At 67.6% G+C, this 56,123-nt stretch carries 52 protein-coding genes (2 of these 52 running past the window's edge); 19 read left to right on the top strand and 33 right to left on the bottom strand.

What is annotated here, in order from left to right:
• The 14 genes from katG to ACJ7Z0_RS26290 all read right to left on the bottom strand — a co-directional run.
• Positions 1–631: the 5' portion of a catalase/peroxidase HPI gene (gene katG, locus ACJ7Z0_RS26355; RefSeq protein ID WP_434792735.1), read on the bottom strand. Its footprint begins 1,544 nt before the window's first position; the window shows 631 of its 2,175 coding nt (coding positions 1–631); its start codon is at positions 629–631; its stop codon lies beyond the left edge, outside the window.
• 214 nt (positions 632–845) lie between these two features.
• Positions 846–2,183 carry an HlyD family type I secretion periplasmic adaptor subunit gene (locus tag ACJ7Z0_RS26350; RefSeq protein WP_434792198.1) on the bottom strand — a complete coding sequence of 446 codons (1,338 nt, stop codon included), beginning with the start codon at positions 2,181–2,183 and terminating at the stop codon, positions 846–848.
• A gap of 61 nt (positions 2,184–2,244) precedes the next feature.
• A complete protein-coding gene (locus tag ACJ7Z0_RS26345) occupies positions 2,245–3,957 on the bottom strand; it encodes a type I secretion system permease/ATPase (RefSeq protein ID WP_434792197.1) in 1,713 nt (570 codons plus the stop codon).
• Positions 3,958–4,009: 52 nt separating this feature from the next.
• Positions 4,010–8,779, bottom strand: a complete 4,770-nt coding sequence (locus ACJ7Z0_RS26340) for a beta strand repeat-containing protein (RefSeq protein WP_434792196.1) — start codon at positions 8,777–8,779, stop codon at positions 4,010–4,012.
• A gap of 228 nt (positions 8,780–9,007) precedes the next feature.
• The gene (gene fba / locus ACJ7Z0_RS26335; protein ID WP_431132106.1) at positions 9,008–10,021 is read right to left on the bottom strand and encodes a class II fructose-bisphosphate aldolase; all 1,014 of its coding nucleotides are present in this window, start codon (positions 10,019–10,021) and stop codon (positions 9,008–9,010) included.
• An 87-nt stretch (positions 10,022–10,108) separates the two neighbouring features.
• Positions 10,109–12,148: a transketolase gene (gene tkt, locus ACJ7Z0_RS26330; protein WP_434792195.1), complete on the bottom strand. Its 2,040-nt coding sequence runs from the start codon at positions 12,146–12,148 to the stop codon at positions 10,109–10,111.
• A gap of 62 nt (positions 12,149–12,210) precedes the next feature.
• Positions 12,211–13,089, bottom strand: a complete 879-nt coding sequence (locus tag ACJ7Z0_RS26325; protein ID WP_434792194.1) for a phosphoribulokinase — start codon at positions 13,087–13,089, stop codon at positions 12,211–12,213.
• Positions 13,090–13,170: 81 nt separating this feature from the next.
• The gene (locus tag ACJ7Z0_RS26320) at positions 13,171–14,244 is read right to left on the bottom strand and encodes a class 1 fructose-bisphosphatase (RefSeq protein ID WP_434792193.1); all 1,074 of its coding nucleotides are present in this window, start codon (positions 14,242–14,244) and stop codon (positions 13,171–13,173) included.
• 19 nt (positions 14,245–14,263) lie between these two features.
• Complete coding sequence (locus tag ACJ7Z0_RS26315) at positions 14,264–14,992, bottom strand: HAD-IA family hydrolase (RefSeq protein ID WP_434792192.1); 729 nt, start codon at positions 14,990–14,992, stop codon at positions 14,264–14,266.
• The gene (gene rpe, locus ACJ7Z0_RS26310; protein WP_434792191.1) at positions 14,989–15,693 is read right to left on the bottom strand and encodes a ribulose-phosphate 3-epimerase; all 705 of its coding nucleotides are present in this window, start codon (positions 15,691–15,693) and stop codon (positions 14,989–14,991) included. Before rpe ends, ACJ7Z0_RS26315 begins: the two co-directional genes overlap by 4 nt.
• Positions 15,694–16,497, bottom strand: coding sequence for an HAD-IA family hydrolase (locus ACJ7Z0_RS26305; RefSeq protein ID WP_434792190.1), 804 nt, complete (start codon positions 16,495–16,497; stop codon positions 15,694–15,696).
• The gene (cbbX, locus tag ACJ7Z0_RS26300; RefSeq protein WP_434792189.1) at positions 16,494–17,423 is read right to left on the bottom strand and encodes a CbbX protein; all 930 of its coding nucleotides are present in this window, start codon (positions 17,421–17,423) and stop codon (positions 16,494–16,496) included. The genes ACJ7Z0_RS26305 and cbbX overlap by 4 nt, the downstream gene beginning before the upstream one ends.
• Before the next feature lie 41 nt (positions 17,424–17,464).
• Positions 17,465–17,884 carry a ribulose bisphosphate carboxylase small subunit gene (locus tag ACJ7Z0_RS26295; protein WP_354374362.1) on the bottom strand — a complete coding sequence of 140 codons (420 nt, stop codon included), beginning with the start codon at positions 17,882–17,884 and terminating at the stop codon, positions 17,465–17,467.
• Positions 17,885–17,925: 41 nt separating this feature from the next.
• Positions 17,926–19,383: a form I ribulose bisphosphate carboxylase large subunit gene (locus ACJ7Z0_RS26290; RefSeq protein WP_434792734.1), complete on the bottom strand. Its 1,458-nt coding sequence runs from the start codon at positions 19,381–19,383 to the stop codon at positions 17,926–17,928.
• A 127-nt stretch (positions 19,384–19,510) separates the two neighbouring features.
• Here ACJ7Z0_RS26290 and ACJ7Z0_RS26285 point away from each other — a divergent pair, with 127 nt between their 5' ends.
• A complete protein-coding gene (locus ACJ7Z0_RS26285; RefSeq protein ID WP_434792188.1) occupies positions 19,511–20,488 on the top strand; it encodes a LysR family transcriptional regulator in 978 nt (325 codons plus the stop codon).
• 18 nt (positions 20,489–20,506) lie between these two features.
• Here ACJ7Z0_RS26285 and ACJ7Z0_RS26280 read toward each other — a convergent pair whose 3' ends face one another.
• Genes ACJ7Z0_RS26280 through ACJ7Z0_RS26255 form a run of 6 tightly spaced genes read right to left on the bottom strand, consistent with a single transcriptional unit; the run spans position 20,507 to position 27,629 of the window.
• Entirely contained in the window at positions 20,507–22,801 is a 2,295-nt protein-coding gene (locus ACJ7Z0_RS26280) for a TonB-dependent receptor (protein WP_434792187.1), read from the bottom strand.
• Between the two features lie 13 nt (positions 22,802–22,814).
• Positions 22,815–23,810, bottom strand: a complete 996-nt coding sequence (locus ACJ7Z0_RS26275; RefSeq protein ID WP_434792186.1) for a tripartite tricarboxylate transporter substrate binding protein — start codon at positions 23,808–23,810, stop codon at positions 22,815–22,817.
• Positions 23,807–24,700, bottom strand: coding sequence for an ABC transporter permease (locus ACJ7Z0_RS26270; protein WP_434792185.1), 894 nt, complete (start codon positions 24,698–24,700; stop codon positions 23,807–23,809). The genes ACJ7Z0_RS26275 and ACJ7Z0_RS26270 overlap by 4 nt, the downstream gene beginning before the upstream one ends.
• Positions 24,682–25,869, bottom strand: a complete 1,188-nt coding sequence (locus ACJ7Z0_RS26265; protein WP_434792184.1) for a type 1 periplasmic-binding domain-containing protein — start codon at positions 25,867–25,869, stop codon at positions 24,682–24,684. Before ACJ7Z0_RS26265 ends, ACJ7Z0_RS26270 begins: the two co-directional genes overlap by 19 nt.
• Positions 25,866–26,876, bottom strand: coding sequence for a PQQ-dependent catabolism-associated beta-propeller protein (locus ACJ7Z0_RS26260; RefSeq protein ID WP_434792183.1), 1,011 nt, complete (start codon positions 26,874–26,876; stop codon positions 25,866–25,868). Before ACJ7Z0_RS26260 ends, ACJ7Z0_RS26265 begins: the two co-directional genes overlap by 4 nt.
• A gap of 39 nt (positions 26,877–26,915) precedes the next feature.
• A complete protein-coding gene (locus ACJ7Z0_RS26255) occupies positions 26,916–27,629 on the bottom strand; it encodes an ABC transporter ATP-binding protein (protein ID WP_434792182.1) in 714 nt (237 codons plus the stop codon).
• Positions 27,630–28,193: 564 nt separating this feature from the next.
• Between ACJ7Z0_RS26255 and ACJ7Z0_RS26250 the strand changes: the two genes are divergently transcribed.
• The 13 genes from ACJ7Z0_RS26250 to ACJ7Z0_RS26190 all read left to right on the top strand — a co-directional run bounded on the left by ACJ7Z0_RS26250 (position 28,194) and on the right by ACJ7Z0_RS26190 (position 39,457).
• Entirely contained in the window at positions 28,194–29,966 is a 1,773-nt protein-coding gene (locus ACJ7Z0_RS26250; RefSeq protein WP_431132252.1) for a methanol/ethanol family PQQ-dependent dehydrogenase, read from the top strand.
• A 115-nt stretch (positions 29,967–30,081) separates the two neighbouring features.
• The gene (locus ACJ7Z0_RS26245; protein ID WP_434792181.1) at positions 30,082–30,489 is read left to right on the top strand and encodes a c-type cytochrome; all 408 of its coding nucleotides are present in this window, start codon (positions 30,082–30,084) and stop codon (positions 30,487–30,489) included.
• Positions 30,486–31,376, top strand: a complete 891-nt coding sequence (locus tag ACJ7Z0_RS26240) for a substrate-binding domain-containing protein (RefSeq protein WP_431122360.1) — start codon at positions 30,486–30,488, stop codon at positions 31,374–31,376. The genes ACJ7Z0_RS26245 and ACJ7Z0_RS26240 overlap by 4 nt, the downstream gene beginning before the upstream one ends.
• Positions 31,377–31,387: 11 nt before the next feature.
• Positions 31,388–32,083: a hypothetical protein gene (locus tag ACJ7Z0_RS26235; RefSeq protein WP_434792180.1), complete on the top strand. Its 696-nt coding sequence runs from the start codon at positions 31,388–31,390 to the stop codon at positions 32,081–32,083.
• Positions 32,084–32,121: 38 nt separating this feature from the next.
• Entirely contained in the window at positions 32,122–32,493 is a 372-nt protein-coding gene (locus tag ACJ7Z0_RS26230; protein WP_434792179.1) for a hypothetical protein, read from the top strand.
• A 22-nt stretch (positions 32,494–32,515) separates the two neighbouring features.
• Positions 32,516–33,499 (top strand): YVTN family beta-propeller repeat protein, encoded by a 984-nt coding sequence (locus tag ACJ7Z0_RS26225; protein WP_434792178.1) that lies wholly within the window; start codon positions 32,516–32,518, stop codon positions 33,497–33,499.
• A 44-nt stretch (positions 33,500–33,543) separates the two neighbouring features.
• Complete coding sequence (locus tag ACJ7Z0_RS26220) at positions 33,544–34,089, top strand: SRPBCC family protein (protein WP_434792177.1); 546 nt, start codon at positions 33,544–33,546, stop codon at positions 34,087–34,089.
• Between the two features lie 29 nt (positions 34,090–34,118).
• Positions 34,119–35,138 carry an AAA family ATPase gene (locus ACJ7Z0_RS26215; RefSeq protein WP_434792176.1) on the top strand — a complete coding sequence of 340 codons (1,020 nt, stop codon included), beginning with the start codon at positions 34,119–34,121 and terminating at the stop codon, positions 35,136–35,138.
• A 15-nt stretch (positions 35,139–35,153) separates the two neighbouring features.
• Positions 35,154–36,029: a DUF58 domain-containing protein gene (locus ACJ7Z0_RS26210; protein ID WP_434792175.1), complete on the top strand. Its 876-nt coding sequence runs from the start codon at positions 35,154–35,156 to the stop codon at positions 36,027–36,029.
• Positions 36,026–36,904, top strand: a complete 879-nt coding sequence (locus tag ACJ7Z0_RS26205; protein WP_434792174.1) for a calcium incorporation protein MxaA — start codon at positions 36,026–36,028, stop codon at positions 36,902–36,904. Before ACJ7Z0_RS26210 ends, ACJ7Z0_RS26205 begins: the two co-directional genes overlap by 4 nt.
• A 14-nt stretch (positions 36,905–36,918) precedes the next feature.
• Complete coding sequence (locus tag ACJ7Z0_RS26200; RefSeq protein WP_434792173.1) at positions 36,919–37,920, top strand: vWA domain-containing protein; 1,002 nt, start codon at positions 36,919–36,921, stop codon at positions 37,918–37,920.
• Positions 37,917–38,468: an MxaK protein gene (locus tag ACJ7Z0_RS26195; RefSeq protein WP_431122380.1), complete on the top strand. Its 552-nt coding sequence runs from the start codon at positions 37,917–37,919 to the stop codon at positions 38,466–38,468. Before ACJ7Z0_RS26200 ends, ACJ7Z0_RS26195 begins: the two co-directional genes overlap by 4 nt.
• A complete protein-coding gene (locus ACJ7Z0_RS26190; protein ID WP_434792172.1) occupies positions 38,465–39,457 on the top strand; it encodes an MxaL protein in 993 nt (330 codons plus the stop codon). Before ACJ7Z0_RS26195 ends, ACJ7Z0_RS26190 begins: the two co-directional genes overlap by 4 nt.
• Here ACJ7Z0_RS26190 and pqqE read toward each other — a convergent pair.
• From pqqE to pqqA, 5 genes are all read right to left on the bottom strand, one after another.
• Positions 39,441–40,592 carry a pyrroloquinoline quinone biosynthesis protein PqqE gene (gene pqqE, locus ACJ7Z0_RS26185; RefSeq protein WP_434792171.1) on the bottom strand — a complete coding sequence of 384 codons (1,152 nt, stop codon included), beginning with the start codon at positions 40,590–40,592 and terminating at the stop codon, positions 39,441–39,443. The two genes, ACJ7Z0_RS26190 and pqqE, sit on opposite strands and share 17 nt — an antisense overlap.
• Positions 40,589–40,882, bottom strand: coding sequence for a pyrroloquinoline quinone biosynthesis peptide chaperone PqqD (gene pqqD, locus ACJ7Z0_RS26180; protein ID WP_431122387.1), 294 nt, complete (start codon positions 40,880–40,882; stop codon positions 40,589–40,591). The genes pqqE and pqqD overlap by 4 nt, the downstream gene beginning before the upstream one ends.
• Complete coding sequence (gene pqqC / locus ACJ7Z0_RS26175) at positions 40,879–41,643, bottom strand: pyrroloquinoline-quinone synthase PqqC (RefSeq protein WP_434792170.1); 765 nt, start codon at positions 41,641–41,643, stop codon at positions 40,879–40,881. The genes pqqD and pqqC overlap by 4 nt, the downstream gene beginning before the upstream one ends.
• Before the next feature lie 31 nt (positions 41,644–41,674).
• Positions 41,675–42,598, bottom strand: a complete 924-nt coding sequence (gene pqqB / locus ACJ7Z0_RS26170) for a pyrroloquinoline quinone biosynthesis protein PqqB (protein WP_434792169.1) — start codon at positions 42,596–42,598, stop codon at positions 41,675–41,677.
• Between the two features lie 80 nt (positions 42,599–42,678).
• A complete protein-coding gene (pqqA, locus tag ACJ7Z0_RS26165; RefSeq protein ID WP_010100094.1) occupies positions 42,679–42,753 on the bottom strand; it encodes a pyrroloquinoline quinone precursor peptide PqqA in 75 nt (24 codons plus the stop codon).
• A gap of 172 nt (positions 42,754–42,925) precedes the next feature.
• Here pqqA and ACJ7Z0_RS26160 point away from each other — a divergent pair, with 172 nt between their 5' ends.
• The 3 genes from ACJ7Z0_RS26160 to ACJ7Z0_RS26150 are packed head-to-tail and all read left to right on the top strand — an operon-like array spanning position 42,926 to position 45,941.
• Positions 42,926–43,918: an alpha/beta fold hydrolase gene (locus ACJ7Z0_RS26160; RefSeq protein ID WP_434792168.1), complete on the top strand. Its 993-nt coding sequence runs from the start codon at positions 42,926–42,928 to the stop codon at positions 43,916–43,918.
• Positions 43,915–45,294: a histidine kinase gene (locus ACJ7Z0_RS26155; protein ID WP_434792167.1), complete on the top strand. Its 1,380-nt coding sequence runs from the start codon at positions 43,915–43,917 to the stop codon at positions 45,292–45,294. The genes ACJ7Z0_RS26160 and ACJ7Z0_RS26155 overlap by 4 nt, the downstream gene beginning before the upstream one ends.
• Positions 45,291–45,941 (top strand): response regulator, encoded by a 651-nt coding sequence (locus ACJ7Z0_RS26150; RefSeq protein ID WP_434792166.1) that lies wholly within the window; start codon positions 45,291–45,293, stop codon positions 45,939–45,941. The genes ACJ7Z0_RS26155 and ACJ7Z0_RS26150 overlap by 4 nt, the downstream gene beginning before the upstream one ends.
• 29 nt (positions 45,942–45,970) lie before the next feature.
• Here ACJ7Z0_RS26150 and ACJ7Z0_RS26145 read toward each other — a convergent pair whose 3' ends face one another.
• The 8 genes from ACJ7Z0_RS26145 to ACJ7Z0_RS26110 form a co-directional block, all read right to left on the bottom strand.
• Positions 45,971–46,684: an HAD family hydrolase gene (locus ACJ7Z0_RS26145; RefSeq protein ID WP_434792165.1), complete on the bottom strand. Its 714-nt coding sequence runs from the start codon at positions 46,682–46,684 to the stop codon at positions 45,971–45,973.
• Entirely contained in the window at positions 46,659–48,602 is a 1,944-nt protein-coding gene (locus tag ACJ7Z0_RS26140) for a chorismate-binding protein (RefSeq protein ID WP_434792164.1), read from the bottom strand. The genes ACJ7Z0_RS26145 and ACJ7Z0_RS26140 overlap by 26 nt, the downstream gene beginning before the upstream one ends.
• 2 nt (positions 48,603–48,604) lie before the next feature.
• Positions 48,605–49,138: a formaldehyde-activating enzyme gene (gene fae, locus ACJ7Z0_RS26135; protein WP_431122407.1), complete on the bottom strand. Its 534-nt coding sequence runs from the start codon at positions 49,136–49,138 to the stop codon at positions 48,605–48,607.
• 32 nt (positions 49,139–49,170) lie between these two features.
• On the bottom strand, positions 49,171–49,998 hold the full coding sequence (locus ACJ7Z0_RS26130; protein WP_434792163.1) for a formylmethanofuran dehydrogenase subunit C: 828 nt from the start codon (positions 49,996–49,998) through the stop codon (positions 49,171–49,173).
• Entirely contained in the window at positions 49,995–50,957 is a 963-nt protein-coding gene (gene fhcD / locus ACJ7Z0_RS26125; protein ID WP_434792162.1) for a formylmethanofuran--tetrahydromethanopterin N-formyltransferase, read from the bottom strand. The genes ACJ7Z0_RS26130 and fhcD overlap by 4 nt, the downstream gene beginning before the upstream one ends.
• Before the next feature lie 13 nt (positions 50,958–50,970).
• Complete coding sequence (locus ACJ7Z0_RS26120) at positions 50,971–52,656, bottom strand: formylmethanofuran dehydrogenase subunit A (RefSeq protein ID WP_434792161.1); 1,686 nt, start codon at positions 52,654–52,656, stop codon at positions 50,971–50,973.
• Complete coding sequence (locus tag ACJ7Z0_RS26115) at positions 52,653–53,885, bottom strand: molybdopterin-binding domain-containing protein (RefSeq protein ID WP_434792160.1); 1,233 nt, start codon at positions 53,883–53,885, stop codon at positions 52,653–52,655. The genes ACJ7Z0_RS26120 and ACJ7Z0_RS26115 overlap by 4 nt, the downstream gene beginning before the upstream one ends.
• Positions 53,886–54,116: 231 nt before the next feature.
• Positions 54,117–54,854: a HisA/HisF-related TIM barrel protein gene (locus ACJ7Z0_RS26110; RefSeq protein WP_434792159.1), complete on the bottom strand. Its 738-nt coding sequence runs from the start codon at positions 54,852–54,854 to the stop codon at positions 54,117–54,119.
• A 29-nt stretch (positions 54,855–54,883) separates the two neighbouring features.
• Here ACJ7Z0_RS26110 and ACJ7Z0_RS26105 point away from each other — a divergent pair, with 29 nt between their 5' ends.
• Both ACJ7Z0_RS26105 and ACJ7Z0_RS26100 read left to right on the top strand, forming a co-directional pair.
• Positions 54,884–55,873: an ATP-grasp domain-containing protein gene (locus ACJ7Z0_RS26105; RefSeq protein ID WP_434792158.1), complete on the top strand. Its 990-nt coding sequence runs from the start codon at positions 54,884–54,886 to the stop codon at positions 55,871–55,873.
• Positions 55,860–56,123, top strand: partial view of a hydantoinase/oxoprolinase family protein gene (locus ACJ7Z0_RS26100; RefSeq protein ID WP_434792157.1) — the 5' portion only. Its footprint extends 837 nt past the window's final position; the window shows 264 of its 1,101 coding nt (coding positions 1–264); the start codon lies at positions 55,860–55,862; the stop codon falls past the right edge of the window. The genes ACJ7Z0_RS26105 and ACJ7Z0_RS26100 overlap by 14 nt, the downstream gene beginning before the upstream one ends.

Genomic DNA, 56,123 nt, shown 5'->3' with positions numbered 1-56,123 from the left:
CCATCTGAACAGCCGCAAGGGGGTTCTCCAGGTCGCGGTCGCCGGTGTACCTCTTGTCTTCGAGCCAGGTTGTCTCATTACCCCAGTAGACGTCCTGGTCGGGTTCCCACGTGTCCGGGCGGCCGCCGCCGAAGCCGAAGGTCTTGAAGCCCATGGATTCCAGGGCCACGTTGCCGGTCAGGATCATCAGGTCGGCCCACGAGATCTTGCGGCCGTACTTCTGTTTGATCGGCCACAACAGGCGCCGGGCCTTGTCGAGGTTGACGTTGTCGGGCCAGCTGTTGAGCGGCGCAAAGCGTTGCTGGCCCCGGCCGCCGCCGCCACGCCCGTCGCCGGTACGGTAGGTACCGGCGCTGTGCCAGGCCATGCGGATGAACAGGGGCCCATAGTGGCCGAAGTCCGCCGGCCACCAGTCCTGCGAGTCCGTCATCAGCGCACGCAAATCCTTCTTCAGCGCCTCGTAGTCGAGGCTCTTGAATTCCTTCGCGTAATTGAAGTCCTTGCCCATCGGATCGGACTTGGAGGAGTGTTGGTGAAGCAGGTCCACCCGCAACTGGTTAGGCCACCAGTCACGATTGACAGGGCCGCGGCCGACCGCATGGTGGACGGGGCACTTGGCTTCCGTTTGTATCTGGCTCATGGGGCGTCTCCAACTTTGAATGAGATCTGTGATTCTGGATGTTGCACGCACGAATATGCAAAAGCTTTGGCTATGACGGCCATAGGGCATTACCACGCTGACAGACCGTGGGCGCAACAAGGCAGGCGGGGCAAGCTGATGAATGATCCGCTCGATACCGGCGCGTTGCAAGCCGCGTCGGTCAGTCGACACCCGGCACGACGCGTCAACGCTCGCGCGCGGCGCGGCGCAGCACCTCGGTGATCGGCTCCAACAGGTACTGGAGCGCGGTGCGCTCGTCCCCCTGCAGGTAGATCTCGGCCGGCATTCCGGCCAGCAGCTTCAGGTCTCCCGCCGTCGCGAGCGAAGCCGCATCGGCCTCGACCAGCACCGAGTAGTAGGGAGCGCTGGTCGCCCGGTCGATCAGGCGGTCGCCCGACACATAGACCACCTTGCCATGCACCAGCTGCGTGGTGCGGTACTTGAACGCCGTGAAGCGGATCTCGGCCGGCTGCCCGCGCTGGATCCGGCCGATGTCTTCGGGACGGACGCGCGCATCGGTCACCAGGCGGGTGTCGTCGGGCACGACGTCGGCAATGGTCTCGCGGGGGGGGATCACTGCGCCGGGCGTCGAATACTTCAGATCGATGATCTCGCCGCTGGCCGGCGCCGTGATCACCTGCCGCGCCGAGGCGTCGGCCGACTTGCGCCGCTCCTGCTCGATTTCCGCCAGCCGGGCCGCCGTGACCTTGAGCTGGTCGCTCGCCTGCTGGCGGTAGTCGCTCTCCAGCGAGCGGATGCGCAGATCGGCATCGACCGTGCGCTGCTCGGCGCGCGCGAGCTCCGCGCGCCGCTCCTCGATCTTCACGCCGTAGTCGGCCACAGTGCCTTCGAGCTGCGCAATGCGCGCGGCCGAGATGAAGCCGTCCTTGAGCAGCTTGCGGTTGGTTTCCAGATCGTTTTTCTGGAACGTCATCGACTCGCTCGCCCGCATGATCTGGGCGCGCAGTGCGACGATTTCCTCGGCCACTTTCTCGCGTTGCGAGCGCAAGAGGCGCACCTGCCCCACCAGCGCATCACGCCTTGCCTCGAACAGTGCGTGCTCCTTGTCCAGCTGCGCGGCCAGGCGCGGATCGGCTGCCGCGGTCTCGACCACGTCGGGCGGGAAGACGATCGCGCGCGCCATCGTCTGCTCCGCGTCGAGCCGCGCGAGGCTGGCACGCTCGGTCTTGACGCGGTGGTCCAGCCGGTTCCTGTCGGCATCGACCGAGACGTCGCCCAGCACCAGCAAGGGCTCCCCCTGCCGCACATGCTGGCCGTCGCGCACCAATACTTCGCGCACCATGCCGCCTTCGGCATGCTGCACCGGGCGCCGGTTCAGGTCCACCTTCACATGGGCCTGCGCCACCACGGCGGACGACAGCGGCGCGAAGCTCAGCCAGGCGGCCGCCGGCAGCAGGCCGCAAACCAGCACGGCCAGGCCCCAGTGCGCCAGGCGACGCGCTTCGCGCACATGGAGCGCCAGGGGGTCATTGGCCGCGATCGCAAGCGCCGAATGATTCATCGGACAACCTCCGTGCTGCGCACTGCGGTGCGAGCTTGCTTGGGGCGGCCCGGCGCGGCGCTCATGACACCTTCTCCGCAGCGCGCGCCGGCATCATGACCACCTGGGCGCCGCCCTGGTTCTGGCCCGGACGCCGGATCGCCTGCATCACGTCCGCCACCGGCCCGTATTGCTTGACGCGGCCGGCTTCCAGCACCATCAGTTTGTCCATGTGCTGCACCAGCGCGCTGCGGTGCGTGACGACGATCACCGTCACCTGGCCGCGCAGCGCCTTCAGGGCCTCGCCCAGCGCCAGTTCGCCCGCCCCGTCCAGGTTGGAGTTGGGCTCGTCCAGCACCAGCAGCTTCGGGTTGCCATAGAGCGCGCGTGCCAGCGCAATGCGCTGGCGCTGGCCCGGCGACAGCATCACGCCCATGTTGTCGACGACGGTGTCGTAGCCCTCGGGCAGCGTCAGGATCAGCGCATGCACGCCGGCACGCTGCGCCGCTTGCACGACTTTGTCCGGGTCGACCTCGCCCAGCCGCGCGATGTTGTCGGCAACGGTGCCGGCGAACAGCTCGACATCCTGCGGCACATAGCCCAGCCAGGGGCCGAGTTCCTCGCGCGGCCATTGCGCGATGTCGACGTCGTCCAGCCGCACGACACCTGCGTGGGGCCGCCACAGGCCGGTCAGCAGGCGCACCAGCGTCGACTTGCCCGCACCGCTGGCGCCGGTGATGGCCAGCGACTCGCCAGGCTCCAGGCTCAGCGACACGCCAGCGAGAATCATCCGCTCGCCCTGCGCAGGCCGGAACACGAGGCCTTCCGCGTGCAGGCGGCCCTTCGGTGCCGGCAGCGCCATGCGTTGCGGCTGGCGCTCGGCGGCGCCCAGCACCTCGGACAGGCGCGCGAAGGCCAGGCGCCCCTCGGCCAGCACGCGCCAGCTCCCCACCACCTGTTCGACCGGCGCCAGCGCCCGGCCGAGCAGGATGGTGCAGGCCACCAGGATGCCCGGCGTGCCTTCGCCCGTGATGACGAGGTAGGCGCCCAGTGCCTGCAACAGCACCTGCACCGCCTGGCGCGTGGTGCGCGTGAGCGCAGCCATTGCCACCGACTTGCGCGCGGTCGGGCCTTGCAGCGCGGCGACACCGGCGTTGAGAGTCCGCCAGCGCCCGATCACCGCATCCCCCATTCCGAGCGACTGCGCCAGCTCCGCGTTCTGCATCGACGATTCGAGGTAGCGCGTGGCCCGGGCGGCTTCTTTCTGCAGGGCTTCGATATCGCGGCGCGTGAGGCGGTCGTTCAGCACGGCAAGGACGAGCATCAGCACCGACGCGGCGGCGGCAGCCATGCCCAGCATCGGATGCGCCAGCCAGATGACCGCGACATAAACGAATGCCCATGGCACATCGAACAGGGCCAGCAGCCCCTGGGAGGAAAACAGGTTGCGCAGCGCCGCGACGTCGCGCAAGCCTTCCGAGGGCGCGCGCTCGGCACGGCGCGCCGTGTGGGCCAACATGACCTTGGCCACCACCGGAGACAGCTGCTCGGCAATCAGGTTGCCCGCGACGCCCTGCAGCCGGCTGCGCAGGTAGTCCAGCAGCAGCATCAGGCCGAGCGCCACGCCGACGCCCAGCAACAGCACCACCAGCGTCTCCCGACTTTGACTCGTCAGCACCCGGTCGAAAACCTGCAGCATGAAGAGCGCGGGCGCCAACAGCAGCAGGTTCACGAAGAACGAGAAGCCGCCGACAAAGAGAAGCGGTCGCTTGAGCAGCTGGAGAAGAGGCTTCATGTCGATGTCCCTCGCGTGCTGCCGCCCGCATCCGCGGGCGGCTGGCGCAAGGTCACTGGCCGACCTTGATGTCGTTGCTGTCGAAGGTGTCGGCCGGGTTGCTCAGCGTCAACGTCGCCACCAGCGTGCGGTTGGCGGCGCTCAGGCCGTCTGCGTCGTAGTACAGGTTGCCCGTGGCGCTGTCGTAGATCACATGCACGCCCGCGCCCACCGCGTCTCCCGCACCACCGCCGTTCGAGGACGCGAACTCGGCCGCCGACAGCGTGCTTCCGCTTGCGGTCGAAAGGGCCGTGAAGGTGCCGAGCGACAGCTCGACCAGGTCGCCGCTCGCCGCCGATCCCGAGGCATTGAAGTCTGTGACCGAATCCACCGCATTGGGTGCCGAGTCGAAGACGAAGGTGTCGTTATCGGCGCCGCCGGTGAGTATGTCGGCACCGGTCCCGCCAGCGATGCGGTCGTCGCCTGCAAGGCCGTTGATCACATCGTTGCCGCCGCCGCCGCGCAATTGGTCGTTCAACGCCGAACCGGTGATCGCGTCGGCGAAGGCCGTGCCGATGACGCCCTCGAAGTTCTTGTAGCCGTCGGTGCCGAGCCCGACGGCGCTGGCATTGAAGCTTGTCGTGCTGCTGCTTTGCGTCAGCGTGAACACGAGGCCGGCCGTGCCGTCGGAGAAGTCGAGCAGGTCACCGGCGCCCCCCGCTCCGTCGAGCGTGTCGTTACCGCCGCCGCCGCGGAGGACGTCGTTCGAGGCACTGCCGGTGAGAGTGTCGGCGACGGCTGTGCCGATGACGCCCTCGATGTTTCTGTAGGTATCGTTCCCGAGCGAACCAGGACCGTTGAAGACGGTATTGCCGCTGGACTGCGTCAGCGTGAAGGCGATGCCGTTGAGACCGTCGGAAAAGTCGATGAGATCCTCCGTACCGGCCCCGCCATCGATTTCGTCGTTGTTGTTCCCCCCGCGCAGCACATCGTTCCCGGCTCCGCCGTCGAGGGTGTCGACGTTCTCGCCGCCGATCAGCAGGTCCGAACCCGCGTTGCCGAATAACTGATCGTTGCCGTTGCTGCCGACGAGAACCGCCTGGAAAGCGCCATCGCGCAGGGTGTCGCCTCCCGTCTTGCCGTCGATATAGGCGCCTTGATAGGCAGAGACGCCGGTGAGGTCGACGGTGTTCGCGCCCGAAGTCGTGTCCAGCACGTTCAGCGTGACGGAGCCGGTCGCACTCCCCCCGGCGCCGTCGCTGAGCGTGTAGCTGAGCGTGACGACGGTCGGGCTGCCGACCGTGCCGCCGGTCGCCCCGGTGGTGAACGAGAAGGTTCCGTCGGCGTTGATGGCGATCGGAGTGGCCAGCGCCCCCGTCACGACGCTGATTGCCGTCACGCTGAGCGCAGCACCATCGATGTCCGTGTCATTGGCCAGCAGCACGCTGGTCGACAGCGTCACGGCGGTGTTGTTCGACACATAGAGCACATCGCTGGCGGTGACCGGATTCACATTCACCACGTTGACGGTGATGCTCGCCGTATCGGTCGCGCTCGAGAACGCGGAGCTGCCTCCGTTCGTCACGGTGCTCACCGTGGTTCCCGCGGTGCCGCTCGTCTGGTCCCAGGCGCGGAAGGTGATGCCATCGCTGACCGTCCCGCTGAAGTTCGAATTCGCCTGGAAGTAGACACGCGTGTTCGCGTCCGCGGCCAACAGCAGTGCGGACGCGTCCGACACCGCCCCCACCGCGACCCAGTTGGTGCCGCCGTCGGTGGAATACCACCAGCTTCCGTTGACGGCATTCGCGCCCGTCAACGCGATACCGGTGGTCGCGCCGTTGTCCGCATCGCTCACGTTGTCCAAGCCGCCGCTCGGCGGATTCAGATTCACCAGGCTCGATACGAGCGTCCCGACGGCCCCGGCCGGTGCGCCGGCACCCTGGTCGACCGATGCCAGAGCGGGTGTCGCGGCGGCGCTCAGGACGGGTGCATCGTTGGTGCCGGCGATGGTCACGGTCACCAGTTGGCTGGCAGTGCCGTCGGACGAGACCGCAGTGAAGCTGTCGCTGAACGATTGGCCTGCGGCCAGCTGCTGGATCGCTGCCTGGCTGTTGTTGGCGGTGTAGGTCCAGTTGCCGTCGGCCAGCAGGTTGAAGCTGCCGTAGCCGTTGCTACCCGCGGTGCTCACTTGAGGCACGAAGCTCGACTGGCCCGCATCCACATCAGCGATCGTCAGCGCACCGCTGGTGCTCAGGTTCGGCGTCGAGGCATCCTCGGTCACCGCACCGCTGGCGACGCCGCCGATCACCGGCACATCGTTGGTCCCGGTGATGGTCACGGTCACGAGCTGGCTGGCGGCGCCATCCGACGACACCGCAGTGAAGCTGTCGCTGATCGATTGACCTGCGCCCAGCTGTTGGATCGCATTTTGGTTGTTGTCGGCCGCATAAGTCCAAGTGCCGTCGGCCGCCAGCGTGAAGCTGCCATAGCCGCTGCTGCCGCCAGTGCTCGCTTGAGGCGCGAAGTTCGACTGGTCCGCATCCACATCGGCGATCGTCAGCGCGCCGCTGGCCGCGAGGCTGCCACCAGACACCGCAACGTCTTCTTGCACTGCGCCGCTGGCCACACCAGCAATCACCGGCACGTCATTGGTTCCGGTGATGGTCACGGTCACGAGTTGGCTGGCGGTCCCGTCGGACGACACAGCGGTGAAGCTATCGCTGATCGACTCGCCGGCGCCCAACTGCTGGATCGCTGCCTGGCTGTTGTTGGCGGTGTAGGTCCAGTTGCCGTCGGCCGCCAGCGTGAAGCTGCCGTAGCCGTTGCTGCCGGCAGTGTCGGGCTGGGCTGTGAAGCTGGACTGTCCTGCATCGACATCGGCGATCGTCAACGCACCGCTGGTGCTCAGATTCGGCGTCGAGTCATCTTCGCTCACTGCCCCGCTGGCCACACCACCAATCACCGGCACATCGTTGGTCCCGGTGATAGTCACCGTCACCACCTGGCTGGCGCTGCCATCGGAGGAGACTGCAGTAAAGCTGTCGCTGATCGACTGGCCAGCGCCCAGCTGTTGGATCGCCACCTGGCCATTGTTGGCCGTGTAGGTCCAGTTGCCGTCGGCTGCCAATGCGAAGCTGCCGTATCCGCTGCTGCCGAGGACGCTCGCCTGTGGCGCGAAGTTCGACTGGCCCTGGTCGATATCAGTGATCGTCAGCGCACCACTGGTGCTCAGGTTCGGCGCCGAGTCATCTTCGGTCACCGCCCCGCAGGCCACGCCGCCGATCACCGGCACGTCGTTGGTCCCGGTCACCGTCACGGTGATCTGCTGCTGGGCCGTGCCGCCGTGGCCGTCGTCGATGCTGACGATGAAGGTCTCCGTCGCCGTCTGGTCCTGGGCCAAATATTGCGTCGCCGCGTTGGCGACGCTGTAGGTCCAGTTCACCGTGCCGTCGCCCGCGCCCGTGGCCGCATCGCTGACGTCGGCCGTCAAGACCCCGCCCAGCGTGTTGCCCGCACCGACCGCCACGCTGACGCCGTGCGCATCGCTCAGGTCCACGTCGTCGAAGGTGATCGTGCCGCTGTCGCTCAGGGTTGGCTCGGCCGCATCCTCGGTCACTGCCGCAGCCGCATCGGCCGCGCCGATCGTCGGTGCGTCGTTGGTGCCGGTGATGGTCACGTCGATCTGCCGGGTGACGATGCCGCCGTGCTGGTCGTCGACCGTGATGGTGAAGCTCTCGACCCGGGTCTCGCCCGCGGCCAGGTACTCGACGGCCGTGGCGTCCACGGTATAGGTCCAGGTGAGTTGGCCGCCCGTGCCGGTCCCCGTGGTGTCGCCGTCCTTCACCGCGGTCAGGCTGCCCAGCACGCTGCCGACCGGCGTGCCGGTGGCGCTCACCAGGTGCACATCGCTCAGGTCCAGGTCGCTGAAGCCGATGACGCCGCTGTCGCTGAGCGTGCCTGCCGGCGCGACCTGCTCGGTCACCGCACCCACCAGGTCCTGGGCCGTGATGACCGGACCATCGTTGCTGCCGGTGATGGTGACGGTCACCGTGGCAAGTCCGGTCCCGCCATCGGCGTCGGTCACCTCGTAGCTGAAGGTGTCGGTTGCGCTCTCGCCCGCGGCCAGGTACTGAAAATCGGTTGCATGGGGCTGGTATTGGAAGTACCAGGTCGACGGATCGCCCATCGCCGGCTGAACGAGCGTCACCGTCCCGTGGGCCGGCGCCGAGGCCATCGCCAAGCTCTTGACCAGGTCCGGAACCGAATCGTTCTGCAGCACATGGATCTGGATCCCCGGGCCGTCTTCGGTTGTCGTGGCCGCGTCGCCCAGCGCGTTCACCGCCTCGTTGGCCGGATTCATCTCGACCCCGTCCACAAGGATTGCCAGGGTTTCGGTCATCTGGACGGTCAACGTGGACGACCCGAACCTGAAAACGAAATCGCTGGCCGAAGCATTGGAAACCTCGCCGGTCTTCGCGTTGGTCACGGCCGCAAGATGGGCCAGATAGGCGGCGATCTGCGTCTGGGTGGAAGACTCCAGCCACTGGGCCCGCGTGAACTGGAGCTGGAGCGTATCGACGCCCGCCCCGCCCGTGTAGACGTCCTTGGTGCCCGCCGCGATGTTTTCGCTGACGTTGTAGATCAGGGTGTCGCTCCCCGATCCCCCGTTGAGCTGGTCACTGCCGCTGCCGCCATCGAGCGTGTCGCTTCCCGCGCCACCATTCAGCGAATCGCTCCCGGCTCCGCCGCTGACGGTGTCGTCCCCGTTGCCGCTGTTGATGGTGTCGCTTCCGGCCGTGCCGGTGAGAAGGTCGCTGCCGTTGGAGCCGGTAATCGTGGTCATGTGCTTCCTTGGTGAACGCCGGCGGGCCGGCGCGTTTCGTCTCGACGTTGATCCGTTTGTTGGCAATTGGATCGCGCCGCCGACGCGGGCACATGGAAGGAATGTCCTTTCCTTCTCCTTCTATAAGTACTGGAACGGCCCAGAAAAGCCTGGGGCATTTGTCCTGCTGAAGCGTCAACCAGCCCCGCGCCGGACGGCCAGGTGCACGGGGCCTTGAAGCCGGCGCCGCTACAGCGCCACGGGCCTGATCCTCGCCGCCATGCCCGCGCTACCGAAGGCCTGGAACCGATCGATGCAGAGATCGCGCGCGGCTGCCGTGGCTTCCTTCAGAAACTTGCGCGGGTCGAACTCGCTGCGGTCGCTGCCCATGGCGCGGCGCATGGCGCCGGTCATGGCCAGGCGGATGTCGGTGTCGATGTTGACCTTGCGCACCCCGTGCCGGATGCCTTCCTGGATCTCCTCCACCGGCACGCCGTAGGTTTCCTTGATGTCGCCGCCGTAGTCGCGAATCACCGCCAGCCATTCCTGCGGCACGGATGAAGAGCCGTGCATCACCAGGTGCGTCTTCGGAATGCGCGCGTGAATGTCCTTGATGCGGTCGATCGCGAGGATGTCGCCGGTCGGCTTGCGGCTGAACTTGTAGGCGCCGTGCGAGGTGCCGATGGCAATGGCCAGTGCATCCACGCCAGTGCGCGACACAAAATCGGCCGCCTGCTGCGGATCGGTCAGGAGCTGGTCGTGCGACAGCACGCCCTCGGCGCCACTGCCGTCTTCCTCGCCAGCCATGCCTGACTCGAGCGATCCGAGGCAGCCCAGTTCGCCTTCGACCGAGACGCCGACCGCCTGCGCCATTTCGACCACGCGGCGGGTCACGTCCACGTTGTAGTCGTAGCTGGCCGGGGTCTTCGCGTCTTCCATCAGCGAGCCGTCCATCATCACGCTGGTGAAGCCCGAGCGGATGGCCTGCATGCACATCGACGGGCTGGCGCCGTGGTCCTGGTGCATCACGATCGGGATCCCGGGGTACATCTCGACCGCGGCCTCGACCATCTTGCGGAGGAACGGTTCGCCCGCGTATTTGCGTGCACCCGCCGAGGCCTGCAGGATGACCGGGCTGTCGGTTTTTTTCGCGGCCTGCATGATGGCCTGGATCTGCTCCAGGTTGTTGACGTTGAACGCCGGCACGCCGTACTGATGCTCGGCGGCGTGGTCCAGCAGTTGACGCAGCGAAATCATGGCCATGGGGGAAGCTCCTGTGGATGTTGGAAATGGGTGTGGAACGTCACACGCGCTGTCCGCGCAGGTCGATCCGGTCCAGCGTGTTGAAGCTCATGCGGCCTCTTTCACCTGAGCCTCTGAAGCAGCGGCCAGCAGCCGGCGCGCGCGCTCGGCCACCACCTCGGCGGTCAGGCCGAACAGCTTGAACAGTTCGCCGGCCGGCGCCGATTCGCCGAAGCGGTCGAGCCCGACCACGTCGCCGTATTCACCGACGAACTTCCACCACAAGCCGGTGCTGCCCGCCTCCACCGCCACCCGCGGCAGATGGCGCGGAATCACCGCGTGGCGCCATTCCTTGTCCTGGCGTTCGAACACGTCCATGCACGGCACCGACACCACGCGCGCGGCGATGCCCTCCTCTGCCAGCAAGGCCGCGGCAGCCAATGCCACGCCGACTTCGGAGCCGCTCGCCAGCAGCGCGACGCACTCGGCCTCCGGGCGCCGCAGCACATAGGCACCGCGCGCAATGGACTCGATGCGCTCCTCGCCACCGCCCGCATGCGGCAGCGCCTGGCGCGTCAGTAGCAGGCAGCTCGGTCCGTCCACGCGGCGCAGCGCCTGCCGCCAGGCCACGGCCGTTTCCGTGGCATCGGCCGGGCGCCAGACGTCGACATCGGGGATCAGCCGCAGGCTCGAGGCATGCTCCACGGGCTGGTGCGTCGGGCCGTCTTCGCCGAGCCCGATGGAGTCGTGAGTGAAGACGTAGACCACGGGCAGCTTCATCAGCGCCGACATGCGAACGCCGTTGCGCGCGTAGTCGGAGAAGGTCAGGAAGGTGCCGCCGAAGGGACGGAAGCCGCCGTGCAGTGCCAGCCCGTTCATGATGGCCGCCATGCCGAACTCGCGCACGCCGTAGTGCACGTGGTTGCCCGTGCCGATGCCCTTGAGCGCGCGGTGGCCCTTCCAGTCCGTGAGGTTCGATCCCGTGAGATCGGCCGAGCCGCCGATCAGCTCTGGCATCGCGGGCCCGACCTCGTCGAGCACCACCTGCGAAGCCTTGCGTGTGGCGACAGAAGCCTTGCGCTGCTCCGCACCCGACGCGGCCGAAGCCAACGCCGCTTCGACCTGCGCGGTGAGCGGCGCATCGCTGCGATGGCGCCGCAGCAGCTCGCGCGCCAGCACCGGAAATTCTTCCGCATAAGCGGCAAAGCGTTCTTGCCAGGCCTTGTGCAGCGCGGCGCCCGATTCGCGCGCCGACCACGCCTTTGCAACCACGGGCGGCACTTCGAACGGCGCGGCGTTCCAGCCCAGCGCCTGCCGCGTCAGCGCGATCTCGGCATCGCCCAGTGCCTCGCCGTGCGCCTTCGCGGTTCCCGCTCGGTTCGGGGAGCCCTGGCCGATGCGGGTCTTGCAGCACACCAGCACCGGCCGGTCCGCGGTGATGGCCCGAGAAATGGCCGCGTCGAGCGCCGCGGCATCGTGGCCGTCGACGTTGCGCAGCACGGTCCAGCCGTAGGCTTCGAAGCGGGCCGGCGTGTCGTCGCTGAACCAGCCGCGGACCTCGCCGTCGATCGAGATGCCGTTGTCGTCGTAGAACGCCACCAGCTTCTTGAGGCGCCAGGTGCCCGCCAGCGAGCAGGCCTCGTGGCTGATGCCTTCCATCAGGCAGCCGTCGCCGAGGAACACATAGGTTCGGTGGTCGATCACCTCGTGGCCCGGGTGGTTGAATTCCTCGGCCAGCAGCTTCTCCGCCAGGGCCATGCCGACCGCGTTGCTGATGCCCTGCCCCAGCGGCCCGGTGGTCGTTTCCACGCCCGGCGTGACACCGACCTCAGGATGCCCCGGCGTGCGCGAATGCAACTGCCGAAAGCGCCGCAGCTCGTCGATGGGCAGTGCATAGCCGCTCAGGTGCAACAGCGCATACAGCAGCATCGAGCCGTGGCCGTTCGAGACCACGAAGCGGTCGCGGTTCATCCAGTGTGGGTCGGCCGGGTCGTGCCGCAGCCGGTGCCGCCACAGCGCCTCGGCGATGTCGGCCATGCCCATCGGCATGCCCGGATGGCCGGAGTTGGCGGCTTGCACGGCGTCCATGGCCAGCGCGCGGATGGCATTGGCGCACTGCGTGCGCAAGGCGAGGTTGTCAATCGTCATGCCGAAAAATCCTGGTGAGAGTTGTGCGGTATGTCAGCGGTAGACCGGGGGTGGGCGGCGCGTCAGATCGCGTACGACTTCTTGCGGCGTTCCATGAGCCGCAGGATCATCGGCGTGAAGATCAGCTGCATGGCGAGCTCCATCTTTCCGCCCGGCACCACCAGCGTGTTGGCGCGCGACATGAACGAGTCGTGCAGCATGCTCAGCAGATAGGGAAAGTCGAAGCCCGTGGGGTTGGAGAAACGGATCACCACCAGGCTCTCGTCCGGGCTTGGAATGGTGCGCGCAATGAACGGGTCGGAGGTGTCGACCACCGGCACGCGCTGAAAGTTGATGTGCGTGCGCGTGAACTGCGGGCAGATGTAGTGCACGTACTCGTTCATGCGGCGCAGGATCACGTCGGTCACGGCCTCGGTGGAATAGCCGCGCGTGTTCTTGTCGCGGTGCAGCTTCTGGATCCACTCGAGGTTGATCACCGGCACCACGCCGATCAGCAGGTCGACGTGGCGCGCGATGTCGACCTTCTCCGTCGTCACGCCGCCATGCAGGCCTTCATAGAACAGCAGTTCGCTGTCGGGCAGCGTTTCCCATGGCGTGAAGGTGCCGGGCTCCTGCTTGTAGGGCGCCGCCTCCGTGGCGTCGTGCAGGTACTTGCGGCTCCGGCCCACGCCCGCTTCGCCGTAGTCGCGAAACAGCGCCTCCAGTTCCGCGAACAGGTTCGCGTCCTCGCCAAAGTGGCTGAAATTACGGTTGCCCGCGGCCTCGGCCTCGGCCATGGCCACCTTCATGGACGTGCGGTCGTAGCGGTGAAAGCTGTCGCCCTCCACGATGGCGGCCTTGACGCTCTCGCGCCTGAAGATGTTCTCGAAGGTTCGCGTGACAGAAGTGGTGCCCGCGCCGGACGAGCCGGTGATGGCAACGATGGGATGTTTGGCTGACATGGTGGCCTCGGGGAGATAAAGAATTTCTTGCGGGGCCGCTCGGGCTCGGCCCCGGTGTGTGTGTGGGTGCTCTGGTGCTTTTCAGGCGGCGGTCGCAAAGAGGCCGCGCTTGCCGAACAGCGGCGCTTGGTAGGTGTCTTGCGGCGCCTCGTTGTGATAGGCCTCCACGCGCGCCACCTCTTCGGAGGAGCCGAAGACCAGGCCGATGCGCTGGTGGATCGACTCCGGCTCGACCGACATCAGCCGCCTGCGGCCGGTGCTCGACATGCCGCCGGCCTGCTCGATCAGGAAGGAGATCGGGTTGGCTTCATAGAGCAGCCGCAGCCGCCCGTCCCGGCCCGACTCCTTGCTGTCGCGCGGGTACATAAAGACGCCGCCGCGCATCAGGATGCGGTGCGTCTCGGCCACCAGCGAGGCGATCCACCGCATGTTGAAGTCGATGCCGCGCGTGCCCTCCTTGCCGGCCAGGCATTCGTCGACGTAGCGCTTCACGGCCGGTTCCCAGAAGCGGCTGTTCGACGCGTTGATCGCAAACTCGTTGGTCTGCTTCGGAATGCGCAGGTTCGGATGGCTCAGCACCCATTCGCCCAGCTGCGGGTCGAGCGTGAACGCATGCGTGCCGTTGCCTAGGGTCAGAACCAGCATGGTCGATGGACCGTAGATCGCGTAGCCCGCGCCGACCTGTTCGGTGCCCGGCTGCAAAAAGTCTTCGGGCTTTGCATCGGCCTCTGGCGTGGGTGCGCGCAAGATCGAGAAGATGCTGCCCACCGCCACGTTCACGTCGATGTTCGAAGATCCATCGAGCGGATCGAACAGCAGCAGGTACTTGCCGCGCGGGTATTGCCGCGGCGGCAGATAGGGCTCTTCCATCTCTTCGGACACCATACCCGCCACATGGCCGCCCCACTCGTTGGCGCGCAGGAACATGTCGTTGCTCACCACGTCGAGCGTCTTCTGTTCCTCGCCCTGCACGTTCTGCGTGTTGGCGCTGCCCAGCACGTCGCCCAGGGCGCCGAGCGCCACCTTGCGCGAGATCGCCTTGCAGGCAAGAGAGACGTCGGTGATGAGCGCGTTGAGCGCGCCCGTGGCCCCGGGGTGGCGGCGGCGCTCCTCGATGATGTATTGGGTCAGCGTGGCCTTGCCTGCAATGGGCATGATCGTCTCCTGGTTGATTTCAATATCGGGTCGTTGTCGTCGTTTCTTCATCCCGGCGGACGGCGCGCGACTCGCGCACCGTCAACAGCAGCTGCTGCGGCGTTGCGACTCGCCAGGCCGGCGCCACAGCCGCCGCGTCCGAAGCCGCATGGCCGCCATAGCCCCACGCCACCAGCGCCGCCGGCGAGCCGGCCGCTTGCGCAGCCAGCAGGTCGGCCGGGCCGTCGCCCACCATCAGCAGGCGCGCGGGTTCCACACCCAGCTGCCGCGCCACGGCCTGCAGCAGAAAGGGCGCGGGCTTGCGCTCTGCCGCCGCGTCGGCACCGAAAACCCCCGCCATCGGCTGCAGCAGGCCGGCTGCATCCAGCACGGCGCGTGCCAGCGGTGTCGGCTTGTTGGTGACCACCACCATCGGCAGCGCACGGCGCAGGCCCTCGACGAGTTCGGCAATGCCCTCGAACACGCCGCCGTGCTTCAGCGGGGCCGCCAGCGTGGCCGCGTCGAAGGCCTTGCGCAGCCGAATGCGCAGTGCCTCGCTGCCGCCGAGGTCCTGCCGCCGCAGCGCCTGGAGAATCAGCGCATCGGGGCCATCGCCGATCCACGCGCGCACGGTCTCCAGGTCGAAACGTTCAAGCCCCGCCTCTTCGAGCGCGACATTCAGGGCCATACGGATGTCCGGCGCGCTGTCGACCAGCGTGCCGTCGAGGTCGAAGGCGATCGCATCGATATCGCGCAGGTCTTTCGTCATGCGGGAGACCTTTCCATGTCGTGCCTGCCCTGCAGCGCCTGGGTGCGGATCGCGTCGATGGCTTCGCGGTAGCGGCCGCCACTGAACACCGCCGAGCCCGCCACCAGCGTGTCGGCCCCCGCGGCGCCGATGCGCGCGGCGTTGTCGGGCTTCACGCCGCCATCGACCTCGAGCCAGATGTCGCGCCCGCTGGCATCGATGCGGCGGCGCACCGCCTCGATCTTCGGCAGCACGCTCTCGATGAAGCTCTGCCCGCCGAAGCCGGGGTTGACCGACATCAGCAGCGCCAGGTCGAGCTGGTCCAGCACGTGGTCGAGCATCTGCAGCGGCGTGGCGGGGTTGAGCACCAGGCCGGCCTTGCAGCCGCTGGCCGTGATCAGCCGGATCGTGCGGTCGATGTGCTCGCTGGCCTCGGGGTGGAACGAGATGATCGAGGCGCCCGCCTGCGCGAACATCGGGATCAGCGCATCGACCGGCTTGACCATCAGGTGCACGTCGATCGGCACCGTCGCGTAGGGCTTGATGGCTTCGCACACCAGCGGACCGATTGTCAGATTCGGTACATAGTGGTTGTCCATGACATCGAAATGGATCAGATCGGCGCCGGCCTGGATGACCGCCGTGACCTCTTCGCCGAGCCGCGCGAAGTCGGCCGACAGCAGGCTTGGCGCGATCCGCATGGCGTTTTGGTTTTTCTGCATCTAGCTGCCCTCACGGTAAAGCGCCTGCACGGCATTCAATGGCGGGGCCACGCTGGCCATCCGCAGGAGTTCTTCGATGCCGAGCCACGCAGAAAACGCAAGGCGTCCTCCGGGCTCGCCGGGCAGTGGCTGGCCAGGGTCGCCGAGGCTGGGCAGCACCAGGCCGGCGCCGCTGAAATCGCTGCCGTCGGTCCAGAAGGTGGGCGTGACCAGCGTCCAGAGGCCTGCACCGAGCGCCGAGTGCAACCCGTTCACCGAGTCTTCGATCGCGATCGCGCGCTCGGGCGGCACGCCGAGCGTGTCGAGCGCCAGCAGGTAGATGTCGGACGCCGGCTTCTTGGCGCGCACCTGGTCGCCGCAGGCGATCACGTCGAACATCGCGAGGCCGCGCGCACCGAGCGTGGCCTGCAGCAGCGCATCGATGTTGACGGCCGTGGTGGTGCTGGCAATGGCCAGCCGCAAGCCGGCGTCCTGTGCCTCTTCGAGAAAACGCAGCACGCCGGGACGCAGCTCGATGCCGCCGCGCCGCGCGATGTCGGTGTAGTGCTGCGTCTTGGCGGCATGGATCGCCGGCACCCGCTCGTGCAGCCGCTTCTTCTCCGATGCACCCAGGGGCAGCGAATCGATGTAGGTCTTCATGCGCTCCTTGCCGCCCGTGACCGACAGCAGCGAGCGGTACTCGGCCTGCGCCCAGTGCCAGCCGAGGCCGAGCTGCTCGAACGCGAGGTTGAAGGCCATGCGATGCACTTCCTCGGTGTCGGCCAAGGTGCCATCGACGTCGAATACGAGGGCTTCGATGCTCATCGTGCTGCTCCTTCGTTCTGCGAGGTGGCCGCCGGTGGATTGAAGACGCGGCTCGCGAGAATGTCCTGCGCTTGCAGCGTGCAGAGCTGCTCGCGCGTCAGGGCCTCTTCGCTGCCGAAGAGGCGCGTGGCGTGGCGCAGCCGGATGCGGTCGAGCGCGTTGCGGATCGATCGCGCATTGGCAAAGTGCGGCTGGCTGCGCCTGAGGCTCACGTAGCGCGAAAAGGTGGAAGCCGCGCCGTCGTCGAAGCTGTAGTTGAGCCGCCTCAGCATGAGCTGCGCAATCTGCATCAGCTCGGCTTCGCTGTAGTCCGGAAAATCGATGTGGTGCGCAATGCGCGAGGCCATGCCCGGGTTGCTGCTGAAGAAGGTCTCCATTCGGTCCTTGTAGCCCGCAAGAATCACCACCAGGTCGTCGCGCTGGTTTTCCATCACCTGCAGCAGAATCTCGATCGACTCCTGCCCGTAGTCGCGCTCGTTCTCCGGCCGGTAGAGGTAGTAGGCCTCGTCGATGAACAGCACGCCGCCCATGGCCTTCTTGATCACTTCCTTGGTCTTGGGCGCCGTGTGGCCGATGAACTGCCCCACCAGATCGTCGCGCGTCACCGCCACCAGATGGCCCTTGCGCACGTAGCCCAGCTGCTTGAGCACCTCGGCCATGCGCATGGCCACCGTGGTCTTGCCGGTGCCCGGGTTGCCGGTGAACGACATGTGCAGCGAGGGCGGCTGCGACTGCAGCCCCTGCTCCTGGCGCAGCTTGTCGATCAGGAGCAGCGCCGCAATGTCGCGAATGCGGCCCTTGACCGGCGCCAGTCCGATCAGCTCGGCGTCGAGCTGGTCGAGCAGCGCCTTCACGCCCGAAGACTCGAAGAGCTGCCTGGGCGCCGTGGCAACGGCCGGGGCGGTGGGGGTTTCGGTGGCGTCCATGCGTGCCTCTGGCAATGTCCTTGCGGCGGGGTTCGCTCAGCTCAGTACCGGCTGCCTTCGGGCCGCGCCTGCACCGCATAGCTTTCGATGCTGTAGCGGATCGTGCGGCCCGGCTCCTCCGAGCGGATGAGGCGAAAGCCCGGCTCGTTGGAAGGCCGGTTGACGATGAAGGACATCACCACCGACTCGGTGCCGTGCGTCGAGTCGAACGCGGTCACGCGGATGTATTGCTGCGGAAAGGTCTTGCGGCAGGACGCGAGTTCGAGCATCACGCCGGCCGCATCCTTGATGTCGAACATCGGGTTGCCGAACATCTCCCAGAAGGTGTTGCGCGGATGCGGGTCGTCGGTGTACTCGAGGCCGATGGCCCAGCCCTTGTCGAGGCAATACTCGACCTGGCGGCTGATCTGCTCGTCGCTGAGGTCGGGCAGGAAGGAAAAAGTGCCTTGTGTGATTCGCATGTCTGTTGCTCCTGGAGAACTGCGGAACGGGGAACGTGTGTTCAAGCCATCGACGGCGTCGGCACGTAGTCGGAGGTGTCGGTAGAGGCGTAGTTGAAGGAGATCTCGCCCCAGGTGTCGAGCGCGGCGGCCAGCGGCGTGCACCACTTGGCCGCGTCGCGCAGGATCTGCGGCCCCTCGTTGGCAATGTCGCGGCCTTCGTTGCGGGCCAGCACCATGGCTTCGAGCGCCACGCGGTTGGCCGTGGCGCCGGCCTGGATGCCTTGCGGATGGCCGATGGTTCCGCCGCCGAACTGCAGCACCACGTCGTCGCCGAACAGGTCGAGCAGTTGGTGCATCTGCCCTGCATGGATGCCGCCCGAAGCCACCGGCATCACCTTGCGCAGCGCGCCCCAGTCCTGGTCGAAGTAGATGCCGCGCGGCAGGTCGACCTTGGTGTGCGTGTCACGGCAGACGTTGTAGTAGCCCTGAACCGTCATCGGGTCGCCCTCGAGCTTGCCGACCGCCGTGCCCGCATGGATGTGGTCCACGCCGGCCAGGCGCATCCACTTGGCAATCACGCGGAAGCTCACGCCGTGGTTCTTCTGGCGCGTGTAGGTGCCGTGGCCCGCGCGGTGCAGGTGCAGGATCATGTCGTTCTGGCGGCACCAGTGGCTCATCGACTGGATGGCCGTGTAGCCGACCACGAGGTCGATCATCACGATCACCGAGCCGAGCTCCTTGGCGAACTGCGCGCGGCGGTACATCTCTTCCATGGTGCCGGCGGTGACGTTCAGGTAGCTGCCCTTGACCTCGCCGGTGGCGGCGCTGGCCTTGTTGACCGCGTCCATCACGAACAGGAAGCGGTCGCGCCAGTGCATGAACGGTTGCGAGTTGATGTTCTCGTCGTCCTTCATGAAGTCGAGCCCGCCGCGAAGGCCCTCGTACACCACCCGGCCGTAGTTGCGGGCCGAGAGGCCGAGCTTCGGCTTGGTGGTGGCGCCCAGCAACGGCCGGCCGAACTTGTCGAGCCGCTCGCGCTCCACCACGATGCCGGTCGGCGGGCCGGGGAAGGTCTTGACGTAGGCGACGGGAAACTTCATGTCCTCCAGCCGCGCGGCCTTCAGCGGCTTGAAGCTGAAGACGTTGCCGATGATGGAGGCCGTGACGTTGGTGATGGAGCCTTCTTCGAACAGCGAGAGGTCATAAGCCACGTAGCAGAAATACTGGCCCGGGTTGTTGGGCACCGGCTCCACCTTGTAGGCCTTGGCGCGGTACATGTCACAGGCGGTGAGGCGGTCGGTCCACACCACGGTCCAGGTCGCGGTGGACGATTCGCCGGCCACCGCTGCAGCGGCTTCGACCGCATCCACGCCATCCTGCGGCGTGATGCGGAACAGCGCGAGGATGTCGGTGTCCTTGGGCTGGTAGTCGCCGTCCCAATAGCCCATTTGCGCATACTTCAGCACACCGGCCGAGTAGCGCTTCTTGGCGTCGGTGATCTGGATTGCTTCGTTCATGTTGCCCATGGAGTGCCTCTCGAGTGAAGGGGTTTGGTGCTGTCGGTGAAGTGAATGTAGGCCGCATGACAGATAAAGAAAAATTAGATCTTTTGACATTCACATTTATCAAACCTAATATCACTGCATGCCTCTTTCCAAGCACGCGAGCTTTCGCCAGCTCGCCACCTTCCACGCCGTGGCGCGGCTCGGCAGCGTTTCACTTGCTGCGGACGAAATGCACCTGACGCAACCCGCGGTGTCGATTCAGATCGGTACGCTCGAGGAGTCGGCCGGCACGCCGCTGTTGCAGCGCACGGGCCGCGGCATCCGCCTCACCGAGGCGGGCGAACTGCTGGCCGCCTATGCCGGCCGCATCCTCGACCTGTGGCGCGAGGCCGGCGACGAAATGGCCATGCTGCAGGGCGTGTTCTCGGGCACGCTGCGCGTGGGTGCCATCACCACGGCCGAATACCTGCTGCCGCCCATCCTGGTGAACTTCGCCAAGGAACATCCGAAGGTGAAGGTCAAGCTGCAGGTCGGCAACCGCGACGAAATCGTGCGCATGCTCGCGGGCCAGGAGATCGACATCGCCATCATGGGCCGCCCTCCCGCCGAGCTGAAAACCGATTCCAGCGCCTTCGCCAAGCACCCGATGGCCTTTCTCGCGGCGCCCTCTCATCCGCTGATGTCGGCGCCCAAGCCCACGCTCGCCATGCTGTCGGACACGCGCATGCTGGTGCGCGAGCGCGGCTCGGGCACGCGCACCACGGTCGAACGCTTTTTCAAGGACCAGGGCCTGCCGCTGCGCATCGGCTCCGAGCTGTCGAGCAACGAGGCCATCAAGCAGATGTGCGCCGCGGGCTTCGGCATCGCCTTTCTGTCTATGCACACCTGCGTGCTCGAGATGAACGCCGGCCTCCTCGGCGTGCTGCCGGTGCCGGGCAATCCCGTGGTGCGCGACTGGTACGTGATGCACCTGGCGTCGCGGCAACTGCCGCAGGTGGCGCTGGCGTTCGAGGATTACCTGCGCACGCACGGCCAGGCGCAGATCCTGCGGCAGCTCGGCACGCTGCCGGCTGCGCGCCCCGCCGCAAAAAAACGCAGCGCGCGGCGCACCGCCTGAGCCTTTCGGCGCGCGGCCTCAGACCCCGAGCTGCATCCGCACGCCGACCCACACCGCGCGCGGCGCACCCGGTGCCACGAACTGCGCATTGCGCCATGCATCTGGCGCCAGCACCGCGCCGTTCGCATCGAAGCCACTGCGCCCCAGTTGGCCGGCGGTGGCATAGCGGCGGTTGAACACATTCGCCACCTTGGCAAAGAGCTCCACGTTGCGGCCCAGCTTCCAGCGCGTCGTGAGGTCGAGAAGCGTATAGCCGCCGATGCGGCCGCTGCCGCTGAAAGCGTCGCCGTCGGGCGTGTGCAGGCCGTTCTCGTTGCCGCGCACCGTCTGCCGCGAATAGGCGCGGTACTGCGCGCCCAAGGTCCAGCCGGGCGTCACGCGCCAATCGACGTTGAACTTGAGCGAATGCGCCGGCAGGCCCGGCAACCGATCGCCGCGCCGCACCGCGATTTCGCCTTCGCCGGTGCAGGCGGCGCTGGTCTCTGCGCTGCTGTTCGCTTCGGCCACCAGGCACGCCGGGGAGTCGTATCTTGCGCGCAGGTAGCTGTACGACAGCGACCAGTCGACGCGCTCGGTCTGCTGCGAGAGGCCGAGTTCAATGCCCTGGCGCAGGGTGCGGCCGAAGTTGCTGAAGTAGCCGCGCGAGAGCCCGCTGCTGATGAACAGCAGATCGTCCTTGTTGACCGTGCGGAACACCGATGCATTCCATCGCAAGTCCTTGGCGAAAGTTCCGCGCAGGCCGGTCTCGAAGGTCTGCGACACCACCTGCTTGAGCGGCGGATCGGACTGCAGCGCATTGGGCAGCACGCAGGCGTTTGCCGGATCGGAGCAGCCGAGTTCGATCGGGCTCGGCGCGCGGTTGCCCTGGCTCCAGCCCGCATAGGCCGTGAGCTGCGGCGTGGCCTGCCATGTGAGGCCGATCGCGGGATTGAACTTCTTGTAGCGGCCTTCGCCGTCGAGCTGGGTCGGGAGTCCGAGCAAGGCGCGCCCGTCGTCGCGGGTCGTCACGCGGGTGTTGTTGTAGCGGCCCGAGAGGCTGAGCTGCAGGTCGGGCCGCAGCGTTACCAGGTCGGAAAAATAGACGCTTGCGGTGCGGCTCTTGCCTGCAAGCAGCGCATTCACCTCGGCTTCTTCGTGTGGCACCACGGCCCGTGTCGCGTCGAGGAGGCCTTCGGCCTCGGTCTGCAAAAAGTGCGTACGCGCGCGGTCCACCGAGGCGCCGAAGGTGAGCTGATGCATGCCAGCGGTATAGGTCGATTGCAGCGCGACGCCTTCGCCGTGCTGGCGCGTGTAGGTGCGGTTCTCCACGCCTGAATTTCCGTTCTCGGCCGGATCGAAATCGTCGTTCAGGTCGCCGTTGAGCGTGCTGTAGCGCGAACGCCGCGTGTACGCGGTCATCGAGATCGTCTGCTGGTCGCTCAATCGATAGCTGCCATTGAGCGTGAGCATCGACATGCGGTTGCCGGTACGGTCGGGCCGCGTATAGACCTGCTTGCGGTTCTGCATCAGCATGGACTCGGGCAGCAGGCCGTTGCCCACCAGCCGGTTGTCGCCATGGGTAAAGCTCAGGTCCCACGAGAGTTTGCCGCTGTCCTGCCCCACCTTGGCAAACAGCTGGCGCACGCGCGAGGGCGAGTAGTTGCGCCAGCCGTCTTCGTTGAGTCCGCCGAATGCGAGGAACAGGTGCCCGCCCTCGGCCAGCTTGCGGCCGTGCGAAAGCTCCGTGCTCACGCGGCCGAAGGAGCCGGCCTGCAACTCCAGCTCGGTGCCGGGATGGGTGTCGCCCCGCTTGGTCTGCAGCGACAGCGCGCCGCCCAGCGTGTTCAGGCCGAACAGCGGGTTGGAGCCGGGCAGCAGCGTGATGCTCGAGATGGCCGCCTTCGGAATCAGGTCCCAGTTGACCACGTCGCCAAAGGGCTCGTTGATGCGCACGCCGTCCTGGTACACCGACAGGCCCTGCGGTGTTCCGAGCACCGGGCTCGCACTGAAGCCGCGGTAGTTCACGTCGACCTGGTACGGGTTGCCCTGGATCTCGTTCACGTTCACGCTCGGCATCTGCGTGGCCAGGAAGTCGGGCAGGTTCAGGCTCTGCGCGCGGCGCAGGTGCGCATCGTCCGCGGTCTGCACGTTGGACGGAATCTGATCCTTCGGCACCTCGATGCCCGGCACGGGCGTGGTGCTGACCACCTCCACGGTCGGCAGGCTGCCCGCCTGCGGCGCGGTCTCCTGCGCCTGTCCCGGTATCGGGCAGGCCGCAGCGGCCACGGCAAGGCCGATCAGCCGGCGGCTCGTTTGCTTGGTCGGTCGGATCACGGTGCTTTCCCCCTCAGGTGCCGATGCGCGCAAGGCCCAGTTTCTCCACGATGGCGCGCTCCTGCGCGAAGATCTCGCGGCACGACTGCGCATACGCCTCCGGCCCGAGGTAGTCGACCTCCTGGTCGTACTTGGCCAGTTCGTCCTTGAAGCGCTGGTCGAACATGGCTTTCTTGAAGGCGTCGTGCAGCGCCGCGACCACCGCGCGCGACATGCCGCGCGGCCCGGCCAGCCCATACGGCGACTTGGCCACGATGTCGAAGCCGAGCTCGCGCAGCACGGGCACCTGCGGCCAGCGCTTCGAGCGCTCGCCCGAAAAGATCGCCAGCAGCCGGAGCGTGCCCGAGTCGACCGCGGGCCCGAAGCCGGTGGAGTTGACGCCGGCCATCACCTGTCCGCCCGCAATCGCGTTCAGCTGCTCGGCCGTGCCCTTGTACGGCACGTGGATGTAGCGCAGGCCGCGCGCCGTGAACAGCGCCTCCAGCACCATGTGCGGCGTGGTGCCGATGCCGTTGGTGGCAATGGTCAGCTCGCCGGGCCGCGCACGCGCGAACGCGAACATGTCTTCCAGCGAACGGAAGCCGCTGCCCGCCGCAACCAGCATGCCGAAGGTCACGCTGGAGACCTGGATGATCGGCGTCACGTCGCGGATCGGATCCCACAGCACCTTTTGCGTGTGCGGCGCGCGGAACACCGGCTGCGGCATTTGCGCGATGGTGTAGCCGTCGGGCCGCGCCTGCTGCAGCACCGGCATGGCCAGCGTGCCGCCGGCACCGCCGCGGTTCTCGGTCAGTACCGGCTGTCCCAGCGCAGCCGAGGCCAGCTCGGCCAGGATCCGCAGCGAGATGTCGGTGGCGCCGCCCGCGGGCCAGGGCACCCAGAGCGTGACCGGACGGGAAGGAAAAGGCTCGGTCGACGCCAACGCGCGCGCCAGCGGCAATGCGCCCAGCGCCAGCGCGCCCGCATCGCGCAGCCAGCGGCGCCGGGTGGCAGCGCCCTGCCCGTTCATGGCCCGCCTCCGCCGCCGCGCTTGGTCAGGCCGCCGAAGCCGCGCTGCGGGTCGTAGCCCCAGCACGCGAGGCCGAAGAAAACCGCGAGGCAGCCAAGCACCACATAGGGCGCAAGGCCCGGGTCCTTACCGTAGAGCGCGAATCGGATCCACTCCACCGCATAGGTAAAGGGATTGAAACGCGCCAGCTGGTACACCCACTCGGCCCCGGACTCCTGCAGCTTCCACAGCGGATACAGCGCGGTCGACAGGAAGTACATCGGAAAGATGACGAAGTTCATCGTGCCCGCGAAATTTTCCAGCTGCTTGATGTGCACCGACAGCAGCAGCCCGAGCGCGCCGAGCATGAGCGCGCCGGCAGCCAGCGCCACCAGCGCATGCAGCCCGGAGAGTGACAGCAGCGGCAGCTCGGTGCCGATGAGCGCCGCCACGATCACGAAGGCCAGCGCCTGCAGCACCGACAGCAGCGCCGTGGCGCAGAGCTTGGAGAACAGCAGCCACGGCCGCGGCAGCGGCGCGGTGAGCAGGAGGCGCATCAACCCCATCTCGCGGTCGTACACCATGGCGAGAGACGACTGCATGCCGTTGAACAGCAGCACCATGCCGACCAGCCCCGGCACGATGTAGACGTCGTAGGGAATGTAGGTGTCGTAGGGCTCGACGATCGCCACGCCGAACACGTTGCGAAAGCCCGCCGCGAACACGGCCAGCCACAACAGCGGCCGCACCAGCGCCGACACCAGCCGCCCGGTCTGCTGCGAGAACTTGTAGAGCTCGCGCAGCATGATGGCGCGCATCGCCTGCAGCGCATGAGCCACGCCCCGCCTTGCCAGCGGCTCGGCGTTTTCGCCCGCGGGGGTCTTTGCCGTCTTCAGCGTGCGATCGGACATAGCTTCTCCGGTGCGTCGGCGCCCAGCGTGTCGAGCACGTCGCGCGGATGCAGCATGCCCTCGGCCGGGGCCTGCGAGACCACGCCCTGCCCGTCGCTCAGCAGCATGGGCTGGCGCAACTGGCCGTCCCATGCGCGGAAGCTCAGGTTGGTGCCCTTGGAACCGTCGAGGGTGCCCTTGGCGATGGCCTGCGCCCACGCCGCGTTCGGGCCCTTGGGCGCGCCGATGGCGGCTGCCGCCAGGGTCTTGCCGGCCATCCACGCGGCCCAGTCCTGCGCGGTCATCGGGCGCCGGGCGACCTTGGTAAAACGCCGCGACACCTGCGGCGCGCCGTAACGTTCGAACTGCGCATGCCAGGCCAGCGCCACCAGCCCGCCGTCGCCCACCACCGGCCGCGGCAGCACGGTGCGGTAGGGCAGCGTGCGGGCAAATTCGCCGTCGCTGTCGACCACCCACACGGCGTCATAGCTGTTGCCGGCCGTGAGCAGCAGCGGGCTGGCCAGATCGCGCTCGCGCGGGTCGGCCGAGAGCTTGAAGGGCTTGCTGGCCACCACCTGCAGGCCGTAGCGCTTGATCGACGCCTGCACGGTGGCCGCGCGCATCGCGTCTTGCGGACTGCCGCCCACCAGCAGGAGCACCTTGCTCCATTTGCGTGACACCAGGGCCTGCACCAACGCATCGCTGCGCATGCGTTCGCTCGGAATCAGATGGAACAGGCGGGCGCGGCAGTCCTTCTGGCGCAGACGGTCGGATGCGTCGCTGAGGTTCAGCACCGGCAGCTTCACGGCATCGGCCACGGCCAGCGTCCAGTCGGCGGGGAGATCGGTCAGCAGCACCGCCGCGCCAGCCTTCTCGGCCGCCACGGCCGCAGCGCGCGCCGCATCGAGCGAGGCCGCCGGCGCCGTCGCCAGCGCCACCTCGGCACCGGCCGCGTCGAGCTCGAACCTGGCCTCGTCGAGCCCCACCTCGACCCCTTCCGCCAGCGGGCCGCCGGGGTGTCCGAGGTAGGCCCGCTCGGTGCGCGTACGCTCCATGCGCGGATCGTCGGCGGGTGTGATCAGTGTCGCCTTGAGCACCGCCGCGCTGGCCGCGTCCACGGCAAAGGGCCCGGCGAGCACCACGGCCAGCCACGCGCCCCACAACCGGCAAACCGTTGCGCGCAGCCTCATTCGACGATCACGAGCCCATAGGGCACGCGTCCCACCGGAACGCTCTTGATGGCCTTCGCGCCGGCCACGTCGACCACGGTGACGTCGTCGCTCAATCCGTTGACCACGTAGAGCCGCGCCTGCGCCTTGTCGAGCGTGACGTTCCAGGCCCGCTTGCCAACCAGCACCAGCGAGCTCACCTTGCGGCCCGGCACGTCCACGAAGGCCACGTGGTTGGCGCGGCCGAGGCCCACGAAGGCGCGCTTGCCGTCGCTCGTCATCTGGATGCCGACCGGCGTGATGTCTTCGGCGCGTGCGCCCTTCACTTCGAACTTCAGCGTGTGGATCACCTCGTGCGTGGCGGTGGAGACGATGCTGACGCTGGCTCCCAGCTCGTTGGTGATCCACAGCTCCTTGCCGTCGGGCGTGATGGCCATGCGCCGCGGGCGTTTGCCGGCCCGGATGTTCTTCACGACCTTGCCGCTGGCGGTGTCGATCACGTGCACGAGGCTCGCCACCTCCGAGGTCACGTACAGGGTCTTGCCGTCCGCGCTGACCTTGACGCCCTCAGGCTCCGCGCCCACCTTGACCGAGCGCAGCTTCTTGCCGCTGGCCACATCGATGAAGCTGGCCTCGCCCGCATCTTCATTGGAAACGTAGATCACCTTGCCGTCCGGCGAGAGGTCGAAGGCCTCGGGTTCGTCGCCGAGCGGAATCCGCCGCACCGACTTGCCGCTCGCGGGGTCGATCAGGTCGGCCTGGTTGGAGTCGGTGCAGGCCACCATGATCTGGCGCTCGGGCGTGAGCTGGATGTGGCGCGCGCGCTTGCAGGTCGGGATCGTGCCCTTCACCGCCAGGGTACCCAGGTCGATCATCGTGAGCGCGTTGTCCTTTTCGCTCGACACATAGGCGGTGCCCTGCGCCAGCGCGGCACCGCTCGCCGCGGCCAGCACCAGTGAGAGCGCGCTGCGGCTACAGGCCGCGCGAACGAGCGCGCCGGGATGCGAAAGGAAGGAAGGTTGCGGCATGCGATGTCTCCATTTTTCTGACTCGGATTTCTTCTTGTTTCAGGCGGTGCGCGCGATGAAGCCTGCCTCGAGCGTGGCGCCGCCGAGCAGCTGGCACACCTCCGCCGGCGTGCCGTCCGCCAGCAGGGAGCCCTTGTGCAGCACGAGCACGCGGTCGGCCTCCTCGGCTTCTTCGACCCGGTGCGTTGCCCACAGCACGCACACGCCGCGCTCGCGCACGTCGGCATGCAATGCGGCCAGCAGATCCTGGCGCGACTTCGGGTCGAGCCCGACCGTGGCTTCGTCCATCAGCAGCACGGCCGGCCGGTGCAGGCCCGCACGCGCGAGTTCGACCTTGCGCCGGTTGCCGCCCGACAGTTCGCGCACCTTGCGGTCCAGGTCGGCGTCGATGTTCAGGCGCTCGCACGCCGACGCAATGCGCTCTTGCGCCAGCCGACGCGGCAGGCCGTGCAGGTCGGCCTGGAACAGCAGGTTGCGCCGGATGCTCAGGTCCAGATCGAGCGACATCTGCTGGAACACCACGCCGATGTGCCGCAGCGCAGCAGTGGCGGAGCGGCGCAAAGAATGGCCCGCCACTTCGACTTCGCCCTCGTCGGCCGCGAACATGCCGGTCAGCACCTGGAACAGCGTGGACTTGCCCGCGCCGTTGGGTCCGAGCAGTGCCACGAACTGGCCTGCGGGCAAACGCAGCGACAACGATTGCAGCGCCGTGCGCGTGCCATAGCGCTTGGTTAAGTCGATGGTTCGCAGCATGTAGGCCGGTGGGATGTGTCGAGCAGTTCGGGCTCCGATGGTATTTGCCGTTCGCATTCAATTCGCAAATTCTGTGCCTCTGCGCGACGAGGGTTTTCACTGTGCCAGGTCGCTTCCCAACGGCCGCGCAGGTGCCTTTGCGCCTCTCTGCGCCGTGCAGCCGTACTTCGCACGAGACACTTTGCGTCAAATTTGGATGCGCACCCGTTGCAAGGCCGCGGCAATGCATGGCGTCCGGCGCGGGACCACGCATCGAACGCTCGGGATTTCCCTAGGTTCTGATCGCGTTGCGGCAGGCCGCCGCATGCTGCGCGAACGCTGTGTCGCGCACGCCTCTTCCGAATGGAATCGTGTGTCTTCGCTTGGAGCGCACATGGGTCTTCGACGTGCTCCGTGCTGGAACTGGCAGGCATGGATGTTGCGGACCGCAGCATTCGCCAAAGCGATCGAAAGATCCGCGGGTGCTGCCATGATCGTGTTCGAAACCCACTGAAATGTGAGGAGACATTTATGAAGTTTTCCAGGCAGATCGCCGGCCGTCTTGTACGGCACATCGGCGTCGCGATGTTGGCTCTTCCGGCTTTGGCGCTTGCCAATGCCGACGTGGAGAAAAACATCGCCAACTCCAAGAACTGGGCCACGCAAGCGGGCGATATGTTCAACCAGCGCTACAGCAAGTTGAACCAGATCACCAAGAGCAACGTGGGCAAGATGCAGGTCGCGTGGACGTTCTCCACCGGCGTGCTGCGCGGTCACGAGGGCTCGCCCCTGGTGGTCGACGGCACGATGTACCTGCACTCGCCGTTCCCGAACAAGGTGTTCGCGGTCGACGTCGAGACCCAGAAAATCCTGTGGAAGTACGAACCCAAGCAGGATCAGTCAGTGATCGCGGTCATGTGCTGCGACACGGTGAACCGGGGCCTTGCCTATGCGGAAGGAAAGGTCTTCCTGCAACAGGCCGACACCACGCTCGTTGCGCTCGACAGCAAGACCGGCAAGGTGGTGTGGACGGTGAAGAACGGCGATCCGAAGGTCGGGGCCACCAACACCAACGCGCCCCACGTCTTCAAGGACAAGGTCATCACCGGCATCAGCGGCGGCGAGTTCGGCGTGCGCGGCTTCCTGGCCGCCTACAACGTCAAGGATGGCAAGCTGGCCTGGAAGGGCTTCAGCACGGGTCCCGACGACGAGATGCTGATGGACCCGGCCAAGACCATGACCTGGACCGACGGCAAGCTCGCGCCTGTCGGCAAGGACTCATCGCTGAAGACCTGGAAGGGCGACCAGTGGAAGATCGGCGGCGGCACCACCTGGGGCTGGTACAGCTACGACAAGGCAACCAACGCCGTGTACTACGGCACCGGCAACCCGTCGACCTGGAACCCTGCGCAGCGGCCCGGCGACAACAAGTGGTCGATGAGCATCTTCTCGCGCGATGTGGACACCGGCAAGGTCAACTGGGTCTACCAGATGACGCCCTTTGACGAGTGGGACTTCGACGGCATCAACGAAATGATCCTGGCCGACATCAACGTCAAGGGCAAGCCGACCAAGGCGTTGGTGCACTTCGACCGCAACGGCTTCGCCTACACGCTGGACCGCGTGACCGGCGCGCTGCTGGTGGCCGAGAAGTACGACCCCAAGGTGAACTGGGCCACGCACGTCGACATGAAGACGGGCCGGCCGCAGGTGGTTGCCAAGTACTCGACCGCGCAGAACGGCGCCGACGTCAACACCAAGGGCATCTGCCCCGCCGCGCTGGGCAGCAAGGACCAGCAACCCGCTTCCTACGACCCCAACACCAAGCTCTTCTACGTGCCGACCAACCACGTCTGCATGGACTACGAGCCGTTCAAGGTCGAGTACACGGCGGGCCAGCCGTACGTGGGTGCCACGCTCTCGATGTACCCCACGCCGGGCAGCCATGGCGGCATGGGCAACTTCATCACCTGGGACGCGGGCACCGGCAAGATCGTGCAGACCAAGGCCGAGAAGTTCTCGGTGTGGAGCGGTTCGCTCAACACCGCCGGCGGGATCTCCTGCTACGGCACGCTCGAAGGCTACCTGAAGTGCGTGGATGCCAAGGACATCAACAAGGAGCTGTTCAAGTTCAAGACCCCGTCGGGGATCATCGGCAACGTGTTCACCTATGAGCACAAGGGCAGGCAATACATCGGTGTGTTCTCGGGCATCGGCGGCTGGGCCGGCATCGGCATGGCCGCGGGCATCGACCCCGAAAAGAGCACCGAAGGCCTCGGCGCCGTCGGCGGCTACAAGGAGCTGAGCCAGTACACCGAACTCGGCGGCTCGCTGACTGTCTTCGCGCTGCCCAAGTGAAGCGTTATGACCGAGGCGTCCATCATCAATAGATAGACGCAGCATGCGGATCGGGAGAGCACTCGCTGGAGCGCTCTCCCCCGTACTTTCAAAAGATACCGGAGACCCAGGAGCCATGAAATTTCGTAAGTCAACGTTGCTGCCTTCCCTCGTACTGCTTGCCGGCGTCGCCTGCACACTGGCCGTCGCCGCCGCGCCGGACCCGGCGCCCTACAAAGTCACCGATGGCTACAAGGTAGATCCTGAAACCATGAAGGGTTTCCGCACCTGGCGCTCCGCGGCCTGCGACCGCTGCCACGGCCCGAACCAGGAAGGCATGGTCGGCCCCTCGCTGATCAGCAGCCTGAAGACAATGAAGAAAGAAGACTTCGTCAAGGTCGTGCGCGACGGGCGGCTCGACAAGGGCATGCAGAGCTTCGGCAACAACCCTGCGGTGATGGAAAACATCAACCAGCTCTACGCCTACCTGAAGGGCCGGTCCGACGGCGCGATCACGCGCGCCCGCGTGGAAGAAAACAAATGACCGCCCGGCCGCGTGCTGGCAGGCCCACCCCCTTCGGCGCTCGCCTGCGGGCGGGCCTCCTGGGCGCGGCATGCTGCTGCGCGCTGCTTCCCGCAATGGCCCAGGAGAGCCCTCCACGCAAGGAGTTTCGCGTCTGCCAGGACCCCAACAACATGCCCTTCTCCAACACCAAGGGAGAAGGCATCGAGAACCGCATCGCCGAGCTGTTCGGCAAGACGCTGGGTCTGCCGGTCGTCTACTACTCGTTTCCGCAGCGGCTGGCATTCTTTCGCAACACGCTGCGCTACAAGCTGCCGGGGCAGGACTATCCGTGCGACATCGTGATGGGCGTGCCCGTCGGGCTCGACGAAGTCTCGGTCACCAAGCCCTACTACCGCTCGACCTACGCACTGGTCTTTCCAAAGGGCAAGGGCATGGACAAGGTGGCTTCGGCGGAAGATTTCCTGAAGCTCGATCCGGCCAAGCTCAAGTCGATGCGCATCGGCATCTACGACCGTTCGCCGGCTTCGCAATGGCTCAACAAACACGGCCTGCTCGAACAGGGCGTGCCGTACAAGCTCATGAGTGCCGACCCCGCACAGTACCCCGGCGAGATCGTCGAGAAGGACCTGGCCGAAGGCAAGCTCGATGCCGTCCTGGTCTGGGGGCCGATTGCCGGTTTCTTTGCCCGGCGCGTCAAGAACCCCGCGCTCGTCGTGGTGCCGCTCAAGTCCGAAAAAGGCTTGCGGCTCGACTACCAGATGGCCATGGGCGTGCGCTACGGCGAACGCGAATGGAAGCAGCAGATCGAGGGGCTGATCGAATCCAAGGCACCCGAGATCCAGGCCATCCTGAAGGAGTTCGGCGTTCCGCTGGTCGATGCATCGTTCGGAGTGCCCAACAACTGACCAGGTCTTTCATGCGCCTCGCCATTGCCCTTCCGCTCCGCTTTTCGCTCTGCGCCCTGCTCTGTGCTCCCCTGGCCCCGCATGCCGAGGCCGACAAGCGCGACTTCTCGGCCGCGGAGCGCCTCCTCTTCATGACGCCGCAGCTGAAGGGGCTGCAGGCGCCCATGCTGCTGCGCTACAACTTCGGCAAGACCGGCAGCTTCGAAGAAGCCTTTGCCGACAACGTCACCGTGGCGCTGATCGCCAAGGCCGACGGCAGCTGCTGCGACGCCAAGGGCGTGTTCCTGAGCGGCGCGCGCAAGATCGCGGTGCCCGACGTGCCGGCCGCCGAGGGCAACCCCGTCATCCTTTATTTTCTGGAGCATGACGTGCGCGAAATGAAGCGCATCACGCGCGGCTCCGAGTATCACTTCCGCAAGCGCATCCGCATGGCGATCTACCAGGACGCCGAGGTGCGCGACGTGTCGCTGCGCTACCAGGGCCGCACGGTCAAGGGCAAGGAGATCGCGTTCAGCCCTTTCCTCGATGACCCCAACCGGCCGAAGTACGAAAAGTTCGCGGGCAAGACCTATCGCTTCACGCTGTCCGACGCGGTGCCGGGCGGTGTCTACGGCATTCGCACCTCCATACCGGGCGAGAGCGCAGCAGCCCAGCCCCTGGTCGTCGAGGAACTCCTCATCGACGGGGCCAAGGCGCCGGCGCGATAGTGCCGCATCTCTCTCTCTCGAAATTCCAGCGAACGCCAATGAAAAAAATCTTCCGCCTTCTTTGCCTTCTCGGCCTGCCGATGGCCGTGCATGGCGCCCCGCAGCGCGCGAACGACTTTCCCACCGTCGACCGTGTGCTGTACGTGCAGGAATGCATCGCCGCGCATCCGGACGCGGGCCGCTTCGAGATGACGAACAAGTGCTCCTGCGCGGTCGACGCCATCGCCAAGGAGATCAAGTATTCGGAATACGTGGACCTGAGCACCGCGGCCAAGGCCACCACCATCGGCGGCGAGCGCGGCGGCTATATCCGCGACTCGGAAAAACTGCAGGCCGACATCAAGCGCTACAAGGCGCTGCAGGCCAAGGTGAACAAGGGCTGCTTCATCGGCCCTCCCACCGCGCGCTGAGCCACGGCTCGGGCACATCGCCATGACGGGCTCCGCAACACCTGTGCGCACCGGGGTTGCCGCGGTCTTGTTCTGCTGCGCGTCGGCCGGGGCTGCGCCCTTCGCCTACATCACCAACCAGGGCAGCCACGACGTGTCGGTGATCGACCTTGCAACGCAGCACGTGGTGGCCACCGTGCCCGTCGGGCGCTCGCCAGCGGGCGTGGTGGCGTCAAGCCGCGCGGGCCGAGTGTTCGTGTCCAACCCCGACAGCAAGACCATATCGGTCATCGACATGCGCCGGCAGAAGGTCGTGAACACGCTGCCGGCGGGCGACGGTCCGGTCGGCATCGACATCTCGGGCGACGGAAAGCGCTTGTACGTGGCGGATTGGTACCGCAACCGGCTGCTGGCGTTCGATGCGCAGGCTGCCAATGCCGCAAAGCCCCTGGCTTCGACCGCGGTCGGCCGCGCACCCGCCGGCGTGGCCGCGCACCCTGACGGCACCACGGTGTTCGTGGCCGAGCGCGACGACGACAGCGTGGCCGTGGTCGACGCTCGTGCGCGGCGCGTGCTGGCGCGCGTGCGCGTCGGCAGCCATCCGTTCGCGCTGCTCTACGACGCCCCGCGCTCGCGCCTCTATGCGCTCAACGTGCAGAGCAACGACGTCTCGGTGGTCGACATGCGCGACACCCGCCGGCCCTCCGTCATTGGCACCGTGAAGGTCGGCAAGGCGCCCTACGGCGCGGCGCTTGCCCAAGGCGGCGCGCTGCTCTACGTGACCAACCAGCACGAAGACACGGTCAGCGTGATCGACGCCGCCTCGCTGAAGGTGCTGCGCACCCTCCCCGGCTTCGCGTACCCCGAAGGCATTGCCGCGCACGCCGACCGCGTGTACGTCGTGAACTGGATGGACGACAACGTGCAGGTGCTCGATTCCGCCAGCGGACAGAAGCTCAAGACCATTGCCACGGGACAGAACAGCCGCGGGTTCGGCGCCTTCATCGGCGCGCCGATGGACCACTGAATTTTTTCGACCGACCTTTCTCATTCTTCATCACGGACGTTTCCATGCCGACACATCCTTCCAGCCGACGGGCCCTCTCCGCCCTTCTCGCATCCGTTCTCCTGGCCGCGTCGGCTCCCGGCCTGGCCCACGGTCCCACGCGCCAGAAGGTGAGCGAGAAGGTCACCATCGAGGCGCCGGCCGACGCCGTGTGGGCCAAGATCAAGAATTTCAATGCGCTGAAAGACTGGCACCCGGCGGTGGCAGAAAGCCCGTCCGACAAGGGCAACGCCGAAGGCTCGGTGCGGACCCTCAAGCTCAAGGGCGGCGGCACGCTGGTCGAGACGATCGAGAGCTTCGACGATGCGCAAAAGAAGTACAGCTACCGCGCCAAGGATGGCGGCGCATTGCCGGTCACCAACTACACCTCCACCCTCTCGGTGGTGGCGGACGGCGGCAAGTCCGTCGTCGAGTGGCGCGGCGCCTTCTATCGCGCCTTTCCGAACAACAACCCCCCGCCTGACCAGAACGACGAAGCCGCGCTCAAGGCCGTCACTGACGTCTACCGCAGCGGCCTTGGCAATCTGAAGAAGATGATGGAATCGAAATAGCCCGCGGCATCGCACGACAGAGGCACACCATGGGCAACGAAGAACAACTCGAAGACTGGCGGCGCCTTGCGCTGCGCGTCGAAACCGAAGTCGCGAAGGCGATCATCGGGCAGGCCGAGACGATCCGCCTCATCAACGTGGCGCTGTTCGCGCGCGGCCACGTGCTGCTCGAAGGCGACGTGGGGGTCGGCAAGACGACGGTGCTGCGCGCCTTCTCGCGCGCCATCGGCGGCGACTTCGAGCGCGTGGAGGGCACGGTCGACCTGATGCCGGGCGATCTGGTCTATCACACCTACGTCGACGCGCAAGGCCGGCCGCGCATCGACCCGGGGCCCTTGCTCCGCCACGGCGAGCGCCTGGTCACCTTCTTCTTCAACGAGATCAACCGGGCCCGGCCGCAGGTGCAGTCGCTGCTGCTGCGCGCCATGGCCGAGCGCACGGTCTCGGCCTTCGACCGCGAGTACAGCTTTCCACACATGACGGTGTTTGCCGACCGCAACAAGGTCGAGCGCGAGGAGACCTTCGAGCTGGCCTCGGCGGCGCGTGACCGCTTCATGTTCGAGCTGAACATGCCCAAGCCCAGCGACCGCGGCATTCGCCAGTCGCTGGTGTTCGACACCGCCTACCACGACACCGAAAGCCTGATCGACAAGGTGGCCCCGGCCATCCTGCTCTGGGACCGGCTCAACGCCATCGGCGCCGAAGTGCAGCGCAGCGTGCGCGCCAGCGAGACCATCGAACGCTATGTGCTCGACGTGTGGGAAGCCACCGAGGCACCGCAGAAGTTCGGCATCCGGCTCGACAACGTCGACATGGACCGCCTGATCCTTGCCGGCGCCAGCCCGCGCGGCATGAGCGCGCTGCTGCGCGCGGCACGCACGGTCGCCTGGCTCGAGGGGCGCTCGCACCTGGAGCCGGCCGATCTTGCGGCGGTGCTGCCCTCGGTGCTCGGACATCGCGTGTTCTTCACGCCGGTGTACGAGTTGCGCCGGGCGGAGTTATCCGAGGCACTGGTCGGGCAGATCATGGACAAGATCGCAGCCCCCTGACATACCGAGCCGGCCATGGAGCGCTTCGACGAATTCCACTACCAGCTGCCGCGCCGCTTCGGCGGCTGGCGGCCGGGCGCGCAGCGCGGACTGAGCCAGGGCAGCGGGCAGGAATTTGCTGCGCACCGGCGCCTGTTCGATCATCCCGACCCGCGGCGCATCGACCTGCGTGCCAGCGTGCGCGACGGCCGCGGCGACTGGCTAGTGCGCATCCACCGGCTGCGCGTGGCCATTCCCGTACACGTGGTGGTGGACGTGTCGGCGTCGATGCATTTCGGCGCCGAGCGGCGCAAGCTCGACGTGGTGGCCGACCTGGTCGAGGCGCTGGGCTACAGCGCGTTTCGTGCCGGCGACACCGTCGGCCTGCTGGCCTTCGACCACCGCGAGCGCGAAGATTTGTTCGTGCCCGCGCGTCACAGCCGCGGCAACGGCAGCCTGATGGCGCGGATGCTGCGCGACTGCCGCGCCACACCCGGCGCTCCCCTCATGGACGACAGCGCGCTGGCAGGTTTGCGCCGCGCCACCGAACGCCTGGTCGGCCGCGGCGGTCTGGTGTTTCTGGCTTCCGACTTTCACTGGCCGATTGCCGCACTTGGAGAACTGCTCGAGCAGTTCGCGCCGGCCTGCGTCGTTCCGCTGGTCGTCTGGGACCCGGCCGAAACCGAACCGCCGGATGCGCGCGCGCTGGTCGCCCTGAGCGATGCCGAAACCGGCGTGCGGCGCAGCTTGTGGATGCGCGATTCGCTGCGCACGCGGTGGCGCGACGCGGTCGCCACGCGGCGCGCCGAGCTCACCGCCTTGTTCGAAGCGCATGGCATGCCGCCCTTTCATCTGCATGGCCGTTTCGATGCCGAGGCGCTCACGCGCTACTTCATGGAGACGACGGCATGAACCGGCTCCACGCCGCCGTGCTGGCGCTGGTCATGACGGCCGGCGCGGCGGGCGCAGCAACCGCGGCCACCGTCGAGCAGCCGCGCGCCTTCGGCCACGTGATCGGCGACGTGCTCACGCAGCGCGTGCTGCTCGAGCAGGCCGGCCAGCCGCTGCAGCCAGGCGCATTGCCCAGCGCGGCGCGGATCGATCTCTGGCTGGAACGCAGGCCGTCGCGCATCGAGACCGATGCCGAGGGGCGGCGCTGGCTGGCCATCGACTACCAGGTCGTCAACGCCCCGCGCGCGCTGACCGCCATCTCGTTGCCGGCGCTCAGCATCGCGACCGCATCGGGCCCGGCGCTGGCGCTGCCTGCATGGCCGATCAGCATCGGCCCGCTGACACCGCTCGAACTGCTGGGCGAAGGCGACCTGCAGCCGCTGCGGCCGGACCGCCCCGTCGCGGCGCTTCCCACCTTTGCCGTCGAGCAGCAACTGAAGTTCTCGCTTCTTGCGCTGCTGGCGGTGCTCGCTGCGTGGCTCGGCTGGTGGGCGTGGCGCAACCGGCGCGAAGTGCAGCAGCTTCCATTCGCGAATGCCTGGCGCGAACTGAACCGCATCGACGACCCGGCGAGCCCCGAGGCGTGGCGCGTGGTGCATCGGGCGTTGAACAGGAGCGCCGGCCGCGTGGTGCATGGCGCGAGCCTGCCGCAGCTGCTGGCCGACGCACCCTACCTGCGCCCGCTGCAACCGCGCCTAGAGGATTTCTATCGCGAGTCGACGCGGCGCTTCTTCTTTGCCGAGAGCGTTGCCGCGCCGGCCCGGCCGCAAGCCGCCTACCCGCTCAGGCCGCTGTGCCGTGACTTGCGCAATGCGGAAAAGCACCACAGGCATTGACAGCCGCCGGAACCATGCGCTTCGACCTCGCCCAGCCCTGGATGCTCATGCTGCTGCCACTCGCGCTGCTGCCGCTGCTGCGCAGGCGCAGCGACACGCTGGGCTTCTCCTACCTGGCCTGGCTGCCGGCCGATCGGGTCGGCCGCCTGGTGGGTTTCATGTGGCGCACCTTTGCGGCGGGCGCCATGGCTTTCACGGTGCTCGGGCTCGCGGGACCGGGGCAATCGGGCGCCGTGGTCGAGCGCCCCGGCCGCGGCGCGGAGGTGCTCATCCTCATGGACCGCAGCAGCAGCATGGACGCGACCGTGCACACCAACGGCCTGCAGACCGCGGGCCGGATGTCGCAGGAACCCAAGGCCAAGGTCGTGCGCGACCTGCTGGGCGAATTCGTCGCCAAGCGGCCCGACAACCGTTTTGCCTTCATGACCTTCAGCACGGTGCCGATCGTGGCCGTGCCTTTCACGCAGAAGGCCGACACCGTGCAGGCCGCGCTCGCCGCCACCGCCATCGGCCGCGGCCTGCCCGAGACCCGCATGGGTACTGCGCTGCTGGCCGCCATCGAGGAATTCGAGGGCCGCAGCTATTCGGGAAGCCGCGTGATCCTGATCGTCTCGGATGGCGGCGCCCAGCTCGACGAAGCCACGCGCCAGCGCGTCCATGCCGGCCTTGCGCGCGAGAAGATCGGCCTGTACTGGATCTACGTGCGCAGCGGCCCGAACTCGCCCAACCTCAACACCGAGACGGTGTCGGCCTACGGCCTCGGCGAAGAACTGGCGCTGCACCAGTTCTTCAAGACGCTCCGCACACCCTACCGGCTCTATCAGGTGGACGATTCCAATGCGATGGCGGCAGCCATGGCCGAGATCGACCGGCAGCAGAATTTTCCGCTGACCATTCATGAGCGGGTACCGCGGCAGGACCATGGCGCCGCGTTCTATCTGGCGGCGATGCTGTGCTGCGCGGGCCTGCTCGCCTGCCGCGCGGTACAGCTGCAGAGCTGGCGGAAAAACACATGAAACGACGTACGGTTCACCTGGTCTTTGGCGTTGTGAGCCTGTGCTGCGCCGGCGTGGCGCTGGAGCGCGGGCTGCGCCTGCGCCAGGCAATGGGCCTGAACGCCGAGATCGCCCGCATCGCTGCCGCGCCGGTCGGCAAGGACGCGGCGCCCGCGCCCGTCTCGGCGCCGCGCCAGCTGCAATTGGCCCAGGCGCTGGCGCTGTCCAAGGCCGGCGCGCACGATGCCGCGCTCAAGGGCTTTGCGCCCCTGATCCAGGGCGGTGAACGCGACCCCGTCGCGCAGCAGGCGTTGTTCAACCTGGGCAACATGTACCTGCGCCAAGGCATGGCGCAAGAGGCCGGCGCGCTGCCCCTGTTCGAACTGGGCAAGCAGCGGCTGCGCGACCTGCTGCGCGCCGCGCCGCAGGACTGGGACGCGCGCTACAACCTGGAGCGCGCGCTGCGGCTCGCGCCCGAAGACCACGAGGCCTTCTCCGCCGAGCAGCAGCCTGCGCACGAGCAGCGCCGGGTCCGCGTTCCGGGCTTCGTTGCCGGGGATCTGCCGTGAGACTCTCATTTCGGCAATGGTTTTCCGCCTTGCGGCGCTTCGGCGGCAGCAGCGGCAACGGCCCGCTCGTGCTCGCCCTGCTCCTGCTGGCGCTCGCCGTCTGGCCGCCGCGCGTGCAGCTGCAGCGCCCGGTGTTCAACTGGCAGGTGAGCTTCGACATCACGCAAAGCATGAACGTCGAAGACGTCGAGCTCGATCATGCGGCCGTCAGCCGGCTCACGTTCGCGCGCGCGGCCATGCGCGGCGTGCTGGGCGCGCTGCCCTGCGGCTCCAAGGTGGGGTGGAGCGTGTTTGCGGACTACCGCTCGGTGGTGATCCTCACGCCGGTCGAAGTCTGCAGCCACTATGAAGAGCTGCTGGCCTCGCTGGAACGCATCGACGGCCGCATGCGCTGGGTCAACGCCAGCAACGTCAGCAAGGGCGTGACCTGGGCGGTGCGCGGGGCCCGCAGCATCGGGCCGGACACCCACTTCGTCTTCATCAGCGATGGGCAGGAATCGCCGCCGCTGCGCATCAACGAGACACCGCCGATGACCGACATCAAGCCCGGCGACGTGAAGGGTTGGCTGATCGGCGTGGGTGGCGACGTGCCGGTGCCGATCCCCAAGACCGGCAGCAACGGCGAACCCGCCGGCTACTGGCGGGCCGACGAGGTGGTGCAAGGCTCGGCGATCGGCGGCACGCTGAACCACGAGCATCTTTCGGAGCTCCGGCAAGACCACCTGCGCTCGCTGGCCGAGCTGGTTGGCGTGAACTACCGGCGCCTGAACAAGCCGGATGCGCTGATGATGGCCATGCTCGACCGCCGCTACGCGCGGCACATGCCGGCGGATGCGGACCTGCGGTGGATTCCCGCGCTGCTGGCGCTGCTGCTGCTGGTGTGGCGATTCGCGCCGGATCGGGGCTGGCTGCGCGAGCGGCGCCCAGTGAAGCGGGACAAGAAGACGATTGACCGCGTGCCGCCGCGCGGCCTCACGCGTCCGGCGTGACGAGCGCCGCGGAGAGCCGCCGCGAATTGGCCGGATCGCGGAACACCAGCGGATGTTCGGTAGGCGCCGCCGGGTCCCGCGCGGCCGCACGCTCCACCGCCTCCACCACGCGGTGATGGTCCGGGCTCTTCGCGCACACCGGGTCGGCGGCGGCGGCATCCTGTGCCAGCAGGTAGGCCTGGCAGCGGCAGCCGCCCAGGTCCTGCTCGCGCTGGTCGCAGCTCGCGCAGGGCTCCTTCATCCAGCCGGTGCCGCGGTAGCGGTTGAAGCCTTCCGAGTCGAACCAGATCTCGCGCAGGCTGTGTGCCTTCACGTTCGGAAACTCGAGGCCCGGCAGCATCTTGGCGGTGTGGCAAGGCAGCGCGGTGCCATCGGGTGCCACGGTAAGGAACATGCTGCCCCAGCCGTTGACGCACTTCTTGGCCTTGCCCTCGTGATAGTCGGGCGCCACGAAGAAGATGCGCATGCGCTCGCCTAGCCGCTTGCGCCAGGCGTCGGTCACCTCCTCGGCGTGGCGAAGCTGCTCGTGCGTGGGCAGCAGCTGGTCGCGGTTGACGAAGGCCCACGAGTAGTACTGCGTGTTGGCCAGCTCGAGGTACTCGGCGCCCATCTCGTGCGCCATCTCGATGATGCGGTCGATGTGGTCGATGTTCATGCGGTGGATCACCACGTTGAGCACCATCGGCCAGCCCTGGTCCTTGATGATCTTCGCCACCCGGTTCTTCAGCTCGAAGGTCTTGGTGTGCGAGAGAAAGTCGTTCATCTCGCGCGTGGAGTCCTGGAACGACAGCTGCACGTGGTCCAGGCCCGCGGCCTTGAGCGCCGCGGCGCGCTGCGCCGTGAGGCCGACGCCGGAGGTCAGCAGGTTGGTGTAGTAGCCCAGGCGTGCAGCCTCGGCGATGATGACTTCGAGATCGTCGCGCAAGAGCGGCTCGCCGCCCGAGAGGCCGCATTGCACCGCGCCGAGCTCGCGACCCTCGCGCAGCACGCGCAGCCAGTCTTCGGTGCCAAGCTCGTTCTCTTGCGTCGCAAAGTCGACCGGGTTGAAGCAGAACACGCAGTGCAGCGGGCAACGGTAGGTCAGCTCGGCCAAGAGCCAGAGCGGCGGTCCGGGGCGCGGGGTCGCGGTGGTCATGCGGCGTCCCAGCGCAGCCAGTTCTGCTGCGCCGCCATTTCGACGAAGCCGCGCACCTCGGGTTCGAGCCCGGTGGTGTCGAAGGCCTGCTCCAGGTCGGCCACGATCTGCGCAACGCTGCGCTCGCCGTCGCAGCGCTTCATGATCTCGCCCGCGCTGCCGTTGAGCCGCACCATGCCCTCGGGGTAGAGCAGCACATGACACTCTTGCGCCGGCTCCCATTGCAGGCGAAAACCGGGGCCGACGCGGGGCTTGCTTTCGGCGGTGAGCATGGCTTTGTGTCCGCTCATGTGCCGCTCACGCCGTAGCGCGTGGCCATCGCGTCGTTCATGGCCCAGAGGATGTCGAGCTTGAACTGCAGCACCTCCAGCGCGCGCTCCTGCAGCGCCCGGGTGTCGAAGTGGTCGAGCGTGATGGCCAGGCCCTGCTCCACGTCGCGCCGCGCCTGGCTCACCCGATTGCGAAAGTAGGTCAGGCCGCCCGGCTCGATCCAGCCGTAGTGCTCGGGCCAGGTGGCCAGGCGCTGCTTGTGGATCTCGGGCGCGAAGAGTTCGGTGAGCGACGAGCACACCGCCTCCTGCCACGGCGCACGGCGCGCAAAGTTCACGTAGGCATCAACCGCGAAGCGCATGGCCGGCACCACGTGGCGCAGGTCGAGCACTTCTTCGCGCGAGAGGCCAACGGCCTCGGCCAGGCGCAGCCAGGCTTCGATGCCGCCTTCGTCCTTGATGCCGCCAAGCTCGAAGCCGTCGTGGTCGAGGATGCGCTGCACCCAGCCGCGCCGCACAGCGGGATCGGGGCAGTTCGAGATCACCGCGCCATCCTTGATCGGAATCGCGATCTGGTAGTAGAAGCGATTCGCCACCCAGCCGCGGATCTGCTCGGGTGTGGCCCGGCCGCTGTTGAGCATGACGTTGAACGGATGGTGGATGTGATAGCTGCGGCCGCGCTCGCGCAGCTTGGCTTCGAATTCTTCGCGGCTCCATGCCGGCGCGGATTTGTCGCTGCCCGCGGCGGCGCGAAACGGGTCCTGGATTCTGTCGGCGTACATGGTGTCGCGTATCGCGCTGAGGCGCTTTGAATCAGAGTTGAATGGTCATTCCGTCTTCGCACGGTTCGATGCCTGCACGCCTGAGCGCCGCATGCTCTTCGGAATCTTCGTCGAGGATGGGGTTGGTGTTGTTGATGTGGATCAGCATGCGGCGCTGGGTGGTCGGCGGCAAGCGGGACAACCACTCGATCATTCCGCCCTCGCCCGACTGCGGCAGGTGGCCGATCTCGCGCGCACGCTTGGTGCCGACGCCCAGGCGCACCATCTCGTCGTCGGTCCAGAAGGTGCCGTCGACCATGACCGCATCGGCGCTGGCCATGGCGTCGAACACGGGCGGCGTGATGGCGCCCAGGCCCGGCGCGTAGAACAGGCTCTTGCCGCTTTTGCGGTCCAGGAGCGTCACGCCGATGTTGTCGCCCGCTACCTGATGCTCGCGGTGCGGCGAATACGGCGCGGCCTTGCCGGTCAGCGCCATCGCGCGAAAGCTCAGGTCGGGCACGCCGGGCACCTCGAAGGCGCTGCCGTCGAGCGCAATCGGGTGGCGAGCCACGCCGCAATAGTGCGAGAGCACGCGCAGCACGGGATTACCCTGACTCAGGTCTTCGGCGACCGGGTCGGTGCACCACAGCGGCAGCGGCGTGCCGCGCTCGCGCAGCATGAAGAGACCGGTGGCATGGTCGATCTGTCCGTCGATCAGCACCACGCCGGCAATCGCGGTGTCGCGCATCTTGCGGGCCGGCTGCAGCACCGGGCTGCTGCGGATCTGCTCCAGGATGTCGGGTGACGCATTGAACAGCACGCCGTCGGTGCTGTCGTCGGGCCGCACGAAGATCGAGGACTGGGTGCGCGGCCTGGCACGCACCGTGCCCGCGCGCACACCGGCGCAATTGAGGCAATTGCAGTTCCATTGCGGAAAGCCGCCGCCGGCGGCCGAGCCCAGTACGGTGATGCGCATCGAGAAAAGGAAGAAGAAAGAAGAGGTTCGAAACAATCCGCCCCGGGCGTGCCGGGGCGGATTGTGACGAGGCGCGCAATTCAGCGTGCGCTGACGTACATCGTGATCTCGAAACCGAAGCGAAGATCAGTTGCCGTCGGGGTTTCCCATTTCATGTAGTGTCTCCTGCAGAGGTTGCACAGCGCCATGTGGCGGCTGCGGGAACTTCGTACGCTCCAGCACGCATATTGAACCCATGGACCACGAAGACCTAGCCGTGAAATCATGAATGGGACTTCATGATTTTCATGAATAGCGGCCGTGGGGTCACCGCGTACCATGGCCCCCGTGCTTCCTACCGGCCTGTACCCCGAATCTCCGCCCTGGCGAACCCATGCATTGGCGGTCTCGCACGGCCACGTCCTGCACGTAGAAGAAAGTGGTGATCCGGCGGGTATCTGCGCCGTAGTGCTGCATGGCGGACCCGGATCGGGCAGTTCGCCGCTGCTGCGCCGCTTCTTCGACCCCGCGCGGTACCGCGTGATCACCATCGACCAGCGCGGCGCCGGCCGGAGCCGCCCGCGCGGCGCGACGGCGCACAACAGCACGGCCGATCTTCTGGGCGATCTGCGGCACGTGCGCGAACAGCTCGAAGTGCCGCGCTGGCTCGTGGCCGGCGGCTCGTGGGGTGCCACGCTGGCGCTCGCGCATGCGGCGTTCGAGCCGCAAGCGGTGGCGGCCCTGCTGCTGCGCGCGGTGTTCCTGCCCCGGGCTGAAGACATCGAGGATTTTTTCCAGGACACGGCTGGCCGCGAGCCGGCCGCATGGGCGCGCTTCGCTTCTGTGGCGCCGGCCGATCAGCGCCACGACATGCTGAGCTTTCTGGCTCTCGGGCTGCTGAACGCATCGTCCGGCGATCTGCCGCGGCGCCTCGCCTTGGCCTGGTGGCGCTGGGAACAGACACTGGCGCGCGGCACGGCCACACGAAACGAAGAGCCCACGCCCATCGAACCCGACCGCGCCACGCTCGACGCACTGGTCGACCGCTACCGCGTGCAGAGCCACTACCTGCAGCACCGATGCTGGCTCGATGCGCCGCCGCTGCTCGACCGCCTCGGCGCGCTGCCGCAGGTTCCCACCCTGCTGCTGCATTCGCGCGACGACCGCATCTGCCGCCCCGAAGGCGCACAGGCTGTGCACGATCGCATCGCGCACAGCCAGCTGCGATGGATCGATGGCGCGGGGCACGACCCCTCGCATCCAGCCATGGCCTCCGCGATGGTTGCCGCGCTCGACGGCTACGCGCGGCACGGCCGCTTCGGCGACGGACCCGCGTCATGACGCTGCGCCTGAAGATCAACCTCATCGTCAGCCTGCTGACCCTGCTGTTCGTGACTGCAATGCTCGCGCTGCAGCTGCGCGCCATGCGCGAATCGGTGCACGAAGAAGTCGTGGCGGCCAACCGCGTGGCCGCGCAGTTGCTCAACCGCACCGCATGGCTCTATGCGGCCCAGGGCACGCCGGCGATGCTGTCGTTCCTGCAGGGCGTGGGGCGTGTGCGCTCCAACGACATCACGCTGCTCGACAACGACGACAAGGTCTTGTACAGCTCGCCGACCTCGGTCTACAAGGCCGGCCGCGACGCGCCCGACTGGTTCGCCGGCCTGGTCTCGCCGCCGCCCTCGAAGCTGTCCATCGCCTTTCCGGGCGGCAAGCTGATGGTGAATTCCAACGCCTCGCGCGCCGTACTCGATGCCTGGGACGACTTCGCATTGCTGATGCTGAGCGCGCTCGGCCTCCTGGCGGTCGTCAACGCGGGCGTGTTCTGGCTCGTGGGCCGCGCGACGCGCCCGTTCGCCGACATCGTCGATGCGCTGAACCAGCTCGAGAGCGGGCGCTTCGACGTCGCGCTGCGCGCCCTGCCCGGCACCGAGGCCGCGGCCATCGGCGCCGCATTCAACCGCATGGTGGGCATGCTGCAGCAGCACATCGAAACCGAGCGGCGCGCGGTGCGGGCCGAAAGCCGCTTGTCCGAAAGCCGCGAGCTGGGCCGCTGGGTCGACCAGAAGATCGAGCAGGAACGCCGCCTCATCGCACGCGAACTGCACGACGAGCTGGGCCAATCGGTCACCGCAATGCGCAGCATGGCCTTGTCGATCGCGCAGCGCGTGCAGGCGCTCGATCCGCAGGCGGAGCAGGCGGCGCGGCTCATCGCCGAGGAATCGGCGCGCCTTTACACCGCCATGCACGGCATGATCCCGCGCCTGACGCCGCTGGTGCTCGACAAGTTCGGCCTGGTGGCCGCGCTCGAAGACCTGGTCGAGCGCACGCGCAACAGCCATGGCGGGGTGGAGATCGAGTGGCGCCTGGACATCGAGCTCGACCGCCTGCGGCTCGATACCGACACGGCGCTGGTCCTGTACCGCGCCGCGCAGGAAGGCATCACCAATGCGCTGCGCCACGGCGAAGCGCACCGGATCGTGCTGGCGCTCGCGGGCGACGAACACGCTGTGAATCTCACGCTCACCGACGACGGCCGCGGCCTTCCCGGCCCTGAAGCCGCAAGGGAAACCAGCGTAGGACACTATGGCCTGCGTTGGCTCGCCGAACGCATCGACAGCCTGGGCGGCGAATTGCGCCTTGAACCCGCCGTGCCCAGCGGTGCCCGATTGAAGGTGCGCCTGCCCTTGCCGGCGGCCGCCACGGAGAACTCATGAACAACCAAGCGGATCAGACGATTCGAGTGATGCTGGTCGACGACCATGCGCTGGTGCGCATGGGCTTTCGCATGCTGCTGGCCGATGCGCAGATCGAGGTGGCGGCCGAAGCCGACACCGGCGAGCAGGCCTGCCAGGACTATCCGCAGGTGCGGCCCGACCTGGTGGTGATGGACCTCTCGATGCCCGGCATGGGCGGCCTGGAGGCGCTGCGGCGCCTGCTGGCCCACGACCCCAAGGCGCGCGTGCTGGCCTTGTCCGCGCACGAAGACACGATCCATCCGCGCCGCGTGCTGCGCGCGGGCGCCCTGGGCTACCTGGCCAAGCGCAGCGCGCCCGAGGCGCTGATTGCCGCCGTGAAGGCCGTGGCGCGAGGCGAGCGCTACATCGACGCGACCACCGCGCAGGCCCTGGCCACGGCGCAGATCGAAGGCGAGGCCAACCCGGCCGACCTGCTCAGCGAGCGCGAGTTCTCGGTCTTCATCCAGCTCGCACGCGGCATGACGGTGGCGCAGATCGCGAGCACGCTGAACCTCTCGCTCAGCACGGTGGGCTCGCACCTGTACCGCGTGAAGCAGAAGCTGGGCGCCGCCAACCAGGCCGAGCTGACCTGGGTGGCGCTGCGCTGGGGGTTGATCCAGGTTTAGCGAGCGCGTCGACGCACTGGCCTTGCGGCTCAGCTGCGCTCGAGAATCGGCCAGCCGACCTTCAGCGCGTGGGCGCGCAGGCGCCCGTCCGGGGCCACCGCCACCGGGTCGGACACCGCCTCCAGCAACGGCAGATCGCTGGTCGAATCGGAATAGAACCACGAGCGTTCGAGCGCATCGAGGCGCGTGCCGTGGAGCGCCAGCCATTGGCTCACGTGCATCAGCTTGTGCACGCCGAAGCATGGGTCGCCATCGATGCCGCCGTCGAGCGTGTCGCCCGTCACCAGCGAGCGCGTTGCCAGCACGTCGGCCACGCCGAACACGCGGCCGAAGGGCTCGGCGATGAAGCGGGTGGTGGCGGTCACGATGGCGCAGAGGTGGCCCGCATCCTGGTGCTTTTTCACCAGCGCACGCATCGGCTCGGGCACGCGCGGCGCCATCTCGGCCTCGAACTCCGCCGACCACTGCCGGAGCTGGGCCATGCCAAAGCTTGCCAACGGCGTGACGCTGGCGCGATGCAGTTCGCGGATGTCCAGCGTGCCGTCCACGTACTGCTGGCAATAGCCCAGGTAGACCGTCTCGGCATCCGCCGCCAGCACGCCGCGCGCCACCAGGAAGCGTGTCCAGGCCATGCCGCTGTCGAACGGGATCAGCGTGTGGTCGAGGTCGAACAGCGCGAGCTTCATCGCGGAACCGGCGTCGAAGCGCGCACCCGCCTCAGGCGGCCGAAGCCGCATGGGCATGCGGCTGCAACGGCGGCCGCAGCCGCGATGGCACCTGAGGAAGTTGCAGCTGCGCCGGCAGCACGCCGCGCAGCGCATTGCACACCACCAGCTTCTGCGCCGACTGCAGGTCTTCCAGCGACAGGCTGCGCTCCATGGCCTCCCATATCGAGTCTTCGATCAGCACGCCGCGCATCACGCCGGGCAGTGCGCCGTCGGACACCGGAGGCGTGCACCAGCGCCCGTCGACGCGCGCGAACACCGTGCTGCGCCCGCCTTCGACGAGCCGGCCGTCCTCCGTGAAGAACAGGCTGTCGAAGGCACCGGCGCGCTCGGCGGTTCGCACGCCGGCATCGTAGTGCTGGCGCACCGTGGTCTTGTGCGCGGCCAGCGGGTTGGCATTGGGCAAGCGCTGGCTCGCAATGAGCAGCTTCAACGCACCGGGCGGCAACGGCGGCAGCGCCGAATGCGTGATGCCGATTCGCCCGTCGTGCGCAAGCGCCAGGCGCAGGCGCGACGGCTGGCCGGGGGCCAACGCGGGCAGCGCATTGCGCAGCGCCTCCATCGCAGCATCGCGATTGAATTCGAAGCCCAGCACGCGCGCACTGCGCGCCAACCGCGCCAGGTGCCGGTCCAGATAGCGGATGCCGTCGCACGGCGTGGCCAGCATGGTTTCGAACAGCTCGAAACCGGGGTCGAGGGCCGTCAGGAAGCGCGCCTTGAGCAGGCACTCTTCGAACTCGTCGGCCGCAACGCTGTCTTGCACGATGCCGGCGCCGATGCCCAGGCGCAGCGGCCTCGCGCCTTCCGATTCCGCGCCCAGCGTGAGCGTGCGAATGGCCACCGAGAGACAGAAGTCGCCGATCGACGCGCCCGCTGCAGGCGCATCGATCCAGCCGATGGCGCCGCAGTAAAGGCCGCGCGGCGTGCTCTCCAGCTGGGCGATCCATTCCATGGTGCGATGCTTGGGCGCACCGGTGATCGAGCCGCAGGGGAACACCGCGCGCAGCAGCTCGGGCATGCCCACACCCGGACGCAGCGCCGCCTGCACGGTCGAGGTCATCTGGAACACCGTGGCGTACGGCTCGATGGCAAAGAGCGTGGGCACCTTGACCGAGCCGGTGCACGCCACGCGGCCGATGTCGTTGCGCAGCAGGTCGACGATCATCACGTTCTCGGCCCGGTTCTTGGTGTCGACCGACAGCAGGCGCGCCATCTCGCTGTCGCCCTCGGGCGCATCGACGCGCGCCGCGGTGCCCTTCATGGGCCGCGCGGTGAGCACGCCGCCGTCATGGCGCAGGAAGAGCTCGGGCGAGCACGAGAGCACGTGGGTGAGCACGTGGGTGATGTCGTCTTCGTCGCTTTCCGGCAGCGCGATCAGCGCGCCATAGGCCACGGGCTGCCGCTCGCGCAGGCGCCGGTACAGCGCCACCGGCGAACCATGGCTCCGGCCCTGCAACCGGTAGGTGAAGTTGACCTGGTAGGTCTCGCCCGCCGCGATGGCGTCGTGAATGCGCGCAATGGCATCGGTGAAGGCGGCTTCGTCGATGCTGGGCTGCAGGTCCATCGCACCGGCGGGCTGCGGGTGGCCGCCGTCGAGCACCTCGCCGGCCCCGTACTGCTCGAACTTTTCGAGCCAGCCCGCGACCTCATCGGCCGAGAGCCTTTCGCAATCGCGGAACATCAGCACGCGCAGTGCCGACGCATCGTCGGCCGCAAGCCGCGCCTGCCCCGCGTGCAGCAGCTTGGCGCCCCATTCGTAGTCGGCCAGCAGCACCGCGTGCAGGCCCTGCCGAAGATCGGCATCGACCCGCGCCCACACGCCGTCAAGGCCGGCTGCGTCGGTGCACCGGTGCTCGCGCACGAAGCCGGTGTGCAGCCGGCTGGTGGGCTGCTCGGGCGTCGAGCCGCAATCGTCGAGGAGCGCGAAGGAAGGCACGGTCAACTCCAATCGTCCATATCGTGCTTGATGCGATGGCGGTTGGCAATCAGCTCGTCCACGGAGGGCTCGTTGTGGAGCGCGCGGCGGATCGCGAGCTTGGTGGCTTCGTAGTTGGTACGGTACATGTCTTTCTTGTCGAGGTCCTGGTCCTTGGCGCAGCGCGGATCGATCCACACCAGGCTGATGATGCACAGCGTATTGGCATGTTCTTTGGGAATGATGCCTTCGATCAGGCAATCGACCACCGCGTCGGCCGTGGCGCTCTGCACCACGCCACCGAACAGGTCGATGTTGGCCGCGTCCTTCAGCGTGACCTTGGGCACCATGATGGTCGCCGGCCGCACGAGCTGGTTGCAGGCGCGAATCGCGAACATCGCAGTATGGCCCTTGCTCTGCGCCATCATGTTGGCAAAGGCCTGGCCCACGGGGCCGTCGGTCGCGCCGATCAGGATCTCCGGCATGGCGTCGGTGAACTGGCCTTCCCTGGCAAGCACGGTGGCTTCGCCGGCATGAAAAAGATAAGGATTCGTCATAAACGCTCGAGGTTAAAAGCTTGGGAAGGAAGTCATAGACACACGATCAGCTCGCCCTTGCCATCCGCCGAAAGATCGCCCAAATGGCGCTCGATGCGGCGTACTGGCAAGTCGCTGAACAATCCGCCGTGGCGCGCGAGGTCTCGCGCCAGCAGCGCCCAGAACACCGGCGTCGCGGCCCGGTTGGGCACAAAGGTCAGCGCCGTTCCAATGCTTTCTGGCAAGGCCGCGCCGGCCTCCGCGAAGACGATGCTGCCGCGGCGCATGCCAAAGCCCGCATGCGCGCCGGCGCTGCCACCCACGCCGATCGTACCCGCCACCATGCGCGAGCCCAGGAAAGCGCCCGCGCCGCCATGGACAAGGGCGGTGCCGCGGCGCATGCGATCGCCGAAGCGCTCGCCCGCATTGCCATGCACGACCAAGGTGCCGCCGCGCATGCCGTCCATGCTGCCGGGCAAGGTGCTCGCGGCGAAATCGCCCACGTCGCCCTTCACGTCGATGCTGCCGCCGGCCATCTCGCAGGCGGCCAAGAGGCCCGCATGGCCGTCGATGCGCAGCTCGCCACCGCGCATGCAGCCACCCGCGTAGTGGCCTGCGTGGCCCTCGATACGGATGCTGCCGCCATCCATCTGCCAGCCGATGCGGTCGAAGCGGTCGAGGCCGCCCTCGAAGCGAAGCACGCCCTCCTCGCCCGGCGCAACGTCGAACAGTTCGGCCAGCGCCAGCATCTCGCTGCCATGGCCCACCGGCAGCCGTTCGATCTGGGCGGCCGAGAGTTCTGCAAGCGCCGCCGGCGTGACGCCGCGCAAGTCGACACGCAATGCCGGGGCCTGCCGCAGCCTGAAATGCCATCCGCTCATAAGGCATCTCCCGCATCGCCGAGCAGCTTGTGCAAGTGGAAGTGGAACGGGCCCAGCTTGCCGCCATAGTTGCCGGCCGAGATGCGCAGCAGCCCGCCGGCGGGGCCGATGCCGATGGCCGCCTCCATGCCGACCCGCATGGCCGCGGCCACGTCCGCCTCGGTCAGGCCGTCGATCACGATCTCCATCACGCAGCCGATCTCCTGTGCCGACGCACCGCCCTGCGCCAATTCGCTGTGAGGCACCAGGCCGACGAGGCTGGGGCAGAACGCATCGTTGGTCGAGGCGCTCAGGTTCGCATAGCGGCTGCCGACCTTGGAGCCCGAGCGCACCACGCCGCCGGGAAACGGCATGACCACATTGGGCAGCCGCTTCATCGCCGCCACCGCGGCCTCGGCGGCGGCCAGCGCACCATCGGTGTCGCGCGCCAGCAGCAGCAGGTTGCCGCCGCCCACGGCCTTGACCACTGGCGTGTCTTCCTCGGCGACGAACTCGCCGTCCATCACCGGCACGCGCCAGTAGCGCACGCCGTCGATCACCTTCGAAATCTGCCAGCCGTCGCCGAAGAAGCGCAGGTTCTTGCCGAGCGCTGCCACGTCGCTGCCGGCGCCCTTCGGCAGGCCCGCGAACACGGCCGTGGTCGGACAGGTCAGCACGCACTGGCCGACGCGGCGCTCGAGCTGCTTGCCCAGCTCCTTGCCCGACATGGAGAACATCAGCACGCTCACGCCCGGCCGGCCATCGGGCGTTTCATGCAGGCCGAGCTCGCGTTCGATGCCGGCCTCGCAGCCGCAGGCGATCACCGAGGTTGCGAAGCCGGTGGCCGACACCGCGGCGTGGCGCGCCCACTCGAGCGTGTGGGCCGTGATGACGATGCGCGTGGCCTTCATCGGAAAGGCTTCGGCAAAGGTCTCGTCGATGACGACGCCGTTGCGCAGCACGGATGATGGCGCCGTCATGCCGCACCCGCCTTCATGACGACACCGCCTGGAAACATGCCGCCGGCAGCAGGCGCCCGCCGTTGCAGCACTGGCACAGCTCGTCGTGGCCGATGGCAATGTGGTCGAAGTTGACCGAGCCCTGCGCCGCAAGATGCCGGCGCAGGCGCTGCTCGATGCCGCGGTCGTAGTCCGGCGCGAGGAAGTGCGTGCCGCCCACCGGCGCCGCAGTGACCCGCCCCGCGCGCGACACCAGCACACCATCCTTGAACACGTATTCGGGGGTCGCGAACATGGCCTCGCGGTCGGCGTTCTCGCGGTACACCGCAATGTCGGCCGCGGCGCCCGTGCCCAGGTGGCCGCGGTCGGGCAGGCCCAGCAGGCGCGCAGGGCCGGCGCGGGTCATGATGGCAATCTCGTACAGCGAAAGCTCGCGCGTGATGGAGCGCAGCGCGGCCTGCGCCGCCACCTCGGGATGCAGCCTGGCCAGTTGTTCCTCCCGAAAGCTGCGGTCCATCAAAAGGCGGATCAGATGCGGGTAGCTCGTGAACGGGCCGCCATTGGGATGGTCGGTGGTCAGCACCACGCGCCACGGATCGTCGACCAGCAAGAAGATCTCCAGCCCGATGACCCACTGCAGCGCATTCACATAGCTCTGCTCGCGGTAGCGGAACGGCACCACGCCGCAGCCGGCTTCGCATTCGATGTCGGCGCCGATCCACTTGCGCGGATCGGCCAGGCCCGACTGCGCGTGCTGGCGCATCGTGTCGCCCGATGCCGTGACGGTCTGGCCGAACATGATCTGGCCCACGTCGATGCTGACGTTCTTGTTCGCGTTCACCACTTCGGCCAGCTGCAGCGCGGCCGAAGAAAACTTCTTCGGCCCCTCGGTGCCGTAGGCATGGAACTGGATGTGCGTGAGGTGCCCGGGCAGGCCGTCCAGCGCGGCGATGGTGTCGAGCGTGGACTGGATGTTGCCGGCCACGCCCAGGTTGCTGCCGTGGATGTGCAGCGGATGCGGCACGCCGAGCTCCCGCAGCGCACGGGCCAGCGTGTGCACCACCTGCCGCGGCGTGACCTGCCAGTGCACGTGGTTCTCGTCGACGTCGAGCTTGCGCTGGTTGAACTTGAAGGCCGAGATCCCGCCGGGGTTCACCACCTTCACGCCCATCGCCTTGCTGGCGTTGATGGTCCAACCCGCGTAGTCGCGAATGCGCTCGAAATCCCAGCGCTCGGCCAGCATGCGCAGAAACAGCTCGTCGTTGCCGAGCATCACGTAGGCGCCATGGTCGAGGATGGGCGTGTCGCCCATCTCCATGTGCGTGTGGCGCGCGTTGCACGCCATCATGGCCGGCTCGAAGGCCGCGGTGTAGCCCATCTCGACGTAGCGGTAGCCGGTGGCCAGCGTGCCGGGCGTGCAGGTGCCGCAGGACGCCAGCTCCAGCACGTTGTCGGGCAGCGCCACGGGGTTTGCGTTGGCGCGGTGGTCTTCGGGCAACAGCATGCGCGCGAGGTTGACCTTGCCGCCGCCGATGTGGGTGTGCATGTCGATGCCGCCCGCCATCACGATGCAGCCGCCGATGTCGATCTCCTCGGTGGCGGCCTCGTGCGGCGCCAGCTCGATCATGCGGCCGTCGCGCACATACAGGTCGCGCACCTTGTCACGACCGTTCGCAGGGTCGATCACGCGGCCGCCGCGCAGGCGAAGCGTGGCCGTCATTGCACGCGCCCTTTCTTCTGTGCCTTGACCGCATGCACCAGGCGCCGGACCACGTCGCCAACGCTGGGCAGTCCGTCGTCGTACAGCGGCCGCAGCGGCATCATCACCGAGCCATCGGTGCGGAACAGATGGCCGCCGGAACCGATGCCCGGCGTCGACACGGGAATGAATACGCCTTCGGCCCCACCTTGCGGCAAGCGCATGGCCGGATGGCCGAGCACGATGAGCGGCACGTCGGTGGCTGGCGGCGCGGGCTCGGGGCCGTAGCTCGACACCCACAGCAGCGTGTCGGCCGCGCGATCTGCCAACAGGCGTTCTGCGTCGAAGCACAGCGGCTCGTGCTCGAGGCCTCGCGGCCCGGCGCGCGAGCGCAGCGGCAGGCCCGACAGCCAGGCGAACACCTGGTTCACGGTGGACGCGCCGTCGCCGCCGCCCAGCGGCAGCGAGGCCGCGCGCGTTGTGCGGTTGAGCGTTCCGACGATGCGCTGGATGGCCTCGATGATCAGCGCACCCTGGGCAGGCAGGCGGGCCGATTCGTACACCAGCACCGCATAGCGGGCCGCCTTCAAACGCGCCGACAACGCCGCCAGATCGGCGGGCACGCGATCGTCGTCCGCCCGGACACGGCCCGCCACGAGCGCGGCCAGCAGGGACACGGTGTCGAACAGGTCGCCGTGCAAGGGCAATGTCTCGATGGCCAGGTCTTCGCGTTCCCCCGCTCCGCAGCGGTGGAAAAATTCAGGGTAATGCGCCGTGGGCTCCTCGGTCATGCAGACGATCAGGTCGGCCCGCGTGCGCACCTCCGCCAGCGTGGTGCTGAAGCCGCCGCGATCCTGCAATGCGCGCAGGCCATGCATCAGCGCCTTTCCCTGCGCGGGGTCGCAGATGGCACCTGTTTCGCAAGCCAGCGCATAGAGGGCTCGTGCGCCGGCAACGTCGGTGCCGAGGCCGCCGAACAGGGGCTGGCGGCTGGCGGCCAGCAGCGAGGCGGCGGCGGCCAACGCGGTGTTGAGATCGCAGTCGCGGCCATCGACCCGGGGCTGGCCCGCGCTGGCGTTGGCATCGAAATTGGCCAGGCCATTGCGCGCACGCGGGCAATCGCTGCCCGTGAGTTTCAGCGGCGCGCCGGGCGGCCCGATGTCGACGCCGAAGGTGTCGCACAACAAGGGACAGAACGGACAGGTCCACGGGGCATTGCGGGGCTGCGTGACAGTGTCGAAATCATTCATGGGCAGGCAACCACGCAAGCGATGTGCCATTCAGCCGCAAGGCCCGCGCGCCTAGGGGTAGCGCCCTATGACACACAGTTTGTGAGACATAGTGTTGCGCTTTTGGCGGTCAATGCGTGACGGCAGCGGCTTCCGGCGGCGCCTGCGAGCGCCATCGGGGATGGCACGGTTCGTGAGTGCAGCGGGTTGATGGCATGCCTCAACCCCCCCCGTTGCGCCACCCCCGGTAGATCAGCGGCGCACGCGCGGCAGTTGCAGGTCGTGCAGCGCGCTGGCCACCAGCCAGGCATTGGCGCCGGCCGCGCTGGCACGCGCCAGGTCGTCCTCGCTGCGGATCCCGCCGGCACCGATCACGGTGGCGCCCGGAGCCAGGCGTCTTACCTCCTGCAGGGTTTCCAGGTCGGGCCCTGCGCCGGAGCCCACGCGCTCGAGCGTCATGACGATCAGGCGCTCCGGCCACAGGTCGACCGCCTCCCAGCAGCCGGCGTGGTCCAGGCGCTGGCCGTCGCGCCGGTCCAGCGACAGCGCGGCGCCCAGCGGGCCTTCAACCGCGCCGTCTTCGTCCATCGCAAAACAGCGCTCCAGCGCCTCGCGCGAACGCAGCGATTCGCTGCCGAACACCAGCACGATGCGCGAGGCGAATGGCGCCAGCTGGCCGCGCAACGCTTGGCCGTCATCAGCGTCGGCCAGGCCCGCATCGAGCCACAGCTCGACCTCGGGCAGCGCCTGCAGCAGATCGGCCAGCACCGCGATCTGCACCGGCCCGCCTTGCAGGGCATCGAGGTCGGCCACGTACAGCTGCCGCGCTGCGCAGTGGTCGCACAGGATGCGCGCCACCGTCACCGGGTCGCTGCTGGCGCACAGCGCCGACACGATCGGCCGGTACGCCTTGCGGTCGCCGCGCACGGCCCTCACCACCTGGCCCTGCAGCAGGTCGACGACGGGGATCAGGTTCAGTTCGGAAGTCATGGGGAAGAGCCCGGAAAGTGGATGATGAAATGACGACACGCGTTTTTGTTTACGAGTATCTCAGCGGCGGCGGCTGGAGCGACTACGGCGACGATGCGGCCGCCCACGAGCTGTTGCCGCTGGGCCTGTCGATGCGCGATGCCATGGTGGCGGACCTGCGGCGCGCTGCCGATTGTTCGGTCTCGGCGGCAGTCTGCGAACCGGGGAACACCCTGCCCGCCGGCACGGCGCCGCTGCGGCCACGTGCCAACGAATCGGCCCTCGACTTCGTGGCGCGGCAAAGCGCGCTGCATGACCTGGTGTGGCTGGTGGCGCCCGAAACGGACGGCCTGCTGGCGCGCTTCCAGCGCACGGTGGGCAACGCGCGCTGGCTCGGCTGCAGCGTCGAAGCCATCGAACTCACGGCAGGCAAGAAGGCCACGCTCGCGCACCTGGCCGCCCACGGCGTGCAGACGACCCTGGCTTTTGCCGATGCGCCCGATATCACGCGCTGGGTGGTCAAGCCCGACGATGGCGCGGGCGGCGTGGCCACCCACGTGCACACCCGCCATGCGGATGCACTGGGCGACATGGCACGGCGCACCGAGGCCGGCGCCACCTTGACGCTCGAGCCCTGGATCGAAGGCGAAGCCCTCAGCCTCTCACTGCTGTGCACGGCGCAGAATGCCGAAATGCTGAGCATCAACCGCCAACGCATCTCGATCGACACGCACGGAAGGCTGTCTTTCGATGGCGTGAGCGTCGATGCGGTGGGCCGCAGCGATCCGCGCCGGGCTCCCCTGGCGGCACTGGCCCGGCAGGTGGCGCGCGCCATCCCCGGCCTGCGAGGCTTCGCGGGCATCGACCTGGTCTGGCACCCAGAGCGCGGGCCGGTGGTGATCGAGGTCAATCCGCGTGTCACCTGCGCCTATGTCGGGCTCTCGGCGGCGCTGGGCCGCAACCTGGCCGCGGAGCTGCTGGCAGACCGCCTGCACGGCGGCGGCGCCCAAGAACGGGAACTTGCGCGTGCAGTCGCCTGAACGCATCACCATCGGGTGGGACATCGGCGGCGCGCACGTCAAGGCCTGCCTGCTGCAAGGCGGCGAGGTGGTCGACGTGGCCCAATGGGGCTGTCCGCTCTGGCAGGGGCTCGACCATCTGACGCGAGCGCTCCAGGCTGCACAGGCGCGCTGGCCCGATCTCGGCGCAGCCCAGCATGCGGCGACCATGACGGGCGAAATGGTCGACCTCTTCACTGACCGCGAAGCCGGCGTGCGCGGCATTGCCACC

The sequence above is a fragment of the Variovorax palleresanus genome (assembly GCF_051144945.1).
GTDB lineage: Bacteria > Pseudomonadota > Gammaproteobacteria > Burkholderiales > Burkholderiaceae_C > Variovorax > Variovorax paradoxus_S.
Note: the sequence above shows the minus strand (reverse complement) of the source record. Positions and strands in the feature narration are given on the sequence as shown.

Coding starts and splice junctions, on each gene's coding strand:
- ACJ7Z0_RS26350 (WP_434792198.1), bottom strand. CDS start 2,183: ATGAATCATTCGGCGCTTGCGATCGCGGCCAATGACCCCCTGGCGCTC.
- ACJ7Z0_RS26345 (WP_434792197.1), bottom strand. CDS start 3,957: ATGAAGCCTCTTCTCCAGCTGCTCAAGCGACCGCTTCTCTTTGTCGGC.
- ACJ7Z0_RS26340 (WP_434792196.1), bottom strand. CDS start 8,779: ATGACCACGATTACCGGCTCCAACGGCAGCGACCTTCTCACCGGCACG.
- fba (WP_431132106.1), bottom strand. CDS start 10,021: ATGGCCATGATTTCGCTGCGTCAACTGCTGGACCACGCCGCCGAGCAT.
- tkt (WP_434792195.1), bottom strand. CDS start 12,148: ATGACGATTGACAACCTCGCCTTGCGCACGCAGTGCGCCAATGCCATC.
- ACJ7Z0_RS26325 (WP_434792194.1), bottom strand. CDS start 13,089: ATGTCAGCCAAACATCCCATCGTTGCCATCACCGGCTCGTCCGGCGCG.
- ACJ7Z0_RS26320 (WP_434792193.1), bottom strand. CDS start 14,244: ATGCCCATTGCAGGCAAGGCCACGCTGACCCAATACATCATCGAGGAG.
- ACJ7Z0_RS26315 (WP_434792192.1), bottom strand. CDS start 14,992: ATGACGAAAGACCTGCGCGATATCGATGCGATCGCCTTCGACCTCGAC.
- rpe (WP_434792191.1), bottom strand. CDS start 15,693: ATGCAGAAAAACCAAAACGCCATGCGGATCGCGCCAAGCCTGCTGTCG.
- ACJ7Z0_RS26305 (WP_434792190.1), bottom strand. CDS start 16,497: ATGAGCATCGAAGCCCTCGTATTCGACGTCGATGGCACCTTGGCCGAC.
- cbbX (WP_434792189.1), bottom strand. CDS start 17,423: ATGGACGCCACCGAAACCCCCACCGCCCCGGCCGTTGCCACGGCGCCC.
- ACJ7Z0_RS26295 (WP_354374362.1), bottom strand. CDS start 17,884: ATGCGAATCACACAAGGCACTTTTTCCTTCCTGCCCGACCTCAGCGAC.
- ACJ7Z0_RS26290 (WP_434792734.1), bottom strand. CDS start 19,383: ATGAACGAAGCAATCCAGATCACCGACGCCAAGAAGCGCTACTCGGCC.
- ACJ7Z0_RS26285 (WP_434792188.1), top strand. CDS start 19,511: ATGCCTCTTTCCAAGCACGCGAGCTTTCGCCAGCTCGCCACCTTCCAC.
- ACJ7Z0_RS26275 (WP_434792186.1), bottom strand. CDS start 23,810: ATGAACGGGCAGGGCGCTGCCACCCGGCGCCGCTGGCTGCGCGATGCG.
- ACJ7Z0_RS26270 (WP_434792185.1), bottom strand. CDS start 24,700: ATGTCCGATCGCACGCTGAAGACGGCAAAGACCCCCGCGGGCGAAAAC.
- ACJ7Z0_RS26265 (WP_434792184.1), bottom strand. CDS start 25,869: ATGAGGCTGCGCGCAACGGTTTGCCGGTTGTGGGGCGCGTGGCTGGCC.
- ACJ7Z0_RS26260 (WP_434792183.1), bottom strand. CDS start 26,876: ATGCCGCAACCTTCCTTCCTTTCGCATCCCGGCGCGCTCGTTCGCGCG.
- ACJ7Z0_RS26255 (WP_434792182.1), bottom strand. CDS start 27,629: ATGCTGCGAACCATCGACTTAACCAAGCGCTATGGCACGCGCACGGCG.
- ACJ7Z0_RS26250 (WP_431132252.1), top strand. CDS start 28,194: ATGTTGGCTCTTCCGGCTTTGGCGCTTGCCAATGCCGACGTGGAGAAA.
- ACJ7Z0_RS26245 (WP_434792181.1), top strand. CDS start 30,082: ATGAAATTTCGTAAGTCAACGTTGCTGCCTTCCCTCGTACTGCTTGCC.
- ACJ7Z0_RS26240 (WP_431122360.1), top strand. CDS start 30,486: ATGACCGCCCGGCCGCGTGCTGGCAGGCCCACCCCCTTCGGCGCTCGC.
- ACJ7Z0_RS26235 (WP_434792180.1), top strand. CDS start 31,388: ATGCGCCTCGCCATTGCCCTTCCGCTCCGCTTTTCGCTCTGCGCCCTG.
- ACJ7Z0_RS26230 (WP_434792179.1), top strand. CDS start 32,122: ATGAAAAAAATCTTCCGCCTTCTTTGCCTTCTCGGCCTGCCGATGGCC.
- ACJ7Z0_RS26225 (WP_434792178.1), top strand. CDS start 32,516: ATGACGGGCTCCGCAACACCTGTGCGCACCGGGGTTGCCGCGGTCTTG.
- ACJ7Z0_RS26220 (WP_434792177.1), top strand. CDS start 33,544: ATGCCGACACATCCTTCCAGCCGACGGGCCCTCTCCGCCCTTCTCGCA.
- ACJ7Z0_RS26215 (WP_434792176.1), top strand. CDS start 34,119: ATGGGCAACGAAGAACAACTCGAAGACTGGCGGCGCCTTGCGCTGCGC.
- ACJ7Z0_RS26210 (WP_434792175.1), top strand. CDS start 35,154: ATGGAGCGCTTCGACGAATTCCACTACCAGCTGCCGCGCCGCTTCGGC.
- ACJ7Z0_RS26205 (WP_434792174.1), top strand. CDS start 36,026: ATGAACCGGCTCCACGCCGCCGTGCTGGCGCTGGTCATGACGGCCGGC.
- ACJ7Z0_RS26200 (WP_434792173.1), top strand. CDS start 36,919: ATGCGCTTCGACCTCGCCCAGCCCTGGATGCTCATGCTGCTGCCACTC.
- ACJ7Z0_RS26195 (WP_431122380.1), top strand. CDS start 37,917: ATGAAACGACGTACGGTTCACCTGGTCTTTGGCGTTGTGAGCCTGTGC.
- pqqE (WP_434792171.1), bottom strand. CDS start 40,592: ATGACCACCGCGACCCCGCGCCCCGGACCGCCGCTCTGGCTCTTGGCC.
- pqqD (WP_431122387.1), bottom strand. CDS start 40,882: ATGAGCGGACACAAAGCCATGCTCACCGCCGAAAGCAAGCCCCGCGTC.
- pqqC (WP_434792170.1), bottom strand. CDS start 41,643: ATGTACGCCGACAGAATCCAGGACCCGTTTCGCGCCGCCGCGGGCAGC.
- pqqB (WP_434792169.1), bottom strand. CDS start 42,598: ATGCGCATCACCGTACTGGGCTCGGCCGCCGGCGGCGGCTTTCCGCAA.
- ACJ7Z0_RS26155 (WP_434792167.1), top strand. CDS start 43,915: ATGACGCTGCGCCTGAAGATCAACCTCATCGTCAGCCTGCTGACCCTG.
- ACJ7Z0_RS26150 (WP_434792166.1), top strand. CDS start 45,291: ATGAACAACCAAGCGGATCAGACGATTCGAGTGATGCTGGTCGACGAC.
- ACJ7Z0_RS26145 (WP_434792165.1), bottom strand. CDS start 46,684: ATGCCCATGCGGCTTCGGCCGCCTGAGGCGGGTGCGCGCTTCGACGCC.
- fae (WP_431122407.1), bottom strand. CDS start 49,138: ATGACGAATCCTTATCTTTTTCATGCCGGCGAAGCCACCGTGCTTGCC.
- ACJ7Z0_RS26130 (WP_434792163.1), bottom strand. CDS start 49,998: ATGAGCGGATGGCATTTCAGGCTGCGGCAGGCCCCGGCATTGCGTGTC.
- fhcD (WP_434792162.1), bottom strand. CDS start 50,957: ATGACGGCGCCATCATCCGTGCTGCGCAACGGCGTCGTCATCGACGAG.
- ACJ7Z0_RS26120 (WP_434792161.1), bottom strand. CDS start 52,656: ATGACGGCCACGCTTCGCCTGCGCGGCGGCCGCGTGATCGACCCTGCG.
- ACJ7Z0_RS26115 (WP_434792160.1), bottom strand. CDS start 53,885: ATGAATGATTTCGACACTGTCACGCAGCCCCGCAATGCCCCGTGGACC.
- ACJ7Z0_RS26110 (WP_434792159.1), bottom strand. CDS start 54,854: ATGACTTCCGAACTGAACCTGATCCCCGTCGTCGACCTGCTGCAGGGC.
- ACJ7Z0_RS26105 (WP_434792158.1), top strand. CDS start 54,884: ATGACGACACGCGTTTTTGTTTACGAGTATCTCAGCGGCGGCGGCTGG.